Annotated in this window: 38 protein-coding genes and 1 tRNA gene; 23 read left to right on the top strand and 16 right to left on the bottom strand. The window is 69.2% G+C overall.

Annotated features, from left to right (window positions below; genetic code table 11):
* Nucleotides 1–93: 93 nt before the first annotated feature.
* Nucleotides 94–942 carry a cytochrome C assembly family protein gene (locus AC1DXV_RS06420; protein ID WP_477932908.1) on the bottom strand — a complete coding sequence of 283 codons (849 nt, stop codon included), beginning with the start codon at nt 940–942 and terminating at the stop codon, nt 94–96.
* Nucleotides 943–984: 42 nt separating this feature from the next.
* Between AC1DXV_RS06420 and ffh the strand changes: the two genes are divergently transcribed.
* Both ffh and AC1DXV_RS06410 read left to right on the top strand, forming a co-directional pair.
* Nucleotides 985–2,364 carry a signal recognition particle protein gene (gene ffh, locus AC1DXV_RS06415; RefSeq protein ID WP_477865740.1) on the top strand — a complete coding sequence of 460 codons (1,380 nt, stop codon included), beginning with the start codon at nt 985–987 and terminating at the stop codon, nt 2,362–2,364.
* A 164-nt stretch (nt 2,365–2,528) separates the two neighbouring features.
* Nucleotides 2,529–3,257, top strand: coding sequence for a DUF2726 domain-containing protein (locus AC1DXV_RS06410; RefSeq protein WP_477865741.1), 729 nt, complete (start codon nt 2,529–2,531; stop codon nt 3,255–3,257).
* A gap of 1 nt (nt 3,258) precedes the next feature.
* Here the strand turns inward: AC1DXV_RS06410 and ftsY are convergent, their stop codons facing one another.
* Nucleotides 3,259–4,296 carry a signal recognition particle-docking protein FtsY gene (gene ftsY, locus AC1DXV_RS06405; protein WP_477865742.1) on the bottom strand — a complete coding sequence of 346 codons (1,038 nt, stop codon included), beginning with the start codon at nt 4,294–4,296 and terminating at the stop codon, nt 3,259–3,261.
* Nucleotides 4,297–4,405: 109 nt separating this feature from the next.
* Between ftsY and AC1DXV_RS06400 the strand changes: the two genes are divergently transcribed.
* The 3 genes from AC1DXV_RS06400 to AC1DXV_RS06390 all read left to right on the top strand — a co-directional run bounded on the left by AC1DXV_RS06400 (nt 4,406) and on the right by AC1DXV_RS06390 (nt 5,826).
* Nucleotides 4,406–4,482: transfer RNA gene (locus tag AC1DXV_RS06400), tRNA-Met, on the top strand.
* Between the two features lie 142 nt (nt 4,483–4,624).
* On the top strand, nt 4,625–5,173 hold the full coding sequence (locus AC1DXV_RS06395) for a helix-turn-helix domain-containing protein (protein WP_477865743.1): 549 nt from the start codon (nt 4,625–4,627) through the stop codon (nt 5,171–5,173).
* Between the two features lie 32 nt (nt 5,174–5,205).
* Nucleotides 5,206–5,826 carry a hypothetical protein gene (locus tag AC1DXV_RS06390; RefSeq protein WP_477932906.1) on the top strand — a complete coding sequence of 207 codons (621 nt, stop codon included), beginning with the start codon at nt 5,206–5,208 and terminating at the stop codon, nt 5,824–5,826.
* On the opposite strand, the gene AC1DXV_RS06385 is transcribed toward AC1DXV_RS06390, so the two are convergent.
* The 3 genes from AC1DXV_RS06385 to AC1DXV_RS06375 are packed head-to-tail and all read right to left on the bottom strand — an operon-like array spanning nt 5,815 to nt 8,503.
* Nucleotides 5,815–6,561 (bottom strand): head GIN domain-containing protein, encoded by a 747-nt coding sequence (locus AC1DXV_RS06385; RefSeq protein ID WP_477865745.1) that lies wholly within the window; start codon nt 6,559–6,561, stop codon nt 5,815–5,817. The two genes, AC1DXV_RS06390 and AC1DXV_RS06385, sit on opposite strands and share 12 nt — an antisense overlap.
* Before the next feature lie 56 nt (nt 6,562–6,617).
* A complete protein-coding gene (locus AC1DXV_RS06380) occupies nt 6,618–7,394 on the bottom strand; it encodes a LytR/AlgR family response regulator transcription factor (protein ID WP_477932904.1) in 777 nt (258 codons plus the stop codon).
* Entirely contained in the window at nt 7,391–8,503 is a 1,113-nt protein-coding gene (locus AC1DXV_RS06375) for a sensor histidine kinase (protein WP_477865747.1), read from the bottom strand. Before AC1DXV_RS06375 ends, AC1DXV_RS06380 begins: the two co-directional genes overlap by 4 nt.
* A 201-nt stretch (nt 8,504–8,704) precedes the next feature.
* Here AC1DXV_RS06375 and AC1DXV_RS06370 point away from each other — a divergent pair, with 201 nt between their 5' ends.
* From AC1DXV_RS06370 to AC1DXV_RS06360, 3 genes are all read left to right on the top strand, one after another.
* The gene (locus AC1DXV_RS06370) at nt 8,705–8,956 is read left to right on the top strand and encodes a hypothetical protein (RefSeq protein WP_477865748.1); all 252 of its coding nucleotides are present in this window, start codon (nt 8,705–8,707) and stop codon (nt 8,954–8,956) included.
* A gap of 23 nt (nt 8,957–8,979) precedes the next feature.
* The gene (locus AC1DXV_RS06365) at nt 8,980–10,002 is read left to right on the top strand and encodes a pirin family protein (RefSeq protein ID WP_477932902.1); all 1,023 of its coding nucleotides are present in this window, start codon (nt 8,980–8,982) and stop codon (nt 10,000–10,002) included.
* Between the two features lie 156 nt (nt 10,003–10,158).
* Nucleotides 10,159–12,291, top strand: a complete 2,133-nt coding sequence (locus AC1DXV_RS06360; RefSeq protein WP_477932900.1) for an RICIN domain-containing protein — start codon at nt 10,159–10,161, stop codon at nt 12,289–12,291.
* A 240-nt stretch (nt 12,292–12,531) separates the two neighbouring features.
* On the opposite strand, the gene AC1DXV_RS06355 is transcribed toward AC1DXV_RS06360, so the two are convergent.
* Together AC1DXV_RS06355 and AC1DXV_RS06350 are read right to left on the bottom strand one after the other, a co-directional pair.
* Nucleotides 12,532–13,695, bottom strand: a complete 1,164-nt coding sequence (locus tag AC1DXV_RS06355) for a PepSY-associated TM helix domain-containing protein (protein WP_477932898.1) — start codon at nt 13,693–13,695, stop codon at nt 12,532–12,534.
* 2 nt (nt 13,696–13,697) lie between these two features.
* A complete protein-coding gene (locus AC1DXV_RS06350; protein WP_477864371.1) occupies nt 13,698–15,902 on the bottom strand; it encodes a TonB-dependent receptor in 2,205 nt (734 codons plus the stop codon).
* 110 nt (nt 15,903–16,012) lie between these two features.
* Between AC1DXV_RS06350 and AC1DXV_RS06345 the strand changes: the two genes are divergently transcribed.
* On the top strand, nt 16,013–16,423 hold the full coding sequence (locus tag AC1DXV_RS06345) for a hypothetical protein (RefSeq protein ID WP_477864370.1): 411 nt from the start codon (nt 16,013–16,015) through the stop codon (nt 16,421–16,423).
* Here the strand turns inward: AC1DXV_RS06345 and AC1DXV_RS06340 are convergent, their stop codons facing one another.
* Complete coding sequence (locus AC1DXV_RS06340) at nt 16,424–16,792, bottom strand: hypothetical protein (RefSeq protein WP_477864369.1); 369 nt, start codon at nt 16,790–16,792, stop codon at nt 16,424–16,426.
* 93 nt (nt 16,793–16,885) lie between these two features.
* Between AC1DXV_RS06340 and AC1DXV_RS06335 the strand changes: the two genes are divergently transcribed.
* The 3 genes from AC1DXV_RS06335 to AC1DXV_RS06325 all read left to right on the top strand — a co-directional run bounded on the left by AC1DXV_RS06335 (nt 16,886) and on the right by AC1DXV_RS06325 (nt 18,695).
* Nucleotides 16,886–17,656 (top strand): class I SAM-dependent DNA methyltransferase, encoded by a 771-nt coding sequence (locus tag AC1DXV_RS06335; protein ID WP_477864368.1) that lies wholly within the window; start codon nt 16,886–16,888, stop codon nt 17,654–17,656.
* The gene (locus tag AC1DXV_RS06330; protein WP_477864367.1) at nt 17,653–18,084 is read left to right on the top strand and encodes a nucleotide triphosphate diphosphatase NUDT15; all 432 of its coding nucleotides are present in this window, start codon (nt 17,653–17,655) and stop codon (nt 18,082–18,084) included. The genes AC1DXV_RS06335 and AC1DXV_RS06330 overlap by 4 nt, the downstream gene beginning before the upstream one ends.
* A gap of 77 nt (nt 18,085–18,161) precedes the next feature.
* Nucleotides 18,162–18,695, top strand: coding sequence for a hypothetical protein (locus tag AC1DXV_RS06325; RefSeq protein WP_477864366.1), 534 nt, complete (start codon nt 18,162–18,164; stop codon nt 18,693–18,695).
* On the opposite strand, the gene AC1DXV_RS06320 is transcribed toward AC1DXV_RS06325, so the two are convergent.
* Nucleotides 18,676–19,623 carry a ketopantoate reductase family protein gene (locus AC1DXV_RS06320; protein ID WP_477864365.1) on the bottom strand — a complete coding sequence of 316 codons (948 nt, stop codon included), beginning with the start codon at nt 19,621–19,623 and terminating at the stop codon, nt 18,676–18,678. The two genes, AC1DXV_RS06325 and AC1DXV_RS06320, sit on opposite strands and share 20 nt — an antisense overlap.
* Before the next feature lie 57 nt (nt 19,624–19,680).
* Nucleotides 19,681–20,541, bottom strand: coding sequence for an oxidoreductase (locus tag AC1DXV_RS06315; protein ID WP_477932896.1), 861 nt, complete (start codon nt 20,539–20,541; stop codon nt 19,681–19,683).
* A gap of 110 nt (nt 20,542–20,651) precedes the next feature.
* Between AC1DXV_RS06315 and AC1DXV_RS06310 the strand changes: the two genes are divergently transcribed.
* Nucleotides 20,652–21,626, top strand: coding sequence for a LysR family transcriptional regulator (locus tag AC1DXV_RS06310; protein WP_477864363.1), 975 nt, complete (start codon nt 20,652–20,654; stop codon nt 21,624–21,626).
* 66 nt (nt 21,627–21,692) lie between these two features.
* Nucleotides 21,693–22,016: a helix-turn-helix domain-containing protein gene (locus AC1DXV_RS06305; protein WP_477864362.1), complete on the top strand. Its 324-nt coding sequence runs from the start codon at nt 21,693–21,695 to the stop codon at nt 22,014–22,016.
* A gap of 9 nt (nt 22,017–22,025) precedes the next feature.
* On the opposite strand, the gene pssA is transcribed toward AC1DXV_RS06305, so the two are convergent.
* From pssA to AC1DXV_RS06290, 3 genes are all read right to left on the bottom strand, one after another.
* Nucleotides 22,026–22,640, bottom strand: a complete 615-nt coding sequence (gene pssA / locus AC1DXV_RS06300) for a CDP-diacylglycerol--serine O-phosphatidyltransferase (protein ID WP_477864361.1) — start codon at nt 22,638–22,640, stop codon at nt 22,026–22,028.
* A 102-nt stretch (nt 22,641–22,742) separates the two neighbouring features.
* Nucleotides 22,743–25,541: an AbfB domain-containing protein gene (locus AC1DXV_RS06295; RefSeq protein ID WP_477932894.1), complete on the bottom strand. Its 2,799-nt coding sequence runs from the start codon at nt 25,539–25,541 to the stop codon at nt 22,743–22,745.
* Nucleotides 25,542–25,728: 187 nt separating this feature from the next.
* The gene (locus AC1DXV_RS06290; RefSeq protein ID WP_477932892.1) at nt 25,729–26,820 is read right to left on the bottom strand and encodes a LacI family DNA-binding transcriptional regulator; all 1,092 of its coding nucleotides are present in this window, start codon (nt 26,818–26,820) and stop codon (nt 25,729–25,731) included.
* A 135-nt stretch (nt 26,821–26,955) separates the two neighbouring features.
* On the opposite strand from AC1DXV_RS06290, the gene AC1DXV_RS06285 reads away from it, so the two are divergent.
* The 8 genes from AC1DXV_RS06285 to AC1DXV_RS06250 all read left to right on the top strand — a co-directional run bounded on the left by AC1DXV_RS06285 (nt 26,956) and on the right by AC1DXV_RS06250 (nt 37,642).
* On the top strand, nt 26,956–27,969 hold the full coding sequence (locus AC1DXV_RS06285; protein ID WP_477864358.1) for a glycoside hydrolase family 16 protein: 1,014 nt from the start codon (nt 26,956–26,958) through the stop codon (nt 27,967–27,969).
* A gap of 37 nt (nt 27,970–28,006) precedes the next feature.
* Nucleotides 28,007–28,645, top strand: coding sequence for a phosphoribosyltransferase (locus AC1DXV_RS06280; RefSeq protein ID WP_477864357.1), 639 nt, complete (start codon nt 28,007–28,009; stop codon nt 28,643–28,645).
* 34 nt (nt 28,646–28,679) lie between these two features.
* Nucleotides 28,680–29,063: a ribonuclease H family protein gene (locus tag AC1DXV_RS06275; RefSeq protein ID WP_477864356.1), complete on the top strand. Its 384-nt coding sequence runs from the start codon at nt 28,680–28,682 to the stop codon at nt 29,061–29,063.
* Between the two features lie 3 nt (nt 29,064–29,066).
* Nucleotides 29,067–31,424 carry a tetratricopeptide repeat protein gene (locus tag AC1DXV_RS06270; RefSeq protein WP_477864355.1) on the top strand — a complete coding sequence of 786 codons (2,358 nt, stop codon included), beginning with the start codon at nt 29,067–29,069 and terminating at the stop codon, nt 31,422–31,424.
* A gap of 46 nt (nt 31,425–31,470) precedes the next feature.
* Nucleotides 31,471–31,845 carry a hypothetical protein gene (locus AC1DXV_RS06265; protein ID WP_477932890.1) on the top strand — a complete coding sequence of 125 codons (375 nt, stop codon included), beginning with the start codon at nt 31,471–31,473 and terminating at the stop codon, nt 31,843–31,845.
* 105 nt (nt 31,846–31,950) lie between these two features.
* Entirely contained in the window at nt 31,951–33,219 is a 1,269-nt protein-coding gene (locus tag AC1DXV_RS06260) for a TolC family protein (RefSeq protein ID WP_477932888.1), read from the top strand.
* Between the two features lie 8 nt (nt 33,220–33,227).
* The gene (locus AC1DXV_RS06255; RefSeq protein WP_477864352.1) at nt 33,228–34,496 is read left to right on the top strand and encodes an efflux RND transporter periplasmic adaptor subunit; all 1,269 of its coding nucleotides are present in this window, start codon (nt 33,228–33,230) and stop codon (nt 34,494–34,496) included.
* An 11-nt stretch (nt 34,497–34,507) separates the two neighbouring features.
* Complete coding sequence (locus AC1DXV_RS06250; RefSeq protein ID WP_477932886.1) at nt 34,508–37,642, top strand: CusA/CzcA family heavy metal efflux RND transporter; 3,135 nt, start codon at nt 34,508–34,510, stop codon at nt 37,640–37,642.
* Between the two features lie 2 nt (nt 37,643–37,644).
* On the opposite strand, the gene AC1DXV_RS06245 is transcribed toward AC1DXV_RS06250, so the two are convergent.
* From AC1DXV_RS06245 to AC1DXV_RS06235, 3 genes are all read right to left on the bottom strand, one after another.
* Nucleotides 37,645–38,577 carry a hypothetical protein gene (locus AC1DXV_RS06245; protein WP_477932884.1) on the bottom strand — a complete coding sequence of 311 codons (933 nt, stop codon included), beginning with the start codon at nt 38,575–38,577 and terminating at the stop codon, nt 37,645–37,647.
* A gap of 331 nt (nt 38,578–38,908) precedes the next feature.
* Nucleotides 38,909–39,460 (bottom strand): septation protein IspZ, encoded by a 552-nt coding sequence (locus AC1DXV_RS06240; protein ID WP_477873487.1) that lies wholly within the window; start codon nt 39,458–39,460, stop codon nt 38,909–38,911.
* A gap of 268 nt (nt 39,461–39,728) precedes the next feature.
* Nucleotides 39,729–39,995, bottom strand: a complete 267-nt coding sequence (locus tag AC1DXV_RS06235; RefSeq protein WP_477932882.1) for a hypothetical protein — start codon at nt 39,993–39,995, stop codon at nt 39,729–39,731.
* A gap of 665 nt (nt 39,996–40,660) precedes the next feature.
* On the opposite strand from AC1DXV_RS06235, the gene AC1DXV_RS06230 reads away from it, so the two are divergent.
* Nucleotides 40,661–40,816: transposase (locus tag AC1DXV_RS06230; protein WP_477932910.1), on the top strand; the 156-nt coding region annotated here is incomplete at its 3' end.

The raw sequence follows: 40,816 nt of genomic DNA, 5'->3' as shown, positions 1-40,816 counted from the left end.
GGCGCGGCCGAGCGGCCCGGCCGGCCGCCGCGCACCAGCCAGACGATCAGGAACACCACGACGAGCAGGACGATGAACTTTCCCATGCGGCCCTCAGGCGGTCGTGCGGTGCAGGACGACTTCGAACACGAAGCGCGAGCCGACATAGGCGAGCAGCAGCAGCAGCGCACCGGCATAGAGCCAGCGGATCGCGTGCCGGCCGCGCCAGCCGAGCGCCTGGCGGCCGACCAGCAGCCCGGCGAACACCAGCCAGCCGAGCACCGACAGCGTCGCCTTGTGGTCCCAGCGCCAGGGGTTGGAGAACCACCAGCCGAGCAGCAGCGTGGCCGACAGCAGCGCGAAGCCGGCGGTGACGAACTGGAAGGTCAGGCGCTCGAGCTGCAGCAGCGGCATGCCGGYGTTCGCGGCGGCACGCAGGTTGGAACGCATGCGGCGCTCGGCGGTGTCGAGCATCACCGCATGCAGCACCGCGGCGCCGAACAGGCCGTACGACGCGATGCCCAGCGCCCAGTGCAGCGGCGCCCAGGCCGACACCGCCTGCGGCCGGAACTCGCCCGGGAAGATCGCCGCCAGCACCACCGCCGCGGCGCCGAGCAGGCCGAGCCAGCGGCGCACGCCCGGCAGCGGCACCCAGCGGCTCTCGACCGCGTAGACCGCGATCACGAGCCACAGCGTGGCCGACAGCGCCGGCGCGAAGCCGAAGCGGGCGCCGGAGACGGCGCTGCCGATGCCGGCCATGTCGACCACGATGGCCAGCGCGTGCGCGATCCAGCCGGCGATCAGCGCGCGGCGCGGCGCGGCACCGCCGCCCGCCGTCTCGCGATCATTCAGCAGCACCGCCGCCGCGTAGCCCAGCAGGGCCGCCGCGCTGGGCACCCACAGCATCCATGTCGACGGCGTGCTCAATGCGTTGCAACCCTGGGCGATAAACTCATGGTCCACAGTGTACTTTCGCGGGCCGCGTCCTTCGCGCCCGCCGATCCCATGGCCTCCACCCTCACCGATCGCCTGAGCCGGCTCGTCAAGACGATGCGCGGCCAGGCGCGCATCACCGACAGCAACGTGACCGACATGCTGCGCGAGGTGCGCATGGCGCTGCTCGAAGCCGACGTGGCGCTGCCGGTGGTGCGCGACTTCATCGCCCGCGTGAAGGAGAAGGCGCTCGGCGCCGAGGTGGTGGGCTCGCTGTCGCCGGGGCAGGCGCTGGTGGGCATCGTCAACCGCGAACTGGCGGCGACGATGGGCGAAGGCATCGCCGACATCAACCTCGCGGCCCAGCCGCCGGCGGTGATCCTGATGGCCGGCCTGCAGGGCGCCGGCAAGACCACCACCACCGCCAAGCTGGCCAAGCACCTGATCGAGAAGCGCAAGAAGAAGGTGCTGACCGTCTCGGCCGACGTGTACCGCCCGGCGGCCATCGAGCAGCTGAAGGTGGTGACGAAACAGGCCGGTGCCGAGTGGTTCCCGTCGAGCGCCACCGACAAGCCGCTGGACATCGCGCGCGCCGCGCTCGACCACGCGAAGCGCCACTACTTCGACGTGCTGCTGGTCGACACCGCCGGGCGGCTGGCGATCGACGAGCAGCTGATGGACGAGATCCGCACGCTGCACGCCGAGCTGAAGCCGGTCGAGACGCTGTTCGTCGTCGACGCGATGCAGGGCCAGGATGCGGTGAACGTCGCGAAGGCCTTCAAGGAGGCGCTGCCGCTGACCGGCATCGTGCTGACCAAGACCGACGGCGATTCGCGCGGCGGCGCGGCGCTGTCGGTGCGCCAGGTGACCGGCGCGCCGATCAAGTTCGCCGGCGTCAGCGAGAAGATCGACGGGCTGGAGGTGTTCGACGCGCAGCGCCATGCCGGCCGGGTGCTGGGCATGGGCGACATCGTCGCGCTGGTCGAGGAGGTGCAGAAGGGCGTCGACGTGGCGGCAGCGCAGAAGCTGGCCGAGAAGCTGAAGTCGGGCGACAACTTCGACCTGAACGACTTCCTGTCGCAGATCAGCCAGATGAAGAAGATGGGCGGGCTGTCGGGCCTGATGGACAAGCTGCCGGCCCAGATGACCGCGAAGGCCGGCAACCTGGGCCAGGCCGACATGGACCGCGCCGAGCGCGACGTGCGTCGGATGGAGGGCATCATCAACTCGATGACCCCGCTGGAGCGCCGCAAGCCCGAGCTGCTGAAGGCCACCCGCAAGCGCCGCATCGCCGCCGGCGCCGGCGTGCAGGTGCAGGAGGTCAACCGGCTGCTGAACCAGTTCGAGCAGATGCAGGGAATGATGAAGAAGATGAAGGGCGGCGGCCTGATGAAGATGATGAAGCGCATGGGCGGCATGAAGGGCCTGGGCGGCCCGGGCGGCCTGCGCTGAGACGCGCGCTTGAGACGCGCGCTTGAGACGACTTGTCACATCCCACCCCGATCCGGTGGGTTGGTAACACGCTGCAACCGCCCGGCAGGCGGCACAATGATTGACCCCGCGCGCGCGGACCGCTAAGGTCTGCGCTGCACTCCAACACGGACCTGGACCTCGAGATGGAATTGCTGTTGATCGCCGCCCTGGTGCTGGTGGGCGGCCTGGTGATCTGGAAGATGAAGACCTCCAGCGCCAAGCCCGCCGTCAAGCGCAACAAGCCGCGCTCGCTGGAGGCGCTGGACACGCTGCAGTCGTGGCAGCCGCAGGCCACCCGCATCCTGACCACCGCCGAGCGCAAGGCCTACCTCGCGCTGCGCGGCGGGCTGCCGGAGCACATCATCCTGGCGCAGGTGCCGCTGGCGCGCTTCGTCAAGGTGCCGACGCGGCATTCGTATTCGGAGTGGCTGCGCCGCGTCGGGTTGCTGTGCGCCGATCTCGTGGTGTGCGACAGCAGCTCGCAGGTCATCGCGGTGGTCGACATCCGCGCGCCCGAGGCGCAGGAGAAGGAGCGCACCTCGCAGCGCCACAACCGCATGGACCGCGTGCTCGAGGCCTCAGGCATTCCGCTGCACGTGTGGCGCGAAGACGCGCTGCCGAGCGCGACCGGTGCGCGCAACGCCATCCTCGGCAGCAAGTCGAGCGAGAGCACGCCGTCGACGCATGCCCCGTCGACGACCGCCGGCTACCAGCCGGTCGGCCGCAACCAGGTCGACGAGGACGACGGGCTGGAGATGCGCGAGCCGCCGCCGTCGACCTGGTTCGACGACATCGATTCGGCGCCGGCACCGCTGGCATCCGCCGCGCCGGCCAACATCCCTCGCTCGGGCAACTCGCCCCGCCCTCGATAAGTTATTCGAGCAGCGCCTGAGCGAACTCGCGCGCGCTGAAGGTCTGCAGGTCTTCGAGCTTCTCGCCGACGCCGATGAAGTAGACCGGGATCGCCCGCTCGCGCGCGATCGCCGCCAGCATGCCGCCCTTCGCGGTACCGTCGAGCTTGGTGACGATCAGGCCGGTGAGGCCGAGCGCATCGTCGAACGCTTTCACCTGGGCCAGCGCGTTCTGGCCGGTGTTGCCGTCGATCACCAGCAGCACCTCGTGCGGGGCGCCCTCCTGGGCCTTCGCGATCACGCGCCGGATCTTCTTCAGCTCCTCCATCAGGTGGAGCTGCGTCGGCAGCCGGCCGGCCGTGTCGGCGATGACGACGTCGCAGCCGCGCGCCTTGCCGGCGACCACCGCATCGAAGCTGACCGCCGCCGGATCGCCATCGGCCTGCGAGACGATGTCGACCGAGCCGGCCTGCCGCGGCACGTCGGCGCGCTCGGCCCACACCGCGAGCTGCTCGCGCGCGGCGGCGCGGAAGGTGTCGGCCGCGGCCAGCAGCACCTTCTGGCCGTTGTCGGCGAGGTGGCGCGTGAGCTTGCCGATGCTGGTCGTCTTGCCGGCGCCGTTGACGCCGACCACCATCATCACGGTGGGTGCGTGCTCGCCGACACGCAGCGGCTTCTCGAGCGGGCGCAGCAGGTCGGCCACCGCCGCGGCGAGCAGCGCCTTGACCTGCGACGGGTCGGTGGCCTTGGCTTCCTTCACGCGGCGACGCAGGTCGTCGAGCAGGAATTCGGTGGCCTTGACGCCGGCATCGGCCATCAGCAGCGCCGATTCGAGTTCTTCATAGAGAGCCTCGTCGATCTGCGTGCCGGTGAACACCTGGGCGATGCTGGAGCCGGTCTTGCGCAGGCCGCCGCGCAGCTTGTCGACCCAGCTGCGGCGCTCGGGCTCCGCCGCGGCCTGCGGCACCACGGCGGGCGTGGCAGGGGGTGCAGGGATCGGTGCCAGGGCCGGTGCCGGTGTGTCGGCGGGCGCGGGCTTTTTCTTGAAGAAGCTGAACATGCGTGGGGGCGATCGACTCGGGTGGGACTCGCGTGTCGTGCGAGTGTGTGACGCATTGTCGGTCAACGCGCCGAAAGCACCCGAAACCCTGGCTATAATCTGAGGCTCAGGCGCTTTAGCTCAGTCGGTTAGAGCGACGGAATCATAATCCGCAGGTCCGGGGTTCGAATCCCTGAAGCGCCACCAAACCAGCAAGCCCGCAYGAACATCAGGTCGTGCGGGCTTTGTCGTTCTGGGGTGTCGTCAGGCATCGCTTGGGGTAGCGCGCCGGCGCGGGATGCGTTTCGATATTTTCGATATTCTGGTGAGAGCGTGCTAATCTGCCTCCATGCGCACGAGCAAGCCGACTCCCAAGCCGGCTCCGATCAAGCTTCAGTCGCTTGAGGGGGCCATCCTGCATGCGCTCCGGCATGTCCGGAAACTGCGTGAGCAGTTGACCCCGCTCGAACAGGTTCATGTCGAGACGGTCCGGATTCGGCAGCAAGGGCTCGCCGATCGTCGGCTGATCGTGGAGTACACACCGGACCCGGAAGACGTCCAGGCCGTCTTGCTGCGCGTCAGGCCAGCCTCGAACCTGTCGCTGCCCGATGCCGCTGCGCAGATGTTGACCACGCAGCAAGCCGCAGATCGACTCAATGTGAGCCGTCCCTACGTGGCGCGGCTCGTCGACAACGGCACGTTCAATGGGGTCGARCGCACGCAATCGGGTCATCGACGGATTCCCGTCGCGGAGGTGGAGCGCGTTCAACAGGAGATGCGTGCGACGCGCCGTACGGCGCTCGATGACATCACCGACGCCACGCAAGACCTTCGGGCTCGGGAACTGGCCGACGCCAAATCGAGATCCAAACGCCGTTGGGTCGCCAAACAGGCGTAGTCGCTGCCGCCGCTCCAACTCTGCGCTGGACTGTGCCCCATCAGGTCCCCCTGCTCTACCTGGATGCCAACGTCCTGCTCCCGGCCTACCTGCGAGCCATCTTCCTGGACATGGCAGATGCCGGTCTTGTTCGCGTGCATTGGGGCGAGCAGGTCCTGATCGAGGTTCGTCGGAACCTGCTGAAACCCAGGTTCGGTATCAAACCTGAAGCCGTCGACAAGCTGTTCGACAACCTGCATCAGGCTTTTCCGGATGCCCTGGTGCCCAGCAGTGAAGCCCTGGAGTCGCGCTTCAGGGGCACCACCGATCCGAAGGATGCACACGTCGCCGCGGGCGCCCTGTGCCTCAGCCAGGCGAGCCCTGCCCATCGCGAGGTTCTGCTCGTCACCGGCAATATCAAGCACCTGCCCCCGGCTGCCTTCGAAGGAACGCTCGTTCGGCCCGTGAAGCCTGGCGTCGTTCTGACCGAGTTGCTCGCTGCAGAACCTTGGGTCTCAGATGTTCTCGATGCAATGCTGAAGCGATTCCGCAGTCCTCCCATGTCGAGGACAGACCTGCTCGACATCCTCGACGCGTCCAATTGCCGAGCCTTTGCGACAGCACTCGGCCATGCATGGGGGTTCACGGCAGTGAAACGGAGATCACCGACGTGAGTCGACGTCCTGAAGCTTGTCCCCCCGCGCCGTGACGCTCCCCACCCCCGACACCGCGCGCCGCACCACCGGGTGCCCCCAGAAGTCCACCTTGCCGGCGCCCGAGATCGCGAGCTGCAGATCGTCGATCACCCACAGCTCGGCATTGGCGACACCGCTGATCGCCACCCTCGCCCGGGCTGCGCGCAGCTGATCGGCCACCAGCTTGCCGCGGCCCGACACGTTCAGCTCGAACTGCTCGACACGGCCGGCCAACTGCCCGTCGCCCGAGCCCGAGATGTCGAAATTCAGCTGCCGCACCGCGAGCTCGTCGAAGCGCACGCTGCCCGACCCCGAGATGCCGATCACCAGCTGGTCGCCGCGGATCGGCCCCGGCGCCAGCACCTCGCCCGCGCCCGACAGCATCACGTGGTTCAGCTTGCGCACCTGCACCTCGATCGCCGGCCGGTCCTCGCGCCAGAACTTCCAGCCACCAGCCGCGCGGATGCGCAGGTGGCCGTTGACCACGTCGACCTCGATGGCCCGCTGCGCCGCATCGTCGCCGGCGACGAAGACCTGGTCTCGATCGCCTTGCGTGATGCGGATGCGCGCGGTGCCGTCCACGTCGATCCGGTCGAACGCACCGGGCGCATACAGGTGGCCGACCGGTGCCGCGGGCTGCGCCTGGACGCCCTGACCGAACAGGCCGAAGAGACCCAGCAGCAACGCACCGAAGCCGATCCGCAGCGCCCTCATTGGAGTACCTTCGTGCTGCGCACTCCGGTGTTCGCCCTTGGGGCGGCCCGGCGGGCTCACAACGATTGCTCCCGCAGCCGCCGCGACACGTCGCGGTTGGCCGTGATGCGGGTGCCGTCGCGCATCTGCACGACCAGCTGGGAGTTCTCGTCGGGCGTCATCGCGTCGACGAAATCGAGGTTGACGATGCAGCCTCGGTGCAGCCGCAGGAAGCGCGCCGGATCGAGCCGCGGCTCGAAGCTGGCGATCGGCAGCCGCACCAGGAAGCTGCGGCCGCGGCTGACCAGCGCGGTGTACTTGGTGTCGGACTTCAGGTACTCGATCTGGTCGACATGCAGCGGGAAGATCTTGCCCTGGTCGCGCACCAGCACGCGCATCAGCGGCTCGGTCGGCGCCTGCTCCAGCGCGAGCACCGCCTGGGTCGCCGCCTCCTGCGACTGCGCCGCACCCGAGGCCAGCGCATGCTCGACGGCCTCCACCAGCCGCTCGCGCGCGAACGGCTTCAGCAGGTAGTCGACCGCATGCAGCTCGAAGGCCGCGAGTGCGTGCTCGTCGTAGGCGGTCGTGAAGATCACGGCCGGCCGCGGCCCGTCCTCCGCCAGCGCCTTCAGCACCTGCAAGCCGCTCAGGCCGGGCATGTGGATGTCCATCAGCACCAGCTGCGGGCGCAGCGCGCGGATCTGCGCGAGCGCCGAGACGCCGTCGGCGCAGGTGGCCACCAGCGTGAGCTGCGGCATCTGCGCCACCCAATCGGCCAGCGCCTCGGCGGCCAGCGGTTCGTCCTCGGCGATCAGCACGCGCGTTTTCGTCATGTCGTTCGTCATGTCTTTCATTGCGGTATCCACAGGTCCACCCGGAAGCCGGCTCCGGGCGCGGTGTGCACGCGCAGGCGGGCGCGTCCGTCGTAGTCGAGCGCGAAGCGGCGCTTCAGCGCGTTCAGGCCGATGCCGGTGCGCGGCGCCTGGCCGTCGGCCGGGTCCGCGAGCTGCGCCGGATCGCAGCCCGGGCCATCGTCGGCCACCGTCAGGTCGAGGCCCTGGTTCAGCCCGTTGCGCTCGCTGACGATGCGGATGCAGCCGCCGCGCAGCTGCGGCGCCACGCCGTGGAGCACGCTGTTCTCGACCAGCGGCTGCAGGCTCAGCGGCGGGATCTCGTCCTGCAGCGTCGCCGGGTCGAGCTGCCAGTCGATCTGCAAGCGCCCGCCCAGGCGCAGGCTCTCGAGCGCCAGGTAGTCGCGCACGAAGGCCACCTCGTCGGCCAGCGCCACGCGGTCGGCCGCGCTGCGCTTGGTGTCGAGCACGTAGCGCAGCATGCCGGCGAAGCGCATCAACGCGGCCTCGGCGGCCTGCGGATCCTTGCGGGTCAGCGCGATCAGCGTGTTCAGGGTGTTGAACAGGAAGTGCGGGTTCAGCTTGCCGGTGATCGCCGCCAGCTCGGCCTGCGCGAGCGCCGATTCGGCCTGCGCGGCGGCCAGCGCGGCGCGACGCGCACGGCGCGCTTCGAGCAGCGCGGTGAAGCCGGTCGCGATCGCGGCGTACACGACGGCGCCCCAGATCGCGCGCCACAGCAGCGTCTGCGCGAACACCGCGAACGCATGGTCGGCACCGAACAGCAGCAGCGAGGTCGCGAAGTCGAGGGCCTGCCACAGCGCGCCGAACAGCAGCGCGCAGCCGGCATGCAAGGCGATGGCCGCGGCAGTGCGCAGCGTGCGACCCTGCAGCCAGCGCACCCAGGGCAGCACGATGGCGCCGAGCGCCATCGCCGGCCACAGCTGCAGCGTGGCCTGGTAGACCGCCTCCCACAGCTGCCAGAAGCCGCGCTGGAACTCGGTGCCGGCCAGCACATACAGCAGCCACGACAGCAGGCAGCCGGCGGCGTAGACGAGCCACGGCGTCCAGTCGGTGCGGCTGGGCGTCGAAGAAAGGGCGGGGCTGTCGGACATGCCCGGATCTTAGGGAGTCGCGGCCGCCGCGGCGGCCGGCTGCGACCGATCGCCGGATCATGGGCTCGAACTGCGGCTGCAGCCGGGCCGCCTCGCCCCGGCCGCGAAACCCTTCCCGCCCCGCGGCCTTGGCCGCCGGGGTGGCTTGCAGCGCCGGCTTGCAGTTCAATGGTCCGCCCGATTCCTGCTGAAGGAGACCTCATGGAAAAGCGGCTGCATCAACTCGAAACCCTGCGCCTGCACGGCGACGACGGACGCGACTACGTCGTGCACGGCTTCGAGCACCTCGCCCGGCTCGATGCCGCGCCCGGCCTCGGCGGCGACTGGGAGCCGACCGGCGAATCCGAATACCGCCTGGCCGACGGCCGCCCGGTGAACGTCGACGCCGACGGCACGATGACGATCGCGCAGAACGGCGTGCGGCTTTCGCAGCAGGAGTCGAGCACGGCTTGAGCGCTTGAGGGACACTGCGGCGCATGCCCGGAAACGCCATCCTCCATGTCGGTGCCCTCGGTTTTCCGTGGGAAACGCTCGACCCGTTCCTCTTCTGCGTCCACCACGATGACGCCTACCCGCGCGGCAATGCGCAGTTCGGCCCCGATGCGCTGCTGACCGGCCGCAACCTCGGCCAGGACTTCGCCGGCCTCGACGGCTGGCGCATGTACCACGGCATGACGGTGCCGGGCTTTCCGTCGCACCCGCACCGCGGCTTCGAGACCGTGACCATCGTGCGCCACGGGCTGGTCGATCACTCCGACTCGCTCGGCGCGATGGCGCGCTTCGGCGGCGGCGACGTGCAATGGCTCACGGCTGGCCGCGGCATCGTGCACTCGGAGATGTTCCCGCTGCTGAAGCGCGATGCGCCGAACCGGCTCGAGCTGTTCCAGATCTGGCTGAACCTGCCGGCGCGCAACAAGATGGTGCCGCCGCATTTCACGATGTTCTGGTCGGAGCAGATCCCGCACCACCTGCACGCCGACGACGCCGGGCGGCAGACCGAGGTCGTCTGCATCGCCGGCCGGATCGAGGGCGTGGCCGACCCGCTCGCGCCGCCACCCGATTCATGGGCCTCGCAGGACGGCGCCGACCTCGCGATCTGGACCCTGCGCATGGCACCGCACGCGCGCTGGACGCTGCCGCCCGCGCAGGGCGACGGCACGCGGCGCAAGCTGTATTTCTTCGTCGGCACTGCGGTGACGGTGGATGGTGTCGCGGTCGACCGCCACGCGGCCATCGAGTTGCGCGCCGGCGCGCCGGTCGAGCTGGTCAACGGCGCCGAGACGGCCGAGTTCCTGGTGCTGCAGGGCCGGCCGATCGGCGAGCCGGTCGCGCAGTACGGCCCGTTCGTGATGAACACGCAGCAAGAGTTGCAACAGGCTTTCACCGACTACCGCCGCACCGAGTTCGGCGGATGGCCCTGGGACGACCCGGCGCCGGTGCACGGTGCCGAGCCGCAGCGCTTTGCGCGGCGCCCCGACGGCGGCGACGAGCGCCCCTGAGCCCCCGGCATCCGACAGAACCATCGGGTGATCCGATGGGTTGCTGTCGGCGGGCAAATGCCCTCGGCGCGGGTCTTGTATCGAGTCGTGGCTTGCGTGAAATGGAAACGCTTCCATAGAGTGCGGCCCTCACACACGACACGAGGGGACACGCCGATGAACACGCTGAACCGGGCAGCGCTCGCCTGCCTGACGCCGCTGCTGCCACTTCTGCTCGCCGCCTGTGGGGGTGCAAGCGACGCCCCGTCCGCGGGCGCCGGATCCGCCGCCCATGAACAGGCCGCCGCGCTCGCGGTGCCCGCCGTCACCGCCGGCCGCTACGTGCTGAAGAACGTGCAGAGCAGCAAGTGCGTCGATGCGGTTCCCCCCGGCAGCGACGGTGGCGCCTTCGTGCAGAACACCTGCAGCACGGCCGTCACGCAGACCTTCGACCTGACGGTGCAGGCCGGCGGCAGCTACAAGCTGGTCGCCGTCGGCACCGGCCGCGTGATGGACCTGGCCGCGAGCTCGACCGCCGATGGCGCGGTGATCCACCAGTGGACCCACAACGACACCAACGCGCAGCGCTTCGTGCTGCAGCGCAGCCAGGGCAACCGCTTCGCGCTGAAGAACGCCGGCAGCGGCAAGTGCATCGCGATCGACGGCGGCTCGGTGAACGACGGTGCCGGGCTGCGCCAGGCCGGCTGCAGCACGAGCGGCGCACAGCAGTTCCTGCTGTACCCGGTGTCGACCACCGGGCGCGGCGTGCTGGCGATCGGCCGCTATGCGCTGAAGGCGGTGCATTCCGGCCTGTGCATCGACGTCGAGAATGGCTCGCTCGACAACGGCGCGAAGACGGCCCAGGCCACGTGCAGCCAGGCCGAGCGCCAGCTGTTCGAGGCCCAACCCGCGGCCGAAGGCACCTACAGCTTCCTCAACGTCAACAGCGGCAAGGGCCTGGACGTGAGCGACATCTCGCTCGACAACGGCGCGCTGATCCAGCAATGGGCCTATGGCGGCGGCGCGAACCAGCGCTTCGTCGTGACGGTCGACGCCGGCGCGCTGCGCATCGCGGCCCGCCACAGCGGCCGCTGCGTCGACGTGAGCGGCGTCAGCACGCAGCCCGGCGCGCGCATCCACCAATGGGACTGCCTGGGCGCGGCGAACCAGCGCTGGACGCCGGTGCCGGCCAGCGACACCCCACCGCCCATGGGCACCTGGGTCGGCACCTGGGGCGCCTCGCCGCAGGGCGGCAACACCAGTTTCAACCAGCAGACGCTGCGGCAGATCGTGCACGCGAGCGTCGGCGGCGTGGCCGCGCGGGTGCACCTGTCCAACGTGTTCGGCAACCAGCCGATCACGGTCGCGAACGTGCACATCGCGCAACGCGCCGGCGGCTCGGCCATCGTCGCGGCCAGCGACCGCACGCTGAGCTTCGGCGGCCAGGCCACGGTCGTGATCCCGGCCGGCGGCGAGGCGGTCAGCGACTCGGTCGACTTCAACGTCGCCGCGTTGTCCGACGTGGCGATCAGCTTCTACCTGCCGAACGCGACCACGGTGACCACCGAGCACCAGACCGGCCTGCAGACGAACTACGTGGCCGCCGGCAACGTGAGCGGCAACGCGACGATCAACCCCAGCGCGACCAGCGGCAGTTACCGGCTGCTGACCAACCTGGACGTGTCCAACAGCAGCCTGCGCGGCAGCGTGGCGACGCTGGGCGCATCGATCACCGACGGGGTCGGCACCAACTTCGATGCCAACCAGCGCTGGCCGAACGTGCTGGCGAACCGCCTGAACGCGGCCGGCATCGGCGTGGGCGTGCTGAACCAGGGCATCAGCGGCAACAGCAGCCTGCGCGACGGCGCCGGCCCGAGCGCCGAGAACCGCTTCGACCGCGACGTGCTGGGCCAGGCCGGCATCAAGTGGGTGATCTATTCGGACGACCCGATCAACGACCTGCGCGGCAACCCGCAGCCGACGCTGGAGCAGCTGCTCGGCCCGCTGCAGCGGATGATCGCGAAGGCCCATGCGCGCCAGGTGAAGTTCCTGTGCTCGACGCTGACGCCGTACAGCGACAGCGTCTGGACGCCATCGCAGGAGACGACGCGGCAGGCCTACAACGACTTCGTCAAGAGCAGCGCGAGCGGCTGCGACGGCGTGATCGACCAGGACCTCGCGACGCGCGACCCGGCCAACCCGGCGCGCATGCTGCCGGCGAACGACACCGGCGACCACCTGCACCCGAACACCGCCGGCAATGCGGCGATCGCGAACTCGGTGAACCTGAACCTGTTCACGGTCAACTGAGCGAGAGGGAACGCCGATTGCCCGGGGCCTGTGTCGCCAACGCACACGGGCCCCCGTCATGACATCCATTCGGCCGCTTCTGCTGCACACCGTGCCCGAACCGCCGGCCACGCCACCTCCGCCGCCGATGGTGCCGCCACCGTTGCCCGAGATCGACGACCCGCCGTCACCRCACCCCGCGGATCCGGTCATCGAGCCGGGCGCCCCGCCACCGCCGGTGGCGAACCGGGCGCCCTGCGGTCAGGTTTGCGGCACGTCCTGCGGCGGCCCGGGCAGCCGCACGCCGGCTTCGTCGAGCAGCGACCTCGGCTGCCTGCGCTTGAGCCAGAGGTACAGCCCGCTGCCCAGCACGACGATCGTGATGAGGTCGAGCAGCGCCCAGACGATCTTCAGCGGCAGGCCGCCGTAGTCGCCGAAGTGCAGCGGCTGCGACAGCAGCAGCGTCGCGATGTACCACGGCACCTCGGGCGATGCGGTGACGGCGGCCGTCTGCGAATCGACCATCACCGGCTGCAGCAGGCGGGCCGTCAGCGGCTCGGTGCCGCGCATGAAGAAGGTGTGGTGGTGCGGGCTCGAGAAGCCGGTGCCCGGGAACGCGATGAAGCCGACCCGCATGTGCGGCGCCTGCGCCTTCGCGGCGACCAGCATGCGCTGCGTCGGCGCGCGGGCGCCCTCCTCGACCAGCGGCTGGCCCTGCCAGGGCGCGAGCAGCGTGGTCAGCGCGTCGTACTGCCACAGCTTGATCAGCAGGTCGGCCCAGGTGTTGATCATGCCGGTGGCGCCGACGACCAGCGCCCACACCAGCGTGACGATGCCCAGCAGGTTGTGCAGGTCCAGCCACTTGACGCGCGCCGAGCGCTCACGGCGCACCTCGCCGAAGCGCAGCTTGCGCATGAAGGGCGCGTACAGCACCAGCCCCGAGACGATCGCCACCAGCAGCAGCAGGCCCATCGCGCCGAGGAACAGCTTGCCCGGCAGCCCGGCGAACAGGTCGACGTGCAGCCGCAGCATGAGGCTCATGAAGCCGGTGTTGACCGGCACCTCGCCGAGCACGGCGCCGGTGCGCGCATCGACCGCGATCGACTTGAAGTCCTGCGTCGGCGCGGGCGTCGGCGTCAGCGTGACGTGCCACAGGCGGTCGTCGTCCTCGGGCTGCGACGCGAACTGCACGATGCGATCCGGGTAGAGCGCCCGCGCCGAGGCCAGCACCGTGTCGAGGCTGGCGCGCGGCGTGTCGGCCGGCATCTCCGGCGCCTCGATCTCGCCGCCGGTGAGGTGGTCGATCTCATGGTGGAAGATCAACGGCAGGCCGGTCAGGCACAGCAGCAGCATGAACGCGGTGCAGACGAGGCTGCTCCACTTGTGCCACCACGACCAGGTCTTCAGGGCGTTGGCGCTCAGCATGGTCAGAAATCGACGCTGGCGCTGAGCACGAAGGTGCGGGGCGCGCCGACCACGAGGTAGCCGTTCTCGGGGTAGCCGCCCGCCGAAGCCCAGTACGACTTGTCGGTCACGTTGTCGACGCGCGCGCGCAGCGTCACCAGGCGATCCTGCACGTTGACCATCCAGCGCGCGCCCAGGTCCACGCGGGTCCAGGACGGCAGCAGCAGCGTGTTGGTGGAGTTCGCGAAGCGGTTGCCGGTGTAGACGATGCGGCTGTCCAGCGCCAGGCCTTCGACGCCCGGCACCGCCCATTCGGCGCCCACGGTGCCCTGGCTCCTGGGCACGCCGATCACGTACCGGCCCTCGGTCGTGGCATCGCCGGTGTTCTTCTGCTTCGCGTTCAGCAGCGTCAGGCCGCCGAGCAGCTTGAGGCCCGGCATCGCTTCACCGAAGAAGCTCAGTTCGACCCCCTGGTGGCGGTCTTCGCCCTCCACGCTGTTCTGCGTGGCCACCGGGCGCGGCTTCTTCGTCGCGAAGAGCGCCAGGCTGCCGCCGAAGCGGCCACCGTCGTACTTCAGGCCGATCTCGTTCTGCTTCGACACATACGGCTCCAGCGTCACCGGCGGGCCGCCGTTGACGCCCGGCAGCGTGTTGCCCTGCGTGAGGCCTTCGACATGGTTCGCATACACGGAGAACTGCTTGCCGAGCTTGTAGACCACGCCCAGCATCGGGCTGTTGCGGCTCTCGTCGTACCGCGTGTCATCGGCCGGGTCGGTGTTGTAGCCGTAGTCGCTGATGTCCAGCTTCTGGTGGCGCACGCCGAGCGTGACCAGCAGGGTGTCGTCCAGCATCGACAGCGTGTCGCCGATCGCGAAGCTGCTCAGCTTCGAGCGGCCCGTCTCGTTCGGCGAGGCCAGGTCGTTGCCGCGGAAGGCCCCGGCCGTGAACTCCGGCTGCGCGTACGCGGTCGGCGTGTAGAGGTTGGTGTCCAGCGTGTTGAAGAAGTCCCAGGCGTAGGCGTTCTTCTTCACGAGGCGGAACGCCGTGTACGAGGCCACCCATTCGTGCCCGACCGGGCCGGTGCGCAGCGTGCCGCGCACGCCGAGCTCGCCGGTATCGACCTTGTCCTCGCGCGTGTTGTCGAAGCGCGAGGTCGTGGCCGCGCCGCTCGCATCGGTCACGCTGAGGTTGGCCAGCGAGTTCGATTCGTCGCTGCGGCGCAGGCCGTACGCGGCCCACGCGGTGACGTCGGCACCCAGGTCCCATTCGCCGCGCAGCGTGCCGAACAGGTCGCGCTCGTTCGAATACGACCACGGCTGGGCGAAATTCGACGTCGAGTCCGGCGCATCCGGGATCGCGGTGGCATCGGCGGCCAGCGAGACGTTGGTGCGGGTGCGCTTGAGCTGGTTGTCCTGGTAGCCGATGTCGCCGGAGAGGCGCACATCGCGGCTGTGCCAGTCGAGCCCGACGGCGGTCAGCCCGGTCTTGGCCTTCTCGTCGTCGATGCCGGTGCCGCCGTTGCGCCAGGCCGCGTTGACCCGGATGCCGGTGGCGTTGTCGGGGCCGAAGCGGCGCGACACGTCGGCGGCCAGGTTGCCCTGTTCGCCACTGCCGCCACTGAGCGTCACGCGGGTCAGCGGCTCGTTGGTGGCGCGCTTGGGCAGCAGGTTGATCGAGCCGCCGATGCCGGTGCCACTGGGGTTCGCTCCGCTCAGGAAGGCGGAGGCACCGCGCAGGACCTCCACGCGCTCGAACAACTCGGTGGCGATGTACTGGCGCGGCAGCAGGCTGTAGAGGCCGTTGTAGGCCACATCGTCGGAGTTCAGCAGGAAGCCGCGGATGAAATACGCCTCCTGGAAATTGCCGAAGCCGCGCGCCATGCGCACGCCCGGATCGTTCTGCAGCACCTCGCCGACGCTGCGCGCCTGGCGGTCCTGGATCAGGTCGTTGGTGTAGCTGGTGATGCTGACCGGCGTCTCCATGTTGTCGCGCGTGCCGAGGATCCCGGCCCGGCCGCCGCGCGCCACCTGGCCGCCCGCGTATGGCTTGCTCAGGCCGGCGGCCGAGGCATCGGCGCTCGCGCTGATGTTGACGGTCGGCAGCGTCGTCACCGGCGCACTGGCCGCAGCCTCGGGCGCTGCGGGGGCGGCCGCAGCGGTCTGGGCCTGCACGGCGGGCATCAGGCAGGCCAGCGCGGCGGCGCAGGCGATCGGCGTACAACGGTTCATGGGGATCTCAGGCTGCGCAAACAAGAATGGTTCGCATTCTAGGGGAAGGCGCACAGCCCCCTGGCAGCGCTACCATCGCGGCGCAAGGTTGCGGACAGGGAGGTCCACCCGTGAAACTGATCGATGCGCGCACGCTGGCCGTGGCGGTGGTGCTGCAAGGGGCCGCCGGCGCCACGCTGGCGATGACGGAGAAGGATGCCGCGAGCAACCTGATGCACTTCGCGTTCGCGATGAAGGGCGCGGAGCAGTGCGACAAGCTCGGCTACCCGTCGATGGCGGCGCAGAAGCGCTGGGAGAAATCGCATGCCTCGCTGCTGGTGAGCTCGCTGAAGCGCATCGAGCAACACGCCTCGGCGTCCGGCAAGGTGACGCCCGAGCAGGCCAAGGACGTCGCGCTCGGCCTGTTCGCGCGCTTCCAGGACCGCTACGACCAGGAGATGGCGCCGACGGTCACCGGCAAGTCGTGCATGCGCTTCAACGAAACGCTGTCGTTCTACGACACCAAGCTGATCAACGACTGATCACACGGCCAGCATCAGGTGCGGGTGGCTCGCGTAGTTGCGCTGCTCGCTGACCTTGTCCTGCGCGAGCTCGACGGCAATGCCTTCGGACTTGCCGTCGTCGAGCGGCGACTTCTGGCTGTGCAGCTGCATGTGCTGCTGCAGCATGAAGTCGAACATCTCGACGAGTTCCGGGCTGCGCGTCGTGTGGTCGACGGCCGGCTCGGCGGGTTTCGCGCCCGGCGCCTCGATGGCGGGCTCGGCGGACGGACGCCGCAGCGTACCGATCGATGCCGCCTGGAAGGCGGACGAGCCGGGCTGCAAGGGCATCGGTCCGATCGACCGGTACGAAGCAAGCGGAGAGGGTGCGGCGCTGACGGTGATGCTCATGGCGGGTCTTCCTGGTGTGCCTGTGGTTCACATGCTGCGCGCCGGCCGCGGCCCGGAAGGCACGGCGTGCGATGTCGTGCATGATTTGCCGAAATGACGAGTTCCTTCTACGACCACCTCGCACCGCACTACCACCTGCTGTACGGCGATTGGGAGGGCGCGATCCAGCAACAAGGGCAGGCGCTCGCCGCGCTGCTGGCCGAACAAGGCGTGCAGCCGGGTGCGCCGGTGCTGGACGCCGCCTGCGGCATCGGCACGCAGACGCTCGGGCTGCTGGCGCACGGCCACCGCGTGATCGCGTCGGACATCTCGCCCGCCGCGGTGGAGCGCTTGCAGGCCGAGCTGCAGCGGCGCTCGCTGGTCGCGCAGGCCGGCGTCGACGACCTGCGCACGCTGGCCCGCGTGGCCAGCGGTTCGATGGCCGCCGTGCTGGCCTGCGACAACAGCGTGCCGCACCTGCTGAACGACGAGGACCTGCTGGCGTGCTTTCGCCAGGCGCATCGCTGCCTGCGGCCGGGTGGCTGCCTGGTGATCTCGGTGCGCGACTACGCTGCCATCGTCCGCAAGACGCCCGACGTGCACCCCTACGGCATGCGCCGGGGCGCCGACGGCAGCCGGTTCATCGCGGTCCAGGTCTGGGAGTGGGACGGCGACCACTACGACCTGCGCCTGTACCTGACGACCGAGGCGCCGGATGGCAGCTGCACCACCAGCGTCGCGACGAGCCGCTACTACGCGGTGAGCATCGATCGGCTGACCGCGCTGATGCGCGAAGCCGGCTTCGCCGACGTGCAGCGCCGCGACGATGTGCTGTTCCAGCCGGTGCTGGTCGGCCGGACCGCGCGGAAGGAGCTTGCGCGATGACGCAGGTCGGCGTGGGGGTGGGCATCCTCGTGCTGCGCGACGGCCAGGTCCTGCTCGGCCGCCGGCGCGGCTCGCACGGCGCGGGCACCTGGTCGGCTCCCGGCGGCCGGCTGGAGTACGGCGAATCGATCGAGGACTGCGCGCGCCGCGAGCTGCTCGAAGAGACCGGGCTCACGCTCGGCGCCTGCGAACGCGGCCCCTGTACCAGTGATGTGTTCGACGAGGTCAAGCAGCACTACCTGACGGTGTTCGTGCTGGCGCGCCACGCGCTCGGCGAACCGGCGACGCTGGAGCCGGGCAAGTGCGACGGCTGGCAGTGGTTCGACTGGCGGGCGCTGCCGCAGCCGCTGTTCGCGCCGCTTGCCTCGCTGCGGGCCACCGGCTTCGATCCATCGGCAGCGAGTGCGACTTCCGTCTCATCAAAGTGATGGACGTGACAGCGTTTCGTCTCGCTATCCGACAGCCATTCCGTATGATCCGCCGCTTCATCCACTTGGAATGCGCCATGTCCCTTCGCCTGTTGCCCTTCCTCGCCGCGGCCGCCCTGATGACCGGTTGTGCCTTCAATGTTGCGCCCTACGGTGCCTCGGTCAAGAACGTGGATGCGCTGAAAGCCACCGGCATCAAGCCCGTTTCGGTTGCCAAGTTCGAAGCGGCCAAGCCGGGCCAGGCCTCGATCTCCTGCCGTGCCGCCGGCTCCGTCAAGGTCGAGCCGAGCTTCGAGACCTACATCGAGAAGGCCTTCATCGATGAGCTGAAGCTGGCCGGCCTGTACGACCCGAATTCGAGCCTGAAACTGTCGGGCAAGCTGGAGCAGATCGATTTCAGCTCGGGCATCAGCGATGGCAACTGGACGTTCACGCTGGTCGTCTCGAACGCCCGCAACGAGAGCTTCTCGACCCAGTCGAAGTTCCCGTTCTCCGGCAGCTTCATCGCCGACAAGGCCTGCCAGGAAGTGGCCCAGGCCTTCGGCCCGGCCGTGCAGAAGCTGATCGAGGACGTGGTCCGCAATCCGAAGTTCAAGCAGATCGCGAGCTGAGTTCCGCCGCTGATCGAGCCTCGGCCTCGATCAGCGTGACCAGCGTGTGCAGCACGCGGTTGACCGGCGTCGGCACGCCGTGCCGTTCGCCGCGCCGCACGACCAGCCCGTTCAGGTGGTCGATCTCGCTCGGCTTGCCGCGCATCATGTCCTGCGCGGTCGACGAGAACTGGCCCGGCATCGTCGCGGCCAGCCCGCGCACCATCGCCCACGCGTCGCCCGGCACCTGCACGCCTTCGGCCTGCGCCACCGCCAGGCATTCGGCGACCACGTCGCGCATCACCTGCGGCACGCCGGGGTGGTCGACGAAGCGGCCGTACGGCACGCGCCCGATCGCCGAGATCGCGTTGTAGGCGCAGTTCAGGATCAGCTTGGCCCACAGCGCGCCACGCACGTTGTCGGAGATCGTCGCCGGCACGCCGGCGGCAGCCAGCACCTCGACGAGGTCGGCCGCGACGCTGTTCGGTGCGATCACCAGGTCGCCGCGGCCGTGGTGCAGCAGGTGCCCCGGGCCGGCCATCTCGGTGGCCACGTAGACCACGCTGGCGGCCACCTCGGTCGACAGCACACTGCGCACGCGCTCGTCGTTGTCGACGCCGTTCTGCAGCGTCAGCACCAGTGCCCCGGGCGACAGGTGCGGGCGCATCGCCTCGGCGGCCGATTCGGTGTCGGTGGATTTCACGCAGAACAGCACCAGCTGCGCGCCCTGCACGGCCGCGACATCGGTGCTCGCCTGCAGGCGGACGTGCTCGTCGAAGCTGCGCGTCTGCATGCGCAGGCCGTCGCGCGCGATGGCCTCCACATGCTGCGGCCGCGCGATCAGCGTCACGCGGTGGCCGGCGCGCGCCAGCATGCCGCCGAAGTAGCAGCCGACGGCGCCGGCGCCCATCACGGCGATGGTCCAGGGGGTGGCGGGCGAGCGGTCCATGGCGGCCTTCGGGGTGGCGAAGGCCGCAGTGTCCGACAAGTGCCGCCTGGCTGCCGCTCAGGTGCCTTTCGGGAAGTCGGTCGACGCCGACAGCCGCTCCCACGCCGCCGTCTCGCGCTCGACGAAGGCGTGCTTGTCGCGGATCGTCTGCAGCGTGTCGGTGCCCAGCGGCAGCCGCAGCGGCGGCGTCGCCGACTCCACCAGCGCGAGCATCGCCTGCGCCAGGCGCAGCGGGTCGCCCGGCTGGTTCAGGCTGATGCGCTTCGCGGCCTCGCGCACCTGGCCCGAGCTCGGCGCGTAGTCGTCGAGGACGCGCGGCGAGACCGCCAGCGACGAGCCTTCGAGGAATTCGGTGCGGAAGTAGCCGGGCTCGACCACGGTGGCATGGATGCCCAGCGGTTGCAGCTCGGCATGCAGGGCCTCGGTCAGCCCTTCGACGGCGAACTTGGTCGAGCAGTAGACGCCGAAGCCGGCGCCCGAGCGGTAGCCGCCGAGCGACGAGATGTTGATCACGTGGCCGCGGCGGCGCGTGCGCATCGACGGCAGCACGGCACGCGTGACGTTCAGCAGCCCGAACACGTTGGTGTCGTAGAGGCGGCGCACTTCGTCGGCGCTGGCCTCCTCGACCGCGCCGAGCAGGCCGTAGCCGGCGTTGTTGACCAGCACGTCGATGCGGCCGAAGCGGGCCAGCGCCGCCTCGGCAGCGGCCGCGGCCTGCGCCTCGGACGTGACATCGAGCGCGAGCGCCAGCAGGCCGGGCTGCGCGCCGAAGCGCTGCTGCAGCGACGTGGCGTCGCGCGAGGTCGCGACGACGGCGTCGCCCTGCGCGAGGGCCGCTTCGACGATGCGTGCGCCGATGCCGCGGGCCGCGCCGGTGATGAACCAGACGCGCTTGAAATCGGAGGAAGTGGAGCTCATGGCGATGTCCTTGCGGAGGTGATGGAGTGAGCGAACTTTAGGCAGGCGATTGCCACTCAACTAGCCCACAATCGATGAATTGATCCGCAAGCAGATCGTGAGAATCGACCATGGCCTTCAACGAACTCCGCGCCATCGCCACCTTCGTCAAGGCGGTCGAGCTGGGCAGCCTGCGCCAGGCCGCGACGGCGCAGGCGATCACGCCGCAGGCGGCCAGCCAGGCGCTGGCGCAGCTGGAGGCGCACCTGGGGGTGCGGCTGATCCACCGCACGACACGGCGGCTCAGCCTGACCGAGGAAGGGCAGCAGTTCCTCGATGCCGCGCAGCCGGGGCTGGCGACGCTGCAGCGGGCGCTGCACGGTGCGCGGCGCGGGCGCGACGAGATCGCCGGGCCGCTGCGCATCGTCGCGACGCGCTCGCTGATGCTGCCGGTGCTGTGGCCGGTGCTGGCGGAGTTCTGCGAGCGGCATCCCGAGATCGAGCCGGACGTGCAACTGGACGATCGCCTGGGCAACTGGGTCGAGGACCGGGTCGACGTCGGCTTCCGCGCCGGCACGCCGCCGGCCGACGGCTTGATCTCGCGCCGGCTGTTTCCGCTGCAGCTGGTGGTGTGCGCGACGCCGGGCTACCTGGCGAAGCACGGCACGCCGCGGCACATCGACGATCTGGCGCACCACCGCTGCAGCGGCTTCCGGCATCCGTCGAACAACAAGGTGATGCCGTGGGAGTTCAAGGTCGGTGCCGAGATCGTCGCGCGCGACTTCGCGCCGGTGCTGTGCACCAACGATGTCGAGCTGGAGGCGAACGCGGTGCTGTCAGGCCATGCGATCGGCCAGCTGGTGGGCGTGACCGCCGCGCCACTGGTGCGCAGCGGCCAGCTGGTGCCGGTGCTGACCGAGCATGTGGCCGAGCACCTGAGCCTGTACCTGTACTACGGCAGCCGCATCGCGCAACCGGCCCGAGTGCGGGCCTTCATCGACCTGGTGGTGGAGCGGGTGGCGGGCAATGCGGCGTTCTTCCTGGAGCCGCATGAGCTGAGTGGTATGAATCGGCGCAGAAAAGCGAAGCGAGGGCAAGGAAAGTGAAGGAAATGAGGACACGACAACGCGTGCGGTTTGATAGCTTGCAACGCCGCCCATCGCCGATTTGCAATGCCGACAAAGCGTAAGTTCAAAAGCGATGCCTTCGAGGCCATCCATCAATCCGCGACCGCGCTCAGACAGATTGGAGCCATCGACAAGGCGACGATGCGTCAGTTCGACGAAACCTGCGTGTCGGCGCCGTCAGCGATCAGCCCGATCCAGATCAAGCGGATCCGCGAAAGCGCCCATGTCAGCCAACCGGTGTTCGCGCTCTACCTGAACACCAGTGAATCGACAGTGCAGAAATGGGAGGCCGGCACCAAACGCCCCAGCGGCATGGCGCTCAAGCTGCTGTCGATCGTGCGCAAACACGGCCTCCAGGTTCTCACTTGAACCGGTCTTTCAGGGCTTCGGAATCCGGATCCGGCTGATCATCAGCGAGCCGGAGAGCCCGAACAGCAGCACCAGCGGGTGGAAGTAGTGTTCGCCGATCATCACCTCGCCGAACCACAGGTTCGGGCCGAGCGCGCCGGCCGAGGCGGCCGCCGCGAGCATCAGCACCAGCACGATCGAGGTCGGGATCGGCGTGCCCTCGAAGTGCGTGACCTTGCCGCTGTCGTCCGACAGCGCCTCGGCGGTGACGTTGTAGCGCGCGAGTCGCGACACGCCGCAGGCGACGAAGTACGCCAGCACGATGCGGTCGTACAGGCCGCGCATGCCGCAGCCGTAGGCGACGATCGCCGGCGCGACGCCGAACGAGATCACGTCGGCCAGCGAATCGAGCTCGCGGCCCAGCGCCGACGCCTTCTGGCGCCAGCGCGCGACGCGGCCGTCGAGGATGTCGAACACCAGCGCGGCGATCACCAGCCCGCAGGCGAAGTGGATGTGCACGACGTTCGCGGTCGCGAGGTAGGACATCATCGAGAACAGCGCGCCGGTGCCGGACACGGCATTGCCGAGCGTGAACCAGTCGGCCAGGTGGAACTCGCGGATCATCGAAAACGGCTTCGGCTTCATGCGGGTTCCGCTCCTTCTCAAGGTGGGTCGGCAGTGTAGATGAAGCAAAAGAGCCCGCTGCAAGAGCGGGCCCGGCTTCAGTCAACTGACAGTGCCGTCAGGTCACGGCGCCCACGGGGCCTCCACCGCCCACCGCGTGTCGGCATCGAAGCTGCCCGACGTGTTCCACGCCGAGCCGCCGATGCCGTCGGCGATCCACACCTCGGCCGCGTAATGGCGCAGGTAGCGCCCCGGGTAGTTGTAGGACGCAAAGCGGGTTCCCGCGCTGCCATCGGCCGCCCCCTGCGCGCAGAAGGTGGCATCGGCACGGTACAGGTCGCCGGCCTGCAGCGCGTCGCGCCGCACCCGCGAGTTGCTGTGGCGCAGGTACTCGCCCGGGAAGTTGCGCGACTCGAACGAGTAGCAGCTGCCGTCGGCCAGCCCCGGCACCAGGCGCCAGCTCGCGTCCAGCTTCAGCGTGCTGTCGCTCGCGGCCGTCACCACCTCGGTGAAGGCCAGCGCATCCTGGTGACGCAGGTAGCGGTTGTCGTAGCCCGGCGTCAGCACGCGCAGCGAATGCACGGTATTCGGCGCCACCACCACGCTGCTGCGCCACCAGCCGGTCTGCGGCGACCACGACGCATCGGCGCGGAACAGGCCGGTGTCCTGGAACGGGTTCAGCCAGACCTCCGCGTTGGCATGCCGGATGTAGTACCCCGGGTTGTTCTTCGACTCCAGCGAGACGCCACCGTTGCCGTCCAGCGCCTTGCGGGCGCAGAACGTGGCGTCGGCCTTGAACAGCGCGCTGTTGTCGTTCGGGTCGATGCGCAGGCGCAAGGCCTGGTGGCGCAGGAACTGCCCCGGCTGGTTGACCGACTCGAAGGACAGGCAGCTCGCATCGCCCAGCCCGTTGACCACCTTCCACGACGTGTCCTTCTTCAGCAGCTCGCTGCTGGCGGCCTCGACCACCTCGGTCACGCCGAGGCTGTTGACATGGCGGATGAAGCGGTTGGTCACGCCCGGCGTCACGGTACGGAACGAGTACGAGGTGCCGCGCCGCAGGAAGGGCACGCCGTCGATCAGCGCCTGGTGCGCCGCCCGGACCTGCGCGAAGTCCATCTTCCTGACCTGGCGGTCGTAGGTCAGGAACCCGTTCAACTCGTCCTCGACGTCCGAGATCTCGGTGTACACCGCCGCGCTCAGGCCGCGCGAAGACACCAGCTCGCGCAGTCCTTCCACCTGTTGCAGGTAGACGTTGGTCAGCGTCGTCGAGTCGGGGTAGAGGGTGTAGCAGCAGGTCGAGGCCGGGTTCCACATGTGGCCGTCCACGCGCAGCCCGTTGCCGCCGAACTCGCCCAGCACCGACAGCCGGTTCGGCTGCCAGGCCGGCGCACTCGGGCCGGGGTAGTCGTGGTTGTCGATCAGGTCGCCAGCCCCCTGGTCGCCTGGGGCGAAGTTGATGCCCGAGTGGGTGTCGATCAGGCGGCTCGGGTCCCAGCCCTTGAAGACGCCGGCCATGCGGACCATGTCGAAGTCGCCCCAGCTCTCGTTGAAGATGACCCAGGTGACGACCGACGGCGACGAACGGTGCTCGTCGACGATCTCGCGGTCTTCGGCCTCCACCTTGGCGCGCACCGCGGCGCTGCTCTCGGCGTCCCAGGCATGCGGCATGTCCTGCCAGACCAGGATGCCCAGCTTGTCGGCCCAGTAGAACCAGCGTTGCGGCTCGACCTTGATGTGCTTGCGGACCATGTTGAAGCCCAGGTCCTTGATGGCCACCAGGTCGGACTTCAGCGCCTCGTCGGTCGGCGCGGTGTACAGGCCGTCGGGCCAGAAGCCCTGGTCGAGCGGGCCGTACTGGAACACGAACTTGCCGTTGAGCAGCGGACGCGGCACGCCGCTGACAGTGCCGATCGCGATCGAGCGCATGCCGAAGTAGCTGCCGACCTCGTCGACCACGTGGCCACCGCTGCGCACGCGGACCTTCAGGTCGTACAGGAAGGGATCGGTGGGCGACCACAGGTGCGCATTCGGCACCGGCACGCTGAACTCGACATCGCCGCGGCCGGTGGCCGTGCCCACCTGGGCCCCACCGGTCGAGGCCACGGCCTCGATCGAGGTGCCACCCAGGTTGCTGCCGCGCACGATCATGCGCAGCCGGTTGTTCGCCACGTCCGGCGTCATGTCGAGCCGCGTGATGTGCGGCGCCGCGACCGGCTCCAGCCACACCGTCTGCCAGATGCCGGAGCTCGGCGTGTAGAAGATGCCGCCGGGGTTCAGCGTCTGCTTGCCCAGCATGTCGTCGCCGGTGGTCGGATCGAACGCGCCGACGACCAGGTCGTTGCTGCCGCTGCGCAGCCAGGGCGTGATGTCGAAGCTGAACGCGTCGTAGCCGCCGCTGTGCTGGCCGACCTGCTGGCCGTTGACGTAGACGGTGGCCTTGCGGTCGACCGCCCCGAAGTTCAGCTTCACGCGCTTGCCGCTCCAGCCGGCCGGCACGGTGAACGTGCGCTTGTACCAGAGGTTGCGGTCGTTCATGCGCTGGATGCCGGAGAGGTAGGACTCCACCGGGTACGGCACCTTGACCTGCTCCGGGTTGGCCGGGAAGGCGGGCGCGGTGGCCGGCGGGGTGTCGGCGTTCGGCGCGGCGCTGCCGCCGTTGTAGCTCCAGGTGCCGTTGAGGTTGAGCCAGTCGCTGCGCGTCAGCTGCGGGCGCGGGTACTCGGGCAGCGGCACCGCGGCCTGCTGAGCGGCCGCGGTCCACGGCGTCGTCAGGCGTGCGCTGACGGCCTGGGCCGATTCGTGGGAGGGGCTTGCCTGCTGCGGGACGTCGGTGGCTGCGGATTCGCTGCCGCCGCCGCAACCCGCGGTGATCAACGGGACGAGCAGGCTCGCCAGCCATCGCCGGTAGGTGGTGTTCATCGTGTCTCCTTCTGTTGCCTCGGAACGGGTGTTTGCGGCGCCAGCTCGATGACGGACGGCTCGTGCCAGGGGCACGGCTCATCACTAATAATTGACTAATATTAGGCGCACGGCGACCACCGCGCGTCAACTGCGCAGATGTAAGGCCGTGTGAGGACGAAGGGCTTCCCGGATTGGCATCCGGGGATCACGTGACTGTCTGCCTCAGGACCAGCCGGCCATCGACCTTGACGCGTCGGCGGCGACCGTCCGGCGCGGCGATCTGGGCCAGCAGCGTCTCCACCGCGAGCCGCCCCATCTCGTAGTTGGGCAGCACCAGCGTGGTCAGCGGCGGGCTGGTGTGGCGCGCGATCTCCTGGTCGTCGTAGCCGATCACCGCCACGTCGCGCGGCACCTGCTTGCCGAGCTCGCGCAGCGCCTCGAGGCAGCCGACGGCCATCAGGTCGTTGGCACAGAAGATCGCCGTCGGCGCCTTCGGCTGCTTCATCAGCGACAGCGTGTGGTCATGGCCCGAGGCGACATGCCAGTCGCCCTCGCGCACCAGCGCGGCGTCGTAGGCGATGTCGGCGCTGGCGAGCGCACGGCGGTAGCCCTTCAGCCGGTCGCGCGCGGCGTCCATCCACGGTTCGCCGTTGATGAAGGCGATGCGTCGGTGGCCGGCGTCGAGCAGGCACTCGGTCGCGGCGAAGCCGCCCAGCACCTCGGACGGCTCGACCGACGAGAAGCGCGGCTCGCCGCCCGATGCAGGCTCCGCCTCGCTGCAGTTCAGCAGCACCGTGGGCACGCGGCCGAGCTGCGGCGGCACGCTGACCTGGCGCGTGAAGATCGTCGAGTAGACGACACCGACCAGCGCCGGGTTGGCCAGCATCGTCGACAGCACGGCGGCCTCGATGCCGGCATTCGAGCGCGTCGCGAACACTGCCACCAGTGCACCCTGGCTCCAGGCCTCGTCCTTCGCGCCGTCGATCGACAGCACCGGGTGCGGGCTGGTGGAGATCTCGTCGACCAGGTAGAGGATCAGCGGCGTGGCAGCCGTGGCCGTGCGCCTTCGGCCGCCGCGCGCCGAAGCGGCCGCGGTGCCGCGCCGGTCGGGCAGCYGGTAGCCGAGTTCGGCGGCCACGCGCAGCACGCGGGCGCGGGTCTCGTCGGACAGCTGGGTGCCGGTCATGCCGTTGAGCACCAGCGAGACCGTCGACTGCGACACGGCGGCCTGCGTCGCGACATCGGTCATCGTGACGCGGCGGGCGGGCTCGGCGGACGGCGGGGCTTTGGCAGGCATTTTTACTAATGGAGCGCGGCTTCGGCGCTCACATGGTACGGGAGCAGCTACAACGTGTAGCGATCGTCACGCCATGCTTGCGGGTGGGCGGCGCCGCACGAGGCATGCTGCGGGCCGGAGGGAATTTCCTTGACCATGAACAACACACGACTCCATTCGATGGCCCGCCTGGCAGCCTTGTGCGCCGGCGTGCTGGTGGTGGCCGCCTGCGGCGGCAGCGACGATGCGGCGGCACCGACGCCGGTCAGCGGGGCACCATCGCCTGCGCCGGTGCCATCACCTGCGCCTGCCCCATCACCKGCACCTGCACCGTCGCCATCACCCGCTCCCGCTCCCGCGCCTTCGCCTTCGCCTTCGCCTTCGCCGGCACCGGCACCGGCGCCCGCCCCGGCCCCTGCTCCAGCGCCGAGCAACGCACCCGCCGGCTACACACTCGTCTGGTCCGACGAGTTCGACACCGGCACGCTGCCTGATGCCGGCAAGTGGGTCTACGACACCGAGGCCAACGCGACCGGCTGGTACAACAACGAGCTGCAGTACTACGCGGTCGCGCGCACCGAGAACTCGAAGATCAGCGACGGCAAGCTGGTGATCACCGCGCGCAAGGAACGCCTGACCACCGCCAAGGACTACGGCGGCCAGGACTACAGCTCGGCGCGCCTGATCACCAACGGCAAGGCGAGCTGGACCTACGGCTTCTTCGAGATCCGCGCCAAGCTGCCGTGCGGGCGCGGCACCTGGCCGGCGATCTGGATGCTGGGCACCACCGGCGACTGGCCGGCCGGCGGCGAGATCGACATCATGGAGCAGGTCGGCAAGAACCCGACCGCGATCGAGGGCACGATCCACACCACGTCGACGGCCGGCACCTTCGGCGACGGCGGCGAGACGAAGATCGCCGACGCCTGCAGCGCCTTCCACAACTACCAGCTGACCTGGACGCCCGAGAGCCTGGTGATCGGCGTCGACAACAAGCCCTTCCACACCTACGTCAACAAGCACCAGGGCAGCGCGAGCTGGCCGTTCGACAAGCCGCAGTACCTGCTGCTGAACCTGGCGATCGGCGGCGACATGGGCGGCGCGGTCGACGACACGATCTTCCCGGTCAGCATGGAGGTCGACTACGTGAAGGTCTGGCAGAAGAAGTGAAGCAGCGGCACAGTCCCTGCTGACGAAGGAGTCGTCGATGCAGGAGCCGTTGTTCCACGACCGCCGCGATGCGGGGCAGGTGCTCGCGAGGCGCCTGTCGGCCTACCGCGGCCGCCCCGACGCGCTGGTGCTCGCGCTGCCGCGCGGCGGCGTGCCGGTGGGGCATGCGGTCGCGCGGGCGCTCGGGCTGCCGCTCGATGTGTTCGTCGTGCGAAAGCTCGGCGTGCCCGGGCATGAAGAACTGGCGATGGGCGCGATCGCGAGCGGCGGCGTGCGCGTGATGAACGACAGTCTGCTGCGCATGCTGTCGCTCACGGCCGCGCAGATCGACGCGGTGACGCAAGCCGAAACGCAGGAGCTGGCGCGGCGCGAACGGCTCTACCGCAACGGCCGGCCGCCGCTGGAGGTGGCCCGGCGCACCGTGCTGCTGGTCGACGACGGCCTGGCCACCGGCGCAACGATGCGGGCCGCGGCGCGGGCGCTGCGCATGAGGGCGCCGGCGCGGCTGGTGATCGCCGTGCCCACCGGCGCGCACGACAGCTGCGAGGCCTTGCGCGGCGAAGCGGACGACATCGCCTGCGCCACCCGGCCCGAGCCGTTCCACGCCGTGGGGTGCTGGTACGAGGCGTTCCCGCAGATCACTGACGAAGAGGTGCAGGCGCTGCTGGCCCGGTGATCACGAGGCCTGTCGACGCGACCGCGCGCTGGAGATGCCGGGCGCGTTCAATGGCACACTCCAGCGGATCATCACGCGCCGCCCGACTGGCCCCATGTTCGCAAAATTCTTCGACACCACTGCGGTGGACGCCTTCGCAGCCAAGGTGGCCGCGGAACTCCGGAAGTCTTTCCCGCCGGAGAAGGTCAACGACAGTTCGAAGCAGGCCGAAAAGCGACGCGAGCAACTCGACCAGCGCATCCGCCTCGCCGTGCAGAACCTGGCCCGTTCGACGCCGCTGAACATCTACCAGAAAGCCAAGCTGGGCACGAAGCTGCAAGCGGTGCTCGAAGGCATGGGCTACCCCGAGGATTTCAGCGCCTCGCTGGCGCGCGACGTGGTCAAGCTGATGGCGCTGCGGTCGTCGAGTTCGCTGTAAGCCATGCTTCGCTGGCTGCGCTCCAGACTCAAGACCCTGTCCGACGCCGCCGCACCGGAGCCCGCTGACGCCTCCACTCACGCCTCCACTCACGCCCCCGCCCCCGCCCACGCCGGCACGTCGACGGGGCTCGCGGCACCTCCTCCGCCACCACCGCCCCCGCCGTCCCTCCTCGAGGGCCCGCTGGCGCTGTACGAGGCCGGATACCTGGCGGAAGCCCGGCAGTCCGCCCAGGCTGCGCTGGCGCTGGACGCCGGCAACACCACCGCGCTGCATGCGCTGGGCCTGATCGCGCTCAAGGAAGGGCATCCGCAGGAAGCCCACCGGCTGCTGCAACAGGCGACAGCGCAGGCGCCTGCCGACGCCGCGCTGCAGCATGCCGCGGGACTCGCCTGCCTGGCCTGCAAGCGCCCCGCCCAGGCCGGCCCGGCGTTTCAACGCGCCGCTGAACTGCGCCCGGGCTGGAGCGCTCCCTGGGTGCAGCTCGGCCTGATGGCCCTGGCGAACCGCAAGCCGAAGGAAGCCCTGCTTCATTTCACCGCGGCGGCAGCGGCCGAGCCCGCCGATGCGCAAGCCCATTTCCAGCTCGGCACCCTCCTGCTGGGCGAGCGCGACAAGCAGCAGGAGGTCGAGCGCCACTATCGCCGCGCACTCGCCCTCCAGCCCGAGCACGCCGGGGCGCTGTGCAACCTGGGTGCGCTGCTGAAGGACCAGGGAAAAGCCGACGAAGCCGCCACCTTCCTCGAGCGTGCCGTGCGCCTCGACCCCGCACTGGCACAGGCCTCGTTCAACCTGGGCCTGCTGCGGATCGACCAGGGCCGGTGGTCGGAAGCGGCCGATGCGTTGCAGCGCTCGTTGGCGGCGGCGCCCTCCCAGGCGGAGGCGCACTACTGGCTGGGCAATGCGTTGATGGGCACGGGCAATGCGCCAGAGGCGCGCAAGGCCTACCAGGCCGCCTTCCGCCAGGACACGAACCATGTGCGCGCGCGCTGGGGCTTTGCGATGGCCCAGTTGCCGGCCGTGCCCCAGACCGACGAGGAACAACGGGCCGGCGCAGAGAACTTCGGCCACGAACTCGGCAAGCTGAAGAGCTGGTTCCGCGCCCGCCCCCAGGCCGAAGGCCACCTGGCGGTCGGCGCGCAGCAGCCGTTCTACCTCGCCTATGTTCCCGGCGACCACCGCGAGCGGCTGGCCGACTACGGCAAGCTGTGCACCACGCTGATGGCCGGTTGGGCCCGCAAGGTGGGCGTGCCTGCCGTGGCAGCGCGGCCCGCATCGAAACGCCGCATCGGCATCGTCTCGGCCCACGTGCACAGCCATTCGGTGTGGCGCGCCATCGTGCGCGGATGGATCGCCCACCTGGACCCCGCGCAGTTCGAACTGCACGTCTTTCACACCGGAAGCGTGCGCGACACCGAGACCGAATGGGCCGCGCGCCGGGTGGCCAGGTTCCACCACGGCCTGGGCGCGTGGACGAACTGGGCGAAGGCGATCTCCGACAGCCAGCTCGACACGCTGCTCTATCCCGAGATCAGCATGGACTCGGTCACCTTGCGCCTGGCGGCCCTGCGCCTGGCGCCGCAGCAGCTGGCCAGCTGGGGGCACCCGCTGACGACGGGCCTGCCGACCATCGACGGCTACCTCAGTGCGCAGGCGTTCGAGCCGGACACTGCCGACGCCCACTACACCGAGACCTTGATCCGCCTGCCGGGCCTCGGCTGCTGCTACGAGCCGTTCGGCACCGCGCCCGTCGCCGTGGATCTCTCGGCATGGAACATCTCGCCGCAGGACAAGCTGCTGTTGTGCGCGGGCACGCCCTTCAAGTACGCGCCCCATGACGACCCGCTGTGGGTGCGGATCGCGCAGCAATGCCGGCCCTGCAAGCTCGTCTTCTTCAGCGTGGCCAATGCGCCGTTGGCCCGCTTGTTCGAACAGCGTCTTCGCGCGGCATTCGAAGCCGCACAGGTGGATTTCGACGCGTGCGTGCGATTCGTGCCGTGGCAGAGCCAGGCCGCCTTCTTCGGCTGGCTGGACCGGGCCGACGTGTTCCTCGACAGCGTCGGCTTTTCCGGCTTCAACACCGCGATGCAGGCGGTCGAGCGGGGCACGCCGATCGTGGCCTGGGAAGGCGATCACCTGCGCGGACGATTCGCCAGCGCCATCCTGCGGCAGATCGGCCTGGACGAGTGGGTTGCCTCGTCGGCCGATCGCTACGTGGACTGCGTCGAGCGCCTGTGCAAGGAAGCGCCGCGGAGGAAGGCTGTGCGCGACACCCTGCTGAACGAGCGCAAGAAGCTGTTCGGCGATCGTTCGTCTGTGGACGCCCTCGCCGTCACCCTGAGCCGAGGCACTGCGCCCTAGTCCTGTTTCCCCACGCCTTGTTTTGCCACCCCTATACTCCGCCGCCATGCGCCGCTGGCTGACCCTTCTGCTGCTCGTCACGCTGCCGCTCCAGTTCACCTGGGCGGCGGCCGCGGCGTATTGCCAGCACGAACAGGCCCCCAGCGCTCGCCACATGGGCCACCATGAACACGAGCACCCGGGCGCCCAGGACGAGCACCAGCAGGCCCGGAAAGCAGCCGACCCCGACGCGACGAAGGCCGCCAAGGTCTTCGGCGACGCCGACTACGGCTACTGCCAGCTGAGCGCCGCCAAGCCGCTGCAGGTGCAAGGGTTMGCGATCGCGCCCCTGGCCGGCCCGCCGACGCTGGACGCCAGCGTGCCACCGCTGCAGACGCGCGACCCCGACCGCCGTGAACGGCCCAACTGGTGCCTCGCCTGATTCGGCGAGCGCACCCCTTTCCAGGCACGACCTTCTCCCTGACCTGATCGCTGCTGCCCTCGTCGAATCCTTCCGGCTGCCCTTTCGCAACCCTCGGAGTATTCGATGCGCAGAACTTGCGTGCCGCTGCTGTGCGCGGCACTGATCACCCCCTTGGCATTCGGCCAGGCCTCGCCGCCGGCCCTTCCCCCTGCCCTCCCACCTGCCCTGACCCTGGAAGCCGCGCTGCAGACCGCGTTGCGCCACAACCCTGTGCTTCGCGCCGCCGAGGCGGAGGTCGACGCCAGCCGTGGCGCGCTCGACCAGGCCGGCGCGCGGCCCAACCCGACCCTCGGCATCGACCAGGAAGACACGCGCCGCGACACCCGCACGACGACGGTGCTGCTGAGCCAGGCGCTGGAGCTCGGCGGCAAGCGGTCGGCCCGCATCGCGCTGGCCCGCAGCGCACGCGAGCTGGCGCTGGCAGACCTCGCGTCGCGCCAGGCCGACGTGCGGGCCGGCACCATCCAGGCGTTCTTCGAGGCCCTGATCGCCCAGGAGCGCGTGAAGGTCGCGGAGCAATCCGCGGAGATCGCCGCCAGCGGCACCGCCGCGGCGGCGCGCCGCGTGACGGCGGGCAAGGTCTCGCCGACCGAGGAAACGCGCGCGCGCGTCGCCGAGGCCAATGCGCGGATCGAACTGCGCCAGGCGCAAGCCGACCGGCAAGCCGCGCAACGCGCGCTGGGCCTCGCGATGGGTGCGGCCGACGGCACGTCGTCGCCACTCGATGGCCAGCCGGAATCCCTGCCGCAGCCGCCCGATGCGCAAGCCCTCGCAGAGCGTGTCGCGCAGTCCCCGGCGCTGCGCCGTGCACAGGGTGAAGTGCAGCACGCCCAGGCCGCCTACGAGCTGGAGCGCGCACGCCGCATTCCCGACCTGACCGTGAGCCTGGGGACCAAGCGCGCGGCGGAGACCGGCCGGAATCAACCGATGATCGGTCTGTCGATCCCGCTGCCGCTGTTCGATTCCAACACCGGCGCGCAGCTCGAGGCGCTGCGCCGCCGCGATGCCGCCCAGGCACTCGCCGAGGCCGAGGCGCAGCGGCTGCGCGCCGAGGTGCTGCAGACCCTCGACCAGCTGCAGGCCCGCGCCAGCGAGGCGCAAGCCTTGAAGCAGGAGGTGCTGCCCGCCGCGCAAGGCGTCCACGACGCGACCCGCCGCGGCTTCGAACTCGGCAAGTTCAGCTTCCTCGACGTGCTGGACGCCCAGCGCACCTTGCTGCAGGCGCGGACCCAGTACTTCAGCGCGCTGGCCCAGGTTCACCGCGCCGCCGCCGAACTCGAGCGCCGCCTCGGCACCCCGAACGATCGCCCGCCCGCGGGCCACCAACCGTGAGATCGAACATGAACAGCAAGACGAACTGGGTCGAGCGCCTGCGCGCCAGCGTGGGCCGCAAGCAACTGGCGGCCATCGCCGCGGTGCTCGTGCTCGGCAGCGTGGGGGCGGTCGCCATCCTGGGCACGCAGCGCGCGAAGCCGGCCTCCGAGGAGGACCACGACCATGAGCATGGGCACGAAGAAGCCGGGGAACACGCCGGAGACAAGCACCGCGAAGAAGCCGGCGCGGGCGCGATCGCGCTGTCGCCCGAACAGCTGAAGGCCGCAGGCATCCGCGTGGACACCGCCGGTCCGGGCCTCATCCGCAGCGTGCTGCAGCTGCCGGGCGAGATCCGCTTCAACGAAGACCGCACGGCCCACGTCGTCCCGCGGGTCGCCGGCGTCGTCGAGGCGGTGCCGGTGGCCCTCGGCCAGCAGGTGCGCCGTGGCCAGGTGCTGGCCGTGATCAGCAGCCCGACGGTGTCCGAGCAACGCGCCGCGCTGCAGGCTGCACAGGCCCGCCACCAGCTCGCCCGCTCGACCTACGAGCGCGAGAAGACGCTGTGGGAAGAGAAGATCTCGCCGCAGCAGGATGTGCTGCAGGCCGGGAACGCACTGCGCGAGGCCGAGATCGCCGTCGACAACGCCCGCCAGAAACTGCAGGCCGTCGGTGCCGGGGGCACCGGCCATGGCACGGGCAACCTGAACCGCTTCGAGCTGCGCGCCCCGTTCGACGGCACGGTCGTCGAGAAGCACATCGCACTCGGCGAGCAGGTGAAAGAAGACGCCCAGGTCTTCACCCTCTCCGACCTGCGCACGGTCTGGGCCCGGGTCGACGTGCCGGCCAACGCGCTCCCCCAGCTGCGCGTGGGCAGCCAGGTCGCGGTCCGCGCGTCCGCGTTCGACCAGGTCGCGAACGGCAGCATCGCGTGGGTCGGCCCGCTGCTCGGTGAACAGACCCGCACAGCACAAGCGCGCGTGGTGATGGACAACCCGGGCTCGCTGTGGCGGCCCGGGCTGTTCGTGAACGTCGAGATGACGGCGAGCGAGGCGACGCTGCCCGTCACCGTGTCGGTGGACGCGGTCCAGACGCTGGGCAAGGGGGCGGCGACGGAGTCCGTGGTGTTCGTGCAGACCGCCGCGGGCTTCGTCGCGCAACCGGTGCAGACCGGCCGCAGCGACGGCCAGCGCGTCGAGATCACGAAGGGACTGCAGCCGGGTGCGCGCCATGCCGCCACCGGCAGCTTCGTCCTCAAGTCCGAGGCCGGCAAGGCATCGGCCACCCACGCACACTGAGAGGCCGATCCATGTTCGAACGCATCATCCGCTTCGCCATCGAGCACCGATGGCTGGTGCTGCTGGCCGTCTTCGGCATGGCGGCGCTGGGCGTCTTCAGCTACCAGAAGCTGCCCATCGACGCCGTGCCCGACATCACCAACGTGCAGGTGCAGATCAACACCGGCGCGCCCGGCTACTCGCCGCTCGAAGCCGAGCAGCGCGTCACCTTCCCGATCGAGACGGCGATGGCCGGCCTGCCCGGCCTGCAGCAGACGCGCTCGCTGTCGCGCTACGGCCTGTCGCAGGTGACCGTGATCTTCCAGGACGGCACCGACCTCTACTTTGCGCGGCAACTCGTCAACGAGCGGATCCAGGCCGCGCGCGACCAGCTGCCCGCCGGGGTGGCACCGGCGATCGGTCCGATCTCCACCGGCCTCGGCGAGATCTACCAGTGGACGGTCGAGGCGCAGGACGGCACGCGCAAGCCGGACGGCGAGCCGTACACGCCGACCGACCTGCGCGAGATCCAGGACTGGATCATCAAGCCGCAGCTGCGCACCGTGCCGGGCGTGACCGAGATCAACTCGATCGGCGGGTTCGCGAAGGCGTACCAGGTCGCACCGGACCCGAGCCAGCTGCTGGCCCACGGGCTGACGCTGGCCGACGTGGTCGGCGCGCTGGAGCGCAACAACGCCAACGTCGGCGCCGGCTACATCGAGCGGCGCGGCGAGCAGTACCTGATCCGCGCACCCGGCCAGCTGGGCTCGATGGACGACATCCGCAACGTGGTGCTGCGCAACGAGGCCGGCGTGCCGGTGCGCATCCGCGACGTGGCGAGCGTCGAGATCGGGCGCGAGCTGCGCACCGGCGCCGCCACCGACAACGGCCGCGAGGTGGTGCTCGGCACCGTCTTCATGCTGATCGGCGAGAACAGCCGCACCGTCTCGCAGGCGGTGGACCGGCGCATGGCCGAGATCAACCGCAACCTGCCGGCCGGCGTGCACGCGACCACGGTCTACGACCGCACGGTGCTGGTCGACAAGGCGATCGCCACCGTCAAGCGGAACCTGCTGGAAGGCGCGGTGCTGGTGATCGCGGTCCTGTTCCTGTTCCTCGGCAACATCCGCGCGGCGGTGCTGACGGCGATGGTGATCCCGCTGGCCATGCTGTTCACCTTCACGGGCATGGTGCAGCAGAAGGTCAGCGCCAACCTGATGAGCCTCGGGGCGCTGGACTTCGGGATCATCATCGACGGCGCGGTCGTCATCGTCGAGAACTGCGTGCGCCGCCTGGCCCATGCGCAGGCGCACCACGGCCGGCCGCTGACCCGCGCCGAGCGCTTCCACGAGGTGTTCCTCGCGTCGCAGGAGGCGCGGCGGCCACTGCTCTTCGGGCAGCTGATCATCATGATCGTCTACCTGCCGATCTTCGCGCTGGCCGGCGTCGAGGGGAAGATGTTCCACCCGATGGCGTTCACCGTCGTGATCGCGCTGGTCGGCGCGATGATCCTGTCGGTGACCTTCGTGCCGGCGGCGGTGGCGCTCTTCATCGGCGACAAGGTGGCCGAGACGGAGAACCGGCTGATGGGCTGGGCGCGGCGCGCCTACGAGCCGCTGCTGCGGCGGGCGATGGCCGCGAAGCCGCTGGTGCTGACCTGCGCCGGCGTGGCGGTGCTGCTGTCGGGCCTGCTCGCGACGCGGCTGGGCAGCGAGTTCGTGCCGAGCCTCGACGAGGGCGATTTCGCGATCCAGGCGCTGCGCATCCCGGGCACCAGCCTGTCGCAATCGGTCGCGATGCAGCAGCAGCTGGAACGCACGTTGAAGGCGAAGTTCCCGGAGATCGAGCGGGTGTTCGCCCGCACCGGCACGGCCGAGATCGCCGCCGATCCGATGCCGCCCAACATCTCCGACAGCTACGTGATGCTCAAGCCGATGGACGACTGGCCGCAACCGCGCAGGACGCGCGACGAGCTGGTCGCGGCGGTGAAGGCCGAGGTGGCCGGGCTGCCGGGGCAGAACTATGAGTTCTCGCAGCCGATCCAGCTGCGCTTCAACGAGCTGATCTCGGGGGTGCGGGCGGACGTGGCCGTCAAGGTGTTCGGCGACGACATGGCGGTGCTCGACGCCACCGCGGCCCGCGTCGCCAGCACGTTGCAAGGCATCCCGGGTGCCGCGGAAGTGAACGTCGAGCAGACCGGCGGCCTGCCGATGCTCACCGTGCAGATCGATCGCGAGAAGACGGCGCGCCACGGCCTGAACGTGCAGGACGTGCAGGACACGCTGGCCACCGCGATCGGCGGGCGCGAGGCCGGCACCTTGTTCGAGGGCGACCGGCGCTTCGACATCCTGGTGCGCCTGCCCGAGCACCTGCGCTCCGACCAGGAGGCCATCCGCCGCCTGCCGATCGCGCTGCCGAAGGGGACTGGCAACGCGCAGCGCTTCATCCCGCTGAGCGAGGTGGCCACGCTGTCGCTGGCGCCGGGCCCGAACCAGGTCAGCCGCGAAGACGGCAAGCGGCGCATCGTGGTCAGCGCCAACGTGCGCGAGCGCGACCTCGGCAGCTTCGTCGCGGAGGCCGCGCAGGCCATCGGCCAGCAGGTGAAGCTGCCGAGCGGCTACTGGATGACCTGGGGCGGCCAGTTCGAGAATTTGCAGTCCGCGACGAAGCGGCTGCAGGTGGTGGTACCGGTCTCGCTGCTGCTGGTGTTCACGCTGCTGTTCGCGATGTTCGGCAACATCAAGGACGGCCTGCTGGTGTTCACCGTCATTCCGTTCGCGCTGACCGGCGGCATCGTCGCGCTGTGGATGCGAGGCATCCCGCTGTCGATCTCCGCGGCGATCGGCTTCATTGCGCTGTCGGGCGTCGCGGTGCTGAACGGCCTGGTGATGCTGTCGTTCATCCGCAACCTGCGCGAGCGCGGCCAGCCGCTGGATTCAGCCATCCACGAAGGGGCGCTGACGCGCCTGCGCCCGGTGCTGATGACGGCGCTGGTGGCCTCGCTCGGCTTCGTGCCGATGGCGCTCGCGACCGGCACCGGGGCCGAGGTGCAGCGGCCGCTCGCCACGGTGGTGATCGGCGGGATCCTGTCGTCGACGGCGCTGACGCTGCTGGTGCTGCCAGTGCTGTACCGGCTGGCGCACCGGCGGGATGAGGCGGGGGGATGAGGTCAGGCTTGCGTCGTGCCCGCCTGTGACTCGGTCGCCGGCACGGCGATGCCCAGGGCCAATGCCGTGCTCAGGAACCACAGGATCTCGAAGGCCGAGAGCCGGCCCGCCGCGGCCGCTTCGCCAACGCCCATGGCGCGCTGCGTCCAGGCGGTCACCAGCCGCGGCGTGCTCGGGCGCGCAAGGGCCGCAGGCTCGAGCGGGCGTATGAGCTGGTAGCGGCCATTGATGGTGCGGGGCGAGACGCCCTGGTCGATGAGGACGTGCGTCAGGCCCCACAGCAAGGTCGACAGCCGCAAGGTGTGGGTCGCACCCGGCCACGAAACGGCGTCGGGCGCGCGCTGCGGGTCGGCCACATGCAACGGCCGCGCCAGCAACTCGGCCTGCGGCAGCGAGCTCGTGATGTCACCCGTGCGGAAGTCGACGACCAGGCCGTGCCCGTCACCCACGCCGAACAGCGTTCGTCGACGCTCGCCGGCGAGCAGTGCCCCGACCAGCAGGTCCCGCAATGCGTACAGCGCCATGCGGGCATGCTCGCGCTGCACGGCGCCGCGCGCCAGCTCGTACAGCGCTGCGGCGGCTTCGAGCACATCGGTCATCTCGCTGACCCGCAGCGGCGAGGCCACCGACAGGCCGCGCGGCGAGTCGGCCGGCGTCGCGCCGCGTGGCGTGAGCCGCACCAGCACCCGCGGTGGCGAGACATACTGCGACCAGTCGTGCGGCACGAAGAGCGTGGTGCAGGCAGTGGCGTCTTCCACCCAGCGCAGGCGCAGGCCGGCCTGGCCGTCGAGCATGCGCGTCATCGAGACCAGCACGGCACGATCGCGTGCCTCGAGGCCCAGTGCGGCGATGTCGAGCGCACGCCCCGGCGGCGATGCGCTCGCAGGGGAGGGGCCGGCAGCAAGGGGGCCGAGGGGTTCGGATTGTTCGGGCATCGGGYGGGTCGAGCGCTCGCAGAGTGCATCGACGGCCAGTCTAGCGACTCGGCTGATGTTCTGCGCTGAAGACCTCCTGAGCGCCTGGGCCAGCCGCTCGACCCATGACGCACGTTCAACGACACTGCACAGGATCACTTGTCCGCTCGCTGCGACGAAGCAGACAGTGCGAGGCGTCGACGGCAATGCAGCGAAGCGCAGAGGCACTTGGGCAGCTGAGACCTCCTCGATCGGGCTCAGTTGAACGTCTGCTCTCACGAGCTGCGAAGGTGAGCTATCGACCCAAAGCGGAAGTTGGCACGGGCTGAGCAAGGCTCCGGAAAGCGGCCGTTCAACGTTTGACATGAGGGGCGCTGACCGGTTCGCCGGGCAGCGTCCTCTCGATGAAAGGGTTAGGCCTCACGATAAAGCGAGGTGCAAGGATGCAAAAGACGAGGATGGCAAGAAGGGGACCAAATGTTTTGTATTGAGTCCAGACGGTCAACGGCGTGGCGAATGCCACGCATGTGTTCACGATTCCCAACAGCACGTACAGACCGCAAAGAGCCCAACTGAATCTACGCCAGCTGCTTGGCAACAAACCTAGCCTGTGACCCCAAACAAGGAAAGGAAGCCCAGGGCGGAATAATTGCAATGAAACCGCGACTGCAGCGGCGACGAAGATGAAAATTAGGGTGGGCTTCATCATCACAAGTGTGATGCTCTCCGTTTGACCAGAGAAGCTGAGCGTGAGTGCTACAGGCACCATAAGGATGATTTGAAACACGATGATTCGCCAGAAGAGGGACGCGCTGAGCTTGAGACCATAGTCCGTCCTCAAGGCGCTCTCGCCGATGTCTTCCAAAGCCGCTTCAGGCGGTGCGTATGGATTGCTTCCGGTCATGCGATTCGGTCTCCGCTTTGAGGCCTAGCGTTTGAAATGAGAGGCGAAGCCCGGCCTGCGAGCGGCGTCCTGTCTATTGGTTGGGCGCCGCTTGGGGGGTAGTGCTGGGAGTTTTTACTTGGCTTCTGCATAGTTGAACGCCTTAGAGAACAGGACTTCGCAGATGGAGTTCATGAACCATTCTCTCCTGCGCTGTGAGTCTTGGCGGTGGGGAGGATGCGTGCGAGCGGTCATCGGTGACCGACGGCTCCTGGCCGACTGTCGACTTTCAAGAAATCTGTCTCCGCTTGTGGCCACACTCGAGCTGGACGCCGCCCTGCATGACCTTGAAATCGGCTGCGTCGTTGCAGTACACCTGTGAACAGTCGGCCCATTCGACAACTTCAAATGACGGCTGAACGCTTTCGCTCATGGCGAGAATCTCCAAACTCTCACCAGGGAGGAGTGTGAAGTCTTCGCCCCACGGTTCTACCGCGACGACGTGTGGCTTGGCCTGGCGATTGCAAAACGAGAACGTTGAAATCAGTGTTGTCATAGTTCTTGTCCGCTTCCCGAAAGCTGTCGCCCGCGACTGACTGCAAGTGGCCGGGTGGAGGCATTCGATCATGCGGCGCACACCCGACGAAGCCCTGGTGCCCACGTCGACGAAGGATGGGGGGGCGTCATCTTTCCTCCAGATACTGACCCAATCCAATCTGATCTATCGGTTCTTTGTGACGGGCCGCGAGTTCTGCCGGCCCAAGAACTCGACACTTGTTTGCGCTGCCGTCTTGCGAAGGGGCAATGCAGATCGTCAGCGACTTTAGGGCGCCACGTTCTTCAACGGCCACGATCTCCCTGAGGCTGGGACCCATGAAGCAGTTCTCGCCGAATACGGCGCCGCGAATGAGCGTCGTTCGATTTCGATACAGGACTATGTCGACGGTTGGCATTGCTCCGCAGCGGCGTTCTGAATAGGGGCCTCGTACGGCCTTGACGACGTAGCGTGCCTTCCGCATCTCGCATTGCACTGGAAATTCCGAAAGGGAGTTTTGGCCTTGGTCACTGTCGGGAATGTATCGAACTGAGAAAACTCCCTCTTCGGGGGAGCAAGTAAAGGCGGCGATGTCCTGAGCCCAAGACGCTTGGCCAAGCAGCTGACGTGGTCCAATTCTGATGGACACCTCGATGGGAGATTTTCCCGCAGAGGACGAGAAGAGCATGACCGAGAAGAAGAGAGCCCGCCGGGCATTTGATGCGGCGTTCAAGCTGCAAGTGGTTCGCATGGTGCGAGACCAGGGATTGAGCGTCGGGCAGGTGTGCCGCGACATGAACTTGACGGACAGTGGCGTGCGCCGCTGGCTCGAGCAGTTCGAC

The organism is Rhizobacter sp. P3_C12 (genome assembly GCF_056402735.1).
This window is presented reverse-complemented; position numbering and strand designations above follow the sequence as displayed.

Bases quoted from the DNA above. Each gene is read 5' to 3' on its own strand.
- ftsY (WP_477865742.1), bottom strand. From the start codon at position 4,296: ATGTTCAGCTTCTTCAAGAAAAAGCCCGCGCCCGCCGACACACCGGCA.
- AC1DXV_RS06325 (WP_477864366.1), top strand. From the start codon at position 18,162: ATGTCCCTTCGCCTGTTGCCCTTCCTCGCCGCGGCCGCCCTGATGACC.
- AC1DXV_RS06270 (WP_477864355.1), top strand. From the start codon at position 29,067: ATGCTTCGCTGGCTGCGCTCCAGACTCAAGACCCTGTCCGACGCCGCC.
- AC1DXV_RS06280 (WP_477864357.1), top strand. From the start codon at position 28,007: ATGCAGGAGCCGTTGTTCCACGACCGCCGCGATGCGGGGCAGGTGCTC.
- AC1DXV_RS06260 (WP_477932888.1), top strand. From the start codon at position 31,951: ATGCGCAGAACTTGCGTGCCGCTGCTGTGCGCGGCACTGATCACCCCC.
- AC1DXV_RS06385 (WP_477865745.1), bottom strand. From the start codon at position 6,561: ATGAGGGCGCTGCGGATCGGCTTCGGTGCGTTGCTGCTGGGTCTCTTC.
- AC1DXV_RS06295 (WP_477932894.1), bottom strand. From the start codon at position 25,541: ATGAACACCACCTACCGGCGATGGCTGGCGAGCCTGCTCGTCCCGTTG.
- AC1DXV_RS06310 (WP_477864363.1), top strand. From the start codon at position 20,652: ATGGCCTTCAACGAACTCCGCGCCATCGCCACCTTCGTCAAGGCGGTC.
- AC1DXV_RS06320 (WP_477864365.1), bottom strand. From the start codon at position 19,623: ATGGACCGCTCGCCCGCCACCCCCTGGACCATCGCCGTGATGGGCGCC.
- AC1DXV_RS06315 (WP_477932896.1), bottom strand. From the start codon at position 20,541: ATGAGCTCCACTTCCTCCGATTTCAAGCGCGTCTGGTTCATCACCGGC.
- AC1DXV_RS06410 (WP_477865741.1), top strand. From the start codon at position 2,529: ATGGAATTGCTGTTGATCGCCGCCCTGGTGCTGGTGGGCGGCCTGGTG.
- AC1DXV_RS06370 (WP_477865748.1), top strand. From the start codon at position 8,705: ATGGAAAAGCGGCTGCATCAACTCGAAACCCTGCGCCTGCACGGCGAC.
- AC1DXV_RS06375 (WP_477865747.1), bottom strand. From the start codon at position 8,503: ATGTCCGACAGCCCCGCCCTTTCTTCGACGCCCAGCCGCACCGACTGG.
- AC1DXV_RS06255 (WP_477864352.1), top strand. From the start codon at position 33,228: ATGAACAGCAAGACGAACTGGGTCGAGCGCCTGCGCGCCAGCGTGGGC.
- ffh (WP_477865740.1), top strand. From the start codon at position 985: ATGGCCTCCACCCTCACCGATCGCCTGAGCCGGCTCGTCAAGACGATG.
- AC1DXV_RS06250 (WP_477932886.1), top strand. From the start codon at position 34,508: ATGTTCGAACGCATCATCCGCTTCGCCATCGAGCACCGATGGCTGGTG.
- AC1DXV_RS06355 (WP_477932898.1), bottom strand. From the start codon at position 13,695: ATGCTGAGCGCCAACGCCCTGAAGACCTGGTCGTGGTGGCACAAGTGG.
- AC1DXV_RS06275 (WP_477864356.1), top strand. From the start codon at position 28,680: ATGCCGGGCGCGTTCAATGGCACACTCCAGCGGATCATCACGCGCCGC.
- AC1DXV_RS06340 (WP_477864369.1), bottom strand. From the start codon at position 16,792: ATGAGCATCACCGTCAGCGCCGCACCCTCTCCGCTTGCTTCGTACCGG.
- AC1DXV_RS06330 (WP_477864367.1), top strand. From the start codon at position 17,653: ATGACGCAGGTCGGCGTGGGGGTGGGCATCCTCGTGCTGCGCGACGGC.
- AC1DXV_RS06360 (WP_477932900.1), top strand. From the start codon at position 10,159: ATGAACACGCTGAACCGGGCAGCGCTCGCCTGCCTGACGCCGCTGCTG.
- AC1DXV_RS06305 (WP_477864362.1), top strand. From the start codon at position 21,693: ATGCCGACAAAGCGTAAGTTCAAAAGCGATGCCTTCGAGGCCATCCAT.
- AC1DXV_RS06245 (WP_477932884.1), bottom strand. From the start codon at position 38,577: ATGCCCGAACAATCCGAACCCCTCGGCCCCCTTGCTGCCGGCCCCTCC.
- pssA (WP_477864361.1), bottom strand. From the start codon at position 22,640: ATGAAGCCGAAGCCGTTTTCGATGATCCGCGAGTTCCACCTGGCCGAC.
- AC1DXV_RS06380 (WP_477932904.1), bottom strand. From the start codon at position 7,394: ATGAAAGACATGACGAACGACATGACGAAAACGCGCGTGCTGATCGCC.
- AC1DXV_RS06240 (WP_477873487.1), bottom strand. From the start codon at position 39,460: ATGACCGGAAGCAATCCATACGCACCGCCTGAAGCGGCTTTGGAAGAC.
- AC1DXV_RS06235 (WP_477932882.1), bottom strand. From the start codon at position 39,995: ATGACAACACTGATTTCAACGTTCTCGTTTTGCAATCGCCAGGCCAAG.
- AC1DXV_RS06350 (WP_477864371.1), bottom strand. From the start codon at position 15,902: ATGAACCGTTGTACGCCGATCGCCTGCGCCGCCGCGCTGGCCTGCCTG.
- AC1DXV_RS06335 (WP_477864368.1), top strand. From the start codon at position 16,886: ATGACGAGTTCCTTCTACGACCACCTCGCACCGCACTACCACCTGCTG.
- AC1DXV_RS06365 (WP_477932902.1), top strand. From the start codon at position 8,980: ATGCCCGGAAACGCCATCCTCCATGTCGGTGCCCTCGGTTTTCCGTGG.